52 protein-coding genes and 1 pseudogene (1 of these 53 only partly in view) are annotated in these 57,671 nt (G+C 57.0%); 12 read left to right on the top strand and 41 right to left on the bottom strand.

Translation table 11 applies throughout. The annotated features are described in order from the left end of the window. Positions 1–28: 28 nt before the first annotated feature. From kdpC to kdpF, 4 genes are all read right to left on the bottom strand, one after another. Complete coding sequence (gene kdpC / locus HX855_RS10030; RefSeq protein ID WP_177089284.1) at positions 29–574, bottom strand: potassium-transporting ATPase subunit KdpC; 546 nt, start codon at positions 572–574, stop codon at positions 29–31. 67 nt (positions 575–641) lie between these two features. Next, on the bottom strand, positions 642–2,699 hold the full coding sequence (kdpB, locus tag HX855_RS10035; RefSeq protein ID WP_177089283.1) for a potassium-transporting ATPase subunit KdpB: 2,058 nt from the start codon (positions 2,697–2,699) through the stop codon (positions 642–644). A 12-nt stretch (positions 2,700–2,711) separates the two neighbouring features. Beyond that, positions 2,712–4,406 carry a potassium-transporting ATPase subunit KdpA gene (gene kdpA, locus HX855_RS10040; protein ID WP_177089282.1) on the bottom strand — a complete coding sequence of 565 codons (1,695 nt, stop codon included), beginning with the start codon at positions 4,404–4,406 and terminating at the stop codon, positions 2,712–2,714. Between the two features lie 9 nt (positions 4,407–4,415). Beyond that, positions 4,416–4,505 carry a K(+)-transporting ATPase subunit F gene (gene kdpF / locus HX855_RS10045; RefSeq protein WP_003218754.1) on the bottom strand — a complete coding sequence of 30 codons (90 nt, stop codon included), beginning with the start codon at positions 4,503–4,505 and terminating at the stop codon, positions 4,416–4,418. 411 nt (positions 4,506–4,916) lie between these two features. Between kdpF and eat the strand changes: the two genes are divergently transcribed. From eat to HX855_RS10060, 3 genes are all read left to right on the top strand, one after another. Beyond that, positions 4,917–6,281, top strand: coding sequence for an ethanolamine permease (eat, locus tag HX855_RS10050; RefSeq protein ID WP_177089281.1), 1,365 nt, complete (start codon positions 4,917–4,919; stop codon positions 6,279–6,281). Positions 6,282–6,391: 110 nt separating this feature from the next. Then, the gene (locus HX855_RS10055) at positions 6,392–6,559 is read left to right on the top strand and encodes a DUF2897 family protein (protein ID WP_177089280.1); all 168 of its coding nucleotides are present in this window, start codon (positions 6,392–6,394) and stop codon (positions 6,557–6,559) included. Positions 6,560–6,659: 100 nt separating this feature from the next. Beyond that, a complete protein-coding gene (locus HX855_RS10060) occupies positions 6,660–7,238 on the top strand; it encodes a TetR/AcrR family transcriptional regulator (RefSeq protein WP_177089279.1) in 579 nt (192 codons plus the stop codon). Positions 7,239–7,265: 27 nt separating this feature from the next. Here HX855_RS10060 and HX855_RS10065 read toward each other — a convergent pair whose 3' ends face one another. The 29 genes and pseudogenes from HX855_RS10065 to mtnA form a co-directional block, all read right to left on the bottom strand. Further along, a complete protein-coding gene (locus HX855_RS10065; protein ID WP_177089278.1) occupies positions 7,266–7,598 on the bottom strand; it encodes a helix-hairpin-helix domain-containing protein in 333 nt (110 codons plus the stop codon). A gap of 111 nt (positions 7,599–7,709) precedes the next feature. Further along, a complete protein-coding gene (locus tag HX855_RS10070) occupies positions 7,710–9,491 on the bottom strand; it encodes a polysaccharide biosynthesis protein (RefSeq protein ID WP_375140072.1) in 1,782 nt (593 codons plus the stop codon). After that, positions 9,460–9,546 carry a hypothetical protein gene (locus HX855_RS33855; protein ID WP_375140073.1) on the bottom strand — a complete coding sequence of 29 codons (87 nt, stop codon included), beginning with the start codon at positions 9,544–9,546 and terminating at the stop codon, positions 9,460–9,462. The genes HX855_RS10070 and HX855_RS33855 overlap by 32 nt, the downstream gene beginning before the upstream one ends. Before the next feature lie 863 nt (positions 9,547–10,409). Beyond that, positions 10,410–11,423 (bottom strand): glycosyltransferase family 4 protein, encoded by a 1,014-nt coding sequence (locus tag HX855_RS10075; RefSeq protein ID WP_177089276.1) that lies wholly within the window; start codon positions 11,421–11,423, stop codon positions 10,410–10,412. A 21-nt stretch (positions 11,424–11,444) separates the two neighbouring features. Then, positions 11,445–12,389 (bottom strand): NAD-dependent epimerase/dehydratase family protein, encoded by a 945-nt coding sequence (locus HX855_RS10080; protein ID WP_177089275.1) that lies wholly within the window; start codon positions 12,387–12,389, stop codon positions 11,445–11,447. Further along, positions 12,386–13,384 carry a hypothetical protein gene (locus HX855_RS10085; RefSeq protein ID WP_177089274.1) on the bottom strand — a complete coding sequence of 333 codons (999 nt, stop codon included), beginning with the start codon at positions 13,382–13,384 and terminating at the stop codon, positions 12,386–12,388. Before HX855_RS10085 ends, HX855_RS10080 begins: the two co-directional genes overlap by 4 nt. A gap of 1 nt (position 13,385) precedes the next feature. Next, positions 13,386–13,946 (bottom strand): serine O-acetyltransferase, encoded by a 561-nt coding sequence (locus tag HX855_RS10090; protein WP_177089273.1) that lies wholly within the window; start codon positions 13,944–13,946, stop codon positions 13,386–13,388. 10 nt (positions 13,947–13,956) lie between these two features. Further along, positions 13,957–15,090 carry an NAD(P)-dependent oxidoreductase gene (locus HX855_RS10095; protein ID WP_177089272.1) on the bottom strand — a complete coding sequence of 378 codons (1,134 nt, stop codon included), beginning with the start codon at positions 15,088–15,090 and terminating at the stop codon, positions 13,957–13,959. A gap of 27 nt (positions 15,091–15,117) precedes the next feature. Beyond that, entirely contained in the window at positions 15,118–16,278 is a 1,161-nt protein-coding gene (locus tag HX855_RS10100) for an O-antigen polymerase (RefSeq protein ID WP_177089271.1), read from the bottom strand. An 18-nt stretch (positions 16,279–16,296) separates the two neighbouring features. Then, on the bottom strand, positions 16,297–17,238 hold the full coding sequence (locus HX855_RS10105) for a glycosyltransferase (protein ID WP_177089270.1): 942 nt from the start codon (positions 17,236–17,238) through the stop codon (positions 16,297–16,299). Positions 17,239–17,255: 17 nt separating this feature from the next. Further along, positions 17,256–18,560, bottom strand: a complete 1,305-nt coding sequence (locus HX855_RS10110) for an O-antigen translocase (protein ID WP_309139934.1) — start codon at positions 18,558–18,560, stop codon at positions 17,256–17,258. A gap of 24 nt (positions 18,561–18,584) precedes the next feature. Next, a complete protein-coding gene (locus HX855_RS10115; RefSeq protein WP_177089268.1) occupies positions 18,585–19,685 on the bottom strand; it encodes a DegT/DnrJ/EryC1/StrS aminotransferase family protein in 1,101 nt (366 codons plus the stop codon). Beyond that, positions 19,682–20,521, bottom strand: a complete 840-nt coding sequence (locus HX855_RS10120; RefSeq protein ID WP_256353073.1) for a GNAT family N-acetyltransferase — start codon at positions 20,519–20,521, stop codon at positions 19,682–19,684. The genes HX855_RS10115 and HX855_RS10120 overlap by 4 nt, the downstream gene beginning before the upstream one ends. Positions 20,522–20,613: 92 nt before the next feature. Next, positions 20,614–21,531, bottom strand: coding sequence for a hypothetical protein (locus HX855_RS10125; protein WP_177089266.1), 918 nt, complete (start codon positions 21,529–21,531; stop codon positions 20,614–20,616). A gap of 10 nt (positions 21,532–21,541) precedes the next feature. After that, positions 21,542–22,216, bottom strand: a complete 675-nt coding sequence (locus HX855_RS10130) for an acetyltransferase (RefSeq protein WP_177089265.1) — start codon at positions 22,214–22,216, stop codon at positions 21,542–21,544. Beyond that, positions 22,203–22,646, bottom strand: a complete 444-nt coding sequence (locus tag HX855_RS33245; protein ID WP_256353076.1) for an FdtA/QdtA family cupin domain-containing protein — start codon at positions 22,644–22,646, stop codon at positions 22,203–22,205. Before HX855_RS33245 ends, HX855_RS10130 begins: the two co-directional genes overlap by 14 nt. After that, a pseudogene (rfbC, locus tag HX855_RS33250) lies at positions 22,632–23,183 on the bottom strand (dTDP-4-dehydrorhamnose 3,5-epimerase); the annotation flags it as partial. The pseudogene rfbC and the gene HX855_RS33245, both read right to left, overlap by 15 nt. Next, positions 23,180–24,073: a glucose-1-phosphate thymidylyltransferase RfbA gene (gene rfbA, locus HX855_RS10140; protein WP_177089322.1), complete on the bottom strand. Its 894-nt coding sequence runs from the start codon at positions 24,071–24,073 to the stop codon at positions 23,180–23,182. The gene rfbA and the pseudogene rfbC, both read right to left, overlap by 4 nt. A 408-nt stretch (positions 24,074–24,481) precedes the next feature. After that, positions 24,482–25,828, bottom strand: a complete 1,347-nt coding sequence (locus HX855_RS10145) for a Wzz/FepE/Etk N-terminal domain-containing protein (protein ID WP_177089263.1) — start codon at positions 25,826–25,828, stop codon at positions 24,482–24,484. Between the two features lie 343 nt (positions 25,829–26,171). Further along, the gene (locus tag HX855_RS10150) at positions 26,172–26,411 is read right to left on the bottom strand and encodes a lipopolysaccharide assembly protein LapA domain-containing protein (RefSeq protein WP_177089262.1); all 240 of its coding nucleotides are present in this window, start codon (positions 26,409–26,411) and stop codon (positions 26,172–26,174) included. 24 nt (positions 26,412–26,435) lie between these two features. Continuing rightward, positions 26,436–26,732, bottom strand: coding sequence for an integration host factor subunit beta (ihfB, locus tag HX855_RS10155; RefSeq protein ID WP_003218804.1), 297 nt, complete (start codon positions 26,730–26,732; stop codon positions 26,436–26,438). Positions 26,733–27,069: 337 nt separating this feature from the next. Beyond that, the gene (gene rpsA, locus HX855_RS10160; RefSeq protein ID WP_003218806.1) at positions 27,070–28,764 is read right to left on the bottom strand and encodes a 30S ribosomal protein S1; all 1,695 of its coding nucleotides are present in this window, start codon (positions 28,762–28,764) and stop codon (positions 27,070–27,072) included. Positions 28,765–28,883: 119 nt separating this feature from the next. Further along, a complete protein-coding gene (gene cmk / locus HX855_RS10165) occupies positions 28,884–29,573 on the bottom strand; it encodes a (d)CMP kinase (protein WP_003172653.1) in 690 nt (229 codons plus the stop codon). Next, a complete protein-coding gene (locus HX855_RS10170; protein WP_256353075.1) occupies positions 29,570–31,780 on the bottom strand; it encodes a bifunctional prephenate dehydrogenase/3-phosphoshikimate 1-carboxyvinyltransferase in 2,211 nt (736 codons plus the stop codon). The genes cmk and HX855_RS10170 overlap by 4 nt, the downstream gene beginning before the upstream one ends. Positions 31,781–31,808: 28 nt before the next feature. Continuing rightward, on the bottom strand, positions 31,809–32,921 hold the full coding sequence (hisC, locus tag HX855_RS10175; protein WP_177089260.1) for a histidinol-phosphate transaminase: 1,113 nt from the start codon (positions 32,919–32,921) through the stop codon (positions 31,809–31,811). 9 nt (positions 32,922–32,930) lie between these two features. After that, positions 32,931–34,025 carry a prephenate dehydratase gene (gene pheA / locus HX855_RS10180; protein WP_003218812.1) on the bottom strand — a complete coding sequence of 365 codons (1,095 nt, stop codon included), beginning with the start codon at positions 34,023–34,025 and terminating at the stop codon, positions 32,931–32,933. Continuing rightward, positions 34,025–35,110 carry a 3-phosphoserine/phosphohydroxythreonine transaminase gene (gene serC, locus HX855_RS10185; protein ID WP_177089259.1) on the bottom strand — a complete coding sequence of 362 codons (1,086 nt, stop codon included), beginning with the start codon at positions 35,108–35,110 and terminating at the stop codon, positions 34,025–34,027. Before serC ends, pheA begins: the two co-directional genes overlap by 1 nt. Before the next feature lie 191 nt (positions 35,111–35,301). After that, the gene (gene gyrA, locus HX855_RS10190; protein WP_177045564.1) at positions 35,302–37,956 is read right to left on the bottom strand and encodes a DNA gyrase subunit A; all 2,655 of its coding nucleotides are present in this window, start codon (positions 37,954–37,956) and stop codon (positions 35,302–35,304) included. A 303-nt stretch (positions 37,957–38,259) separates the two neighbouring features. Further along, a complete protein-coding gene (gene mtnA / locus HX855_RS10195; protein ID WP_177089258.1) occupies positions 38,260–39,336 on the bottom strand; it encodes an S-methyl-5-thioribose-1-phosphate isomerase in 1,077 nt (358 codons plus the stop codon). Positions 39,337–39,444: 108 nt separating this feature from the next. On the opposite strand from mtnA, the gene HX855_RS10200 reads away from it, so the two are divergent. The 4 genes from HX855_RS10200 to HX855_RS10215 all read left to right on the top strand — a co-directional run bounded on the left by HX855_RS10200 (position 39,445) and on the right by HX855_RS10215 (position 43,132). Further along, positions 39,445–40,776: a TRZ/ATZ family hydrolase gene (locus HX855_RS10200; protein ID WP_177089257.1), complete on the top strand. Its 1,332-nt coding sequence runs from the start codon at positions 39,445–39,447 to the stop codon at positions 40,774–40,776. 63 nt (positions 40,777–40,839) lie between these two features. Next, complete coding sequence (ubiG, locus tag HX855_RS10205; protein WP_088426663.1) at positions 40,840–41,538, top strand: bifunctional 2-polyprenyl-6-hydroxyphenol methylase/3-demethylubiquinol 3-O-methyltransferase UbiG; 699 nt, start codon at positions 40,840–40,842, stop codon at positions 41,536–41,538. A 4-nt stretch (positions 41,539–41,542) separates the two neighbouring features. Further along, on the top strand, positions 41,543–42,214 hold the full coding sequence (gene mupP / locus HX855_RS10210; protein WP_177089256.1) for an N-acetylmuramic acid 6-phosphate phosphatase MupP: 672 nt from the start codon (positions 41,543–41,545) through the stop codon (positions 42,212–42,214). A 177-nt stretch (positions 42,215–42,391) separates the two neighbouring features. After that, positions 42,392–43,132, top strand: coding sequence for a YciK family oxidoreductase (locus HX855_RS10215; protein WP_177089255.1), 741 nt, complete (start codon positions 42,392–42,394; stop codon positions 43,130–43,132). Positions 43,133–43,259: 127 nt separating this feature from the next. On the opposite strand, the gene HX855_RS10220 is transcribed toward HX855_RS10215, so the two are convergent. From HX855_RS10220 to HX855_RS10245, 6 genes are read right to left on the bottom strand one after another with little or no spacing between them, the layout of a single operon-like run. Continuing rightward, the gene (locus tag HX855_RS10220) at positions 43,260–44,774 is read right to left on the bottom strand and encodes an ABC transporter substrate-binding protein (protein WP_177089254.1); all 1,515 of its coding nucleotides are present in this window, start codon (positions 44,772–44,774) and stop codon (positions 43,260–43,262) included. Positions 44,775–44,825: 51 nt separating this feature from the next. Further along, complete coding sequence (locus tag HX855_RS10225) at positions 44,826–45,797, bottom strand: ABC transporter ATP-binding protein (protein ID WP_177089253.1); 972 nt, start codon at positions 45,795–45,797, stop codon at positions 44,826–44,828. Further along, on the bottom strand, positions 45,794–46,750 hold the full coding sequence (locus HX855_RS10230) for an ABC transporter ATP-binding protein (RefSeq protein WP_177089252.1): 957 nt from the start codon (positions 46,748–46,750) through the stop codon (positions 45,794–45,796). Before HX855_RS10230 ends, HX855_RS10225 begins: the two co-directional genes overlap by 4 nt. Continuing rightward, complete coding sequence (locus HX855_RS10235) at positions 46,747–47,604, bottom strand: ABC transporter permease (RefSeq protein ID WP_177089251.1); 858 nt, start codon at positions 47,602–47,604, stop codon at positions 46,747–46,749. The genes HX855_RS10230 and HX855_RS10235 overlap by 4 nt, the downstream gene beginning before the upstream one ends. After that, positions 47,601–48,548 carry an ABC transporter permease gene (locus tag HX855_RS10240; protein ID WP_177089250.1) on the bottom strand — a complete coding sequence of 316 codons (948 nt, stop codon included), beginning with the start codon at positions 48,546–48,548 and terminating at the stop codon, positions 47,601–47,603. The genes HX855_RS10235 and HX855_RS10240 overlap by 4 nt, the downstream gene beginning before the upstream one ends. Positions 48,549–48,551: 3 nt before the next feature. Next, on the bottom strand, positions 48,552–49,439 hold the full coding sequence (locus HX855_RS10245) for a proline iminopeptidase-family hydrolase (protein WP_177089249.1): 888 nt from the start codon (positions 49,437–49,439) through the stop codon (positions 48,552–48,554). Between the two features lie 182 nt (positions 49,440–49,621). On the opposite strand from HX855_RS10245, the gene HX855_RS10250 reads away from it, so the two are divergent. Together HX855_RS10250 and HX855_RS10255 are read left to right on the top strand one after the other, a co-directional pair. Continuing rightward, positions 49,622–50,386, top strand: a complete 765-nt coding sequence (locus HX855_RS10250; RefSeq protein WP_177089248.1) for a LuxR family transcriptional regulator — start codon at positions 49,622–49,624, stop codon at positions 50,384–50,386. Positions 50,387–50,480: 94 nt separating this feature from the next. Continuing rightward, positions 50,481–51,407, top strand: a complete 927-nt coding sequence (locus HX855_RS10255) for a proline iminopeptidase-family hydrolase (RefSeq protein ID WP_177089247.1) — start codon at positions 50,481–50,483, stop codon at positions 51,405–51,407. Between the two features lie 116 nt (positions 51,408–51,523). Here the strand turns inward: HX855_RS10255 and HX855_RS10260 are convergent, their stop codons facing one another. Then, entirely contained in the window at positions 51,524–53,035 is a 1,512-nt protein-coding gene (locus HX855_RS10260; protein ID WP_177089246.1) for a nucleobase:cation symporter-2 family protein, read from the bottom strand. 172 nt (positions 53,036–53,207) lie between these two features. On the opposite strand from HX855_RS10260, the gene HX855_RS10265 reads away from it, so the two are divergent. Both HX855_RS10265 and HX855_RS10270 read left to right on the top strand, forming a co-directional pair. Then, entirely contained in the window at positions 53,208–54,158 is a 951-nt protein-coding gene (locus tag HX855_RS10265; RefSeq protein WP_177089245.1) for a LysR family transcriptional regulator, read from the top strand. 144 nt (positions 54,159–54,302) lie between these two features. Then, positions 54,303–55,136: a nucleoside-binding protein gene (locus HX855_RS10270; RefSeq protein WP_177089244.1), complete on the top strand. Its 834-nt coding sequence runs from the start codon at positions 54,303–54,305 to the stop codon at positions 55,134–55,136. A 318-nt stretch (positions 55,137–55,454) separates the two neighbouring features. On the opposite strand, the gene punC is transcribed toward HX855_RS10270, so the two are convergent. Beyond that, positions 55,455–56,639 carry a purine nucleoside transporter PunC gene (gene punC / locus HX855_RS10275; RefSeq protein WP_177089243.1) on the bottom strand — a complete coding sequence of 395 codons (1,185 nt, stop codon included), beginning with the start codon at positions 56,637–56,639 and terminating at the stop codon, positions 55,455–55,457. A 122-nt stretch (positions 56,640–56,761) separates the two neighbouring features. Between punC and punR the strand changes: the two genes are divergently transcribed. Continuing rightward, positions 56,762–57,671, top strand: partial view of a DNA-binding transcriptional activator PunR gene (punR, locus tag HX855_RS10280; RefSeq protein ID WP_177089242.1) — the 5' portion only. It continues 23 nt past the right edge of the window; 910 of the gene's 933 nt are visible here — the first part of the coding sequence; its start codon is at positions 56,762–56,764; its stop codon lies off the right edge, out of view.

Raw genomic sequence — 57,671 nt, forward strand, 5'->3', positions numbered from 1 at the left:
GGCTTGCTCGCGAAGGCGGCGCCACGGTTTACAACTTTTCAAGCGCCATGTTCAACGCCAAAACATTCACCACCGGCGGCCCCACCAGCGGGCTTTCGATGTGCTCGTCCATCAAGCGCTGCAGGGTCGCCACCGGCAGGTTACGCGCCGCGGCCACCCGGGCCAGTTGATAGGCAATCGCCTGCGGTGGCAAGTGTGGATCAAGACCGCTGCCGGAGGTAGTCAGCAATGCCAAAGGCACTGGCCCCTGACCCGGTACGAGCAGCTTGTTGGCGTCGTCGAACACACGGGTGGCCAGCGCCGGGTTGCTGGGGCCGAGGTTGCTGGCACTGCTGGAAACCGTGGCAAACGCCCCCGCCGATGGGCGTGGGTGGAACCAGCCGTCACCGGTAAAGTCCTGGGCGATCAGGCTCGAACCACGGACCTTGCCGCTGGCATCGCGTACCAGGCTGCCGTTGGCTTGGTCAGGGAACGCGACTTGCGCCACGCCGGTGACCACCAGGGGATAGGCCACGCCGGTGATCAGGGTCATCAATACCAGCAGGCTCAGGGCCGGGCGGATAATGTTGGACATTTCATATTCCTCAATTCGGTCATTGCAACCTGCAGGCACCGGTTTGCCGGCGCCCGCAGGCATCGGGTCAAACCAGGTGCAGGGCGGTCAGCAGCATGTCGATCGCCTTGATGCCCGCGAACGGCACCAGAATCCCGCCCAGGCCGTAGATCAGCAGGTTGCGACGCAGCAACGCCGCCGCACTCGCCGCTTGCACACGCACACCGCGCAGCGCCAGCGGGATCAGCACCACGATGATCAGGGCGTTGAACACAATGGCCGAGAGGATCGCGCTCTGCGGGCTTTGCAGGTGCATCACGTTGAGCACACCCAGTTGCGGGTAGATCGAGGCGAACAGCGCCGGCAGGATCGCGAAGTACTTGGCCACGTCGTTGGCGATGGAGAAGGTCGTCAACGCGCCACGGGTTACCAGCAATTCCTTGCCGATCTGCACCACGTCCAGCAGTTTGGTCGGGTCGCTGTCGAGGTCGACCATGTTGGCGGCTTCACGGGCGGCTTGTGTGCCATCGTTCATCGCCATGCCGACGTCAGCCTGGGCCAGCGCCGGAGCATCGTTGGCGCCGTCGCCGCACATCGCCACCAGGCGACCATCGTTCTGTTCGTGACGAATGCGCGCCAGTTTTTTCTCCGGCGTGGCTTCGGCCAGCACGTCATCCACACCGGCTTCAGCCGCAATCGCCGCAGCGGTCAGCGGGTTGTCACCGGTCACCATCACGGTGCGAATCCCCAGCTTGCGCAGCTCGGCGAAACGCTCGCGAATGCCGGGCTTGACCACGTCCTTAAGGTGAATCGCGCCGAGCAACTTGCCGTCGGCACACACCAGCAACGGCGTGCCGCCGCTCTGGGCGATCTTGTCGATTTCCCGGGACAGTGCCGGTTGCAGGTCGCGGCGTTGCAGGCCGATGAAGGCCAGCAGCGAATCCACGGCACCTTTACGGAACACACGGCCCTGGTAGTCGACACCGGACAGACGGGTTTCCGCGCTGAACGGTACGGCCGTCAGCTCATCCGTCGACGGTTCAGCTTGCGGGTGCAGGCCACGCAGGTATTCGACGATGGATTTACCTTCAGCCGTGTCGTCCGCCAGGGACGCCAGCAGCGCGCCTTCGGCAATCTCTTTGCCGCTTACACCGGGCGCGGCAATCACGTTGGTGCAACGGCGGTTACCGAAGGTGATGGTGCCGGTTTTGTCCAGCAGCAACACGTGCACGTCCCCCGCCGCTTCCACTGCGCGACCGGATTTGGCGATCACGTTGAGGCGTACCAGGCGGTCCATACCGGCAATACCGATGGCCGACAACAGGCCACCGATGGTGGTCGGAATCAGGGTGACCAGCAGCGCGACCAGGAACACCAGCGGCAGATTGCCATTGGCGAAGTGGGCGAACGGCTGCAGGGTCACCACCACCAGCAGGAAGATCAGCGTCAGGCCGATCAGCAGGATATCCAGCGCGACTTCGTTGGGGGTTTTCTGGCGCTTGGCGCCTTCCACCAGGGCGATCATGCGGTCCAGGGTCGACTCGCCCGGGTTGGCGGTGATGCGGATCATCAACCAGTCCGACACCAGGCGGGTATTGCCGGTGACGGCCGAGCGGTCGCCGCCGGACTCACGGATGACCGGCGCCGATTCACCGGTGATCGCCGCTTCATTGACCGCGGCAATCCCTTCGACAACTTCGCCGTCGCCCGGGATCATTTCTCCGGCGACCACACGCACCACGTCACCCTTGCGCAGGCTGGTGGCCGGCACGACTTTGAAGCTGCCGTCGGCTTCTTTGCGACGAGCGCTGAGGCCTTCGCTGCCGGCCTTGAGGCTGTCGGCACGGGCCTTGCCGCGACCTTCCGCCAAGGCTTCAGCGAAGTTGGCGAACAGCACGGTGAACCACAACCACACCGCGATTTGCACGGCGACGTAGGTCGGTACGGCAACGTCCGGCACGAAGCACAGGATCGTGGTGAGGATCGCGGTCAGTTCCACCACCAGCATCACTGGCGAACGTTGCAGCTGACGCGGGTCCAGCTTGACGAACGCCTGGACCAGCGCCGGGCGCCACAGGGCCGACATGGCGGTTTTGGCTGGCTCCTGGGGTTTGACCGGGGCAGCATTTTTTGCAGGCATATTCATTTTCATATCCCCTTAGAAACCCATGCTCAAGTGTTCAGCGATAGGCCCAAGTGCCAGCGTCGGCAGGAAGGTCAGGCCGCCCACCAGCAAAATGGTCACGGTCAACAGGGTCACGAACAGCACGCCGTGGGTCGGGAAGCTGTTCTGGCCAATCGGTGCGGTTTTCTTCATCGCCAGGCTGCCGGCGAGTGCCAGTACCGGGAAGATGTAGCCGAAGCGGCCGAGCAGCATCGACAGGCTCATCATCAGGTTATGGAACGTGGTGTTGGCGCTGAAGCCGCCAAACGCCGAGCCGTTGTTGGCACTGGCCGAGGTGTAGGCGTACAGCAACTGGCTGAACCCGTGAGGGCCAGGATTGCTGATGGCACCGGCCGGGCCAGGCAGGCTGGCGGCGATGGCGCCCAGCACCAGGGTGCCGACCGGCATCACCAGCAAGGTCACCACCAGCAATTGCACTTCCCGGGCCTGGAGTTTCTTGCCGAGGTATTCCGGCGTGCGGCCGATCATCAGGCCGGCGAGGAACACCGCGATCAGCACGTTGAGCAACATGCCGTACATGCCGGCACCGACGCCGCCAAAGATCACTTCGCCGACCATCATGTTGATCAGCGCCACCATCCCGCTCAGGGGGTTGAGGCTGTCATGCATGCCGTTGACCGAACCGTTGGACGCGGCGGTGGTGGTCACCGACCACAACACGGTGCCGGTGGTACCGAAGCGCGTTTCTTTACCTTCCTGGGGCGCCGCCTGCTCAACCGCCGGGTTGTTCAGCGTCGGGTTGGGCTGATATTCGGCCCACATCGCGGTCGCACCACCGATCAGGAACAAGGCCAGCATGCAACCGAGGATCGCCCGGCTCTGACGCAGGTCTTTCACGTAGTGGCCGAAGGTGAACACCAGTGCAACCGGAATCAGGATGATCGCGCCCAGTTCAAACAGGTTGGCCCACGCCGTCGGGTCTTCGAATGGATGCGCCGAGTTGACCCCGAAGAAACCACCGCCGTTGGTGCCCAATTGCTTGATCGCAATCTGGCTGGCCGCCGGGCCCAATGGGATCACCTGGTCAACGCCCTGCAGGGTGACCGCGTTCACATAGTGAGCGAAGGTTTGTGGCACGCCCTGCCACACCAGGAACAACGCAAACACCAGGCACATCGGCAACAGGCCGTAGAGCGTGGCGCGGGTCATGTCGACCCAGAAGTTGCCCAGGGTCTTGGTGGATTTGCGACCGATCCCACGGCACAACGCGACCAGTACGGCGAGGCCGGTGGCAGCGCTGACGAAGTTCTGCACGGTGAGACCGGCCATCTGGCTGAGGTAACTCAGGGACGCTTCACCGCTGTAGTTCTGCCAGTTGGTGTTGGTCATGAAACTGATCGCGGTGTTGAACGCCAGGGTCCATTCCAGGCCCGGTAATTTCTGCGGGTTCAACGGCAGGTAGGCCTGGAACAACAGGAACGCGAACAGCAGCACAAAGCCGGCAACGTTGAATGCCAGCAACGCCAGCGCGTACTTCTGCCAGCTCTGCTCCTGCTCCGCATCCACACCCGAGAGGCGATAGCACGCGCGCTCGACCGGGCCGAACACCGGCGTGAGCCAGGTTCGCTGCCCTTCCATTACCTTGTAGTAGAAACGCCCCAGGGCCGGTGCCGGAACCAGCACCAAAGCAAAGAAGGCGATGATCAGCCAATAGTCATAACTGTGCATAGCCTGCTCCTAGTTCCGATCCGCGCGTAACAGCGCAACCAGCAGATAAATGAACAGCGCCACAGCCAACAGCAGTGACACCCCGTCCAGAACGCTCATGGAAGTTTCTCCGTCGTGCGGCGACTGCCGCGTGTAGGAGGATTGTCCGCAGGAGTGGCGTAAAGGAACGAGAGCGAGGGCATGGGTGGGGCGTAAAGACGGCGTAAAGAGTGGGTTTATGCGGGTTTTACACGGGGATTTTCAGCGTCTGGGCAGGCCTCTTCGCGAGCAAGCCTACTCCCACGCTCGACCGCGTTCAGCAGGAAATACGCGGGCCAATGTGGGAGCGGGCTTGCTCGCGAAAGCGCCGGCTCAGTCACCGACGCCCTTATCTGGTGCAATGCTGCAACATTTCAAACGCCATACCGTCGCACTGGCGACAGTTGCGCCGCTTTACGACAATGATTCCCACCCTGGCATGTCCGCTGCAACACCTTGAATCATTACAACCGGTTCAGGGAGAGCAATACGATGAACACACAACTCAAACCCACCTTGGGCACCCTGCATTTGTGGGGCATCGCCGTCGGGCTGGTGATTTCCGGCGAATATTTCGGCTGGAGCTACGGCTGGGGCGTGGCGGGAACGCTGGGTTTCCTGGTGACCTCATTGATGGTCGCCGCCATGTACACCTGCTTTATATTCAGTTTCACCGAACTGACCACCGCGATTCCTCACGCTGGCGGCCCGTTTGCCTACAGCCGCCGGGCGTTTGGTGAGAAAGGTGGCCTGATTGCCGGACTGGCAACGCTGATCGAATTCGTCTTCGCCCCGCCCGCCATCGCTTTGGCCATTGGTGCCTACTTGAATGTGCAGTTTCCGGCGCTGGACCCGAAACACGCGGCTGTGGGTGCCTACATCGTCTTCATGGGCCTCAACATTCTCGGCGTGAAGCTGGCCGCGACTTTTGAATTGGTGGTGTGCGTGCTCGCCGTCGCCGAACTGCTGGTGTTCATGGGCGTGGTCGCCCCCGCCTTCAGCTTCAGCAACTTCGCCCTAAACGGCTGGGCCGGCTCCGACACCTTCGGCGCACCGGCGATCGCCGGGATGTTCGCGGCGATCCCGTTTGCCATCTGGTTCTTCCTCGCCATCGAAGGCGCCGCCATGGCCGCCGAAGAAGCGAAAGATCCCAAGCGCACCATTCCAAAGGCCTACATCAGCGGCATCCTGACCCTGGTGGTACTGGCGATGGGCGTGATGTTCTTTGCCGGTGGCGTCGGAGACTGGCGCACCCTGTCGAACATCAACGATCCCCTGCCCCAGGCGATGAAAACCGTGGTCGGCGACAGCTCGGGCTGGCTGCACATGCTGGTGTGGATCGGCCTGTTCGGCCTGGTGGCCAGCTTCCACGGGATCATCCTGGGTTACTCCCGCCAATTCTTCGCCCTGGCGCGCGCGGGCTACCTGCCTTCCTTCATCGCCAAACTGTCGCGCTTCCAGACGCCGCACCGGGCAATCATCGCCGGTGGCATCGTCGGTATCGCGGCAATCTATAGCGACGGCCTGATCAACCTGGGCGGCATGACCCTGACCGCGGCGATGATCACCATGGCGGTGTTCGGCGCCATCGTCATGTACATCATGAGCATGCTCAGCCTGTTCAAACTGCGCAAAACCGAGCCGCTGCTGGAACGCACCTTCCGCGCACCGGGTTACCCGATCGTGCCGGGGATTGCGCTGGTACTGGCGGTGGTTTGCCTCGTGGCCATGGCCTGGTTCAACGCGCTGATCGGGTTGATCTTCCTGGGCTTCATGGTGGTGGGTTTTGTGTACTTCCAACTCACCGCGCAAGACCGCGCCGATGCGCCGGCGGATGCGATGTTGACCGGTCTGTAAGGTTACCGGGGCAGAACGGGCCTACAATGAACTACTAAGAAAGCCCGTTACTCAAAGCAGCTATTACCGTGGGAAATTTCCCCACGGTTTGCTGCCTCAAGGAGAGCCCTATGCCGTGGTATGCCTGGTTGATTCTAGTGGTTGCGATCGGTTCGATCGTCGGTGGTTTGTTGATGCTGCGCGACAGCGCCAACAAGGTTGAATTAACCGACGCACAACGCCAGCGTGTGGCCGAGCGCAATGCTCAAGCGGACTCCAAGGACGCACAGGATCGTTGAGCCTGAAGCGGCTCCACCGCTGAGCCGCACAATTTTGTAACCACCCGCGTATGCCCAAGCGAGCTTGGTTAATATGGCCTGATGTTTCGGAGGCCACCCCATGCGCTATTCACAAGACCACAAAGCCCAAACCCACCAGCGCATCATCAAGGAGGCCTCAGTCCGCTTTCGCCGCGACGGCATTGGGGCTACCGGCTTGCAGCCACTGATGAAGTCGCTGAACCTGACACATGGCGGGTTTTATGCGCACTTCAAGTCCAAGGACGAATTGGTGGAAAAGGCATTGCAGGCCGCAGCTGCAGAGCTGGATGTGCATTGCGAAATGCTGTTCAACCAGGAGCGGCCGCTGGAGGCGTTCATCGACAGCTACCTGTCTGAATGGCACCAGACCTCCCCGGATCAAGGCTGCCCGCTGACGACGATGTCGTCGGAGATGGGATTGCGTGGGCAGAACAGTCGCACGACGGATGAAGTCCTCAATGCCCGACTCAAGCAGGTTGAAACGGCGCTTGGCAACCCGAATGACGGGGAGCAGAGCCTGGTGCTGATGTCGACGCTGGTGGGGGCGTTGGTGTTGGCGAGAAGTGTCGAGAGTGCCGAGTTGGCGACACGGATTCTCGAGGTGGTGCGGGGGAGCTTGAAAGCAGAACTCGCTGAACAGAAGAAAGCCGGTCAATGACCGGCCTCCTCGCCTGCTTTCAGATCCTCAGTTCACCTCGAGCCGGTCGCGGTTCTTTTCCAGCAGTGCCTTGCCGATACCCTTTACTTCCAGTAACTCGTCTATCGCCGTGAACGGCCCGTTGGTTTCGCGGTAGGCGATGATGGCCTTGGCTTTGGCGGCGCCGATGCCGAACAAGTCGCGGCGCAGGGTTTCAGCGTCGGCGGAGTTGAGGCTGACCTTGGAGGTGTGTTCGACCTTGGTCATTTGGGTTGCAATGGGGGTTGGGGTTTCGGGTTTGGTGGACGGTGCGGCCGTTGTGGCTAGCGAGATGCTGGTGAGGAAGGCGAAGATGAGGGATGAGAAATACGCTTTATGCATTGGTGACGCTCCATGACATCGATAAGGGAAAAGCAGCTTTTCCGAAGCTGCTTTCCAAACTTAGGCGATGTTTGGGGAGAGTCAAAAATGGGTGAGTTACAGGGTGTGAGTTCAGGGTTCCAGGCGGCGTTGCTGGTAGATCCAGTCGACGATTTCACCGTCTGGGGCGTAACCGCTGACGGTTTCGCGTAAGAGCTGGCGGACACGGGTGTAGTCGTCCTGATCCACAGCAGCAAGCAACTCAGTGAGCTTGCCCTTGAGGACATCCCAGGACAAGAGATCCTCGTTGGCGCTCATGATCATTGGGTGCTGGGTAGCAACTACGTTGTCTCCGATCAACAACTCTTCGTAAAGCTTTTCACCGGGGCGTAGGCCGGTGAACTCAATGGCGATATCTCCGTGAGGGTTTTTTTCAGAGCGAACACTCAAGCCTGAAAGGTGAATCATCTTTTCGGCCAGCTCAACAATTTTTACCGGTTCCCCCATGTCCAGCACAAAAACGTCACCCCCCACCCCCATAGAACCAGCCTGGATTACCAACTGAGCAGCTTCAGGGATAGTCATAAAGTAGCGGGTGATTTTCGGGTGGGTAACCGTTAGTGGGCCTCCGGATTTAATCTGCCTGTGAAACAGCGGAATCACCGAACCAGAAGATCCCAGCACATTACCAAAGCGAACCATCGTAAAACGGGTTTTGTTGACATGTGAAACGTTTGATTTTTCAGCGAACAAGACGGGAGCGAGCTCGCGGCTAAGCGCCTGCAGCGTCAGTTCTGCCAACCGCTTGGTACTGCCCATAACATTGGTTGGTCGTACGGCTTTGTCCGTAGAGATAAGCACAAAGTTGGCAACCCCCGCCTGCAGCGCTGCCTGAGCAGTGCTCAAGGTACCGATCACGTTATTTAACACGCCTTCAGCAATGTTATGTTCAACCATGGGTACGTGCTTATAGGCAGCGGCATGATAGACAGTATCTACATGCCACGTTTTCATGATATCCAGCAACTTGGATTGATTACGCACCGAACCAAGGATCGGCAATACCTTAATCGGTAGCGATTCGTGGGAAACACGTTGTTCGAGCTCTGAAAGAATGCTGTAAAGATTAAATTCGCTGTGCTCAAACAATAACAGTGTCGTTGGCCGCAGGAGCAGTATCTGCCGACACAGTTCGGATCCGATTGATCCGCCTGCGCCGGTCACCATCACGCTCTGCCCCTTAATACAATGCTCGAGTAACTCCGCTTGGGCGGGCACCGCATCGCGCCCTAAAAGGTCAGCAATATCAACTTCTTGGATATCGTCCACCTTGACGCGACCGCTGGCCAAATCCATGAAGCCGGGAACGCTGCGTACGTGAAGGGGAAAACCTTCAAGTAATCCAAGAATCTCGCGACGACGCCCTCGATTGGAGGAAGGTATTGCCAAGAGAATCTCTTGGGCGCCTGTCACATCAATCATTTGCTGAATATGCTTAGGTTTGTATACCTGCAAACCGGAAATCACTCGATCGGCAATATTACTGTCGTCATCAATAAAGGCAACCGGTCGCATCAATCGGCCCATACGCAACGCAGCAACCAACTGATTACCGGCAGAACCGGCGCCATAAATGGCGACTTTCGGCAGCCCATCATCTCTGTTGGTAAACGGAACATGCTGAGCGGCGGTGAACCAGTCACCCAGGAAATATTGACGCATTGCGAGACGCAACCCGCCAATCATAATCAAACTTAACCACCAGTAATTAAATATGATAGAGCGGGGAATGACGTTATCATGATTGCTATACCAGTATACAACGACTCCCAGAATTAACGCCGAGAGGCTCACCGCCTTGATAATTGCAATCAATGCGTCATTACCAAAGTAACGCATCACCGCGCGATACATACCGAAGCGGATAAAAAGAGGGATGGCCACAAGAGGCGCACTGAGAAATAACCAGGTGTGCTGAACGATTGGATTCACCAGCTCATCTATACCCAAACGAACGACAAACGCCATCCATAATGCTAACCATACCAACACGACGTCGGTAATGACTTGCAAAATACGCTTGCGTCGGCGAGGAAGACTCAGCAAATACGCCCGTAATTTATCCATAAATATCTCAACTACCCTTGTTACTCGTAAATAAGAAACTTCCGCCTCTGCCCCGTCCAGCTCACCGCGTTTCAACCACTTAGCTGCGCTGAAGCGAAGCAAGTTACCCGGACAGCAATGATTTCAAAATGACATCATCAACAACCACCGTCGCATGCAAACCGCCATTCCATTTGAGATGTGCCACAGCTCTTGCGAAACAACACTGCTAACACAACAAGACTCCAACGCGCCGGGTAAATTCCCACGAAATCATACAGCCTATGTAATGCGCAGTAAAAAATAGTGCGCGATTAGCTTGAGCGAATCAGCGAAATATCCCGTTAAGACAGTATTCAGCCATGGCTGGCAGGGAGAATCCCGCGATGTGTCGCCACGACAGCCGGAGACGGCCCACCTGTGAGTTCAGACTCGCGTCAGGTCACTATGGGACGCTTCATCCTGAAAGGCTGACAAACGGTGCACCAGGGCCTGACAAGCACATCACCTGACCCCGGCGACAAAAGGTTCGATGCTCGGAATCGGACGACTCAAAAATGAGCGATTCGCATTAGAACCGCAAGGATTTAGGACCGTAAGCCAAAGAGAGGTATTAACAACCTGCGCCGACCACCTATCAGCCGCGGACAGAGCGGTTGTTTGAGCCCGAAATAGTAGTTAATTATCCAAAGGCCAGGAAAAGGCGATCAAAAAACAATCTCAACTTCAGACAGCCTCAGCTTCCCCAGCATTAAATCTAAACGCCAGCAAAATCAATGGCGTGTAGGCAACGGTAAGCGCCAACAACCCGTCGACATTGAATCGAATCACACAAAAAGCAATTGGCAGTAGCCACAACACATTTATCAGTATCACCGACAAGGTCACGGGCAAGTGTTGACCATACTTTCGAGAAGCAAACTGGTAAGCGTGACTTCGATGGGCCTCGTACACCTTTTCACCCCGGACAAGACGTCGGAACAAAGTCAGCGTTGCGTCAACGATGAATACGCCCAGTAAAACCAGCCAGACCCAGATCAACCTGGGGTCCGACCAGGCCGCCTGGAGCGACAGCATACCCAAGGTAATCCCCAAAAACCCACTACCTGCATCCCCCATGAAGATACGGGCGGGGGGGAAATTCCAGACCAGAAAACCCAGCACCGCCATAGACAATACCAATGGCCCCCAGATCAAGTCGTCGAAACCACCAAGCCAGTAAATAAGGCAGGCACCCAAGCAACAAAAAATAGCTTCAGTGGCGGCCAGGCCGTCAATGCCATCCATAAAATTATAGAGGTTAAGCATCCACACCAGGTAAAAAGCACCGATGACACAGCTAAACCAACCCGTTTCAATGGTGAAACCTAACAGGTGAATGGGCGCAACCCCACCGAGCCACGACAGCGCCCAAACTGCTGCAGCAAAATGACCCAGCAGACGCCAGCGGGCAGCAATATGGCCGTGGTCATCCATAAACCCAATCACAGCCACAAGGCTGCCGGCACCCAAAAAACCGACGCCTGACGAAATTCCAATCCATCCGTTGAGAAGTGCAAGGATGAGCATCCCCAAAAAACAGACAACAATTGCTACCCCTCCGCCTCTTGGAGTTGGCACTGAATGAGAGCTTCGCGCATTAGGAACATCGATCAAGCTGCGAGACAGAGCGTAACGGCGCAGGTACGCTGTCAACGTTGCTGAAAGCATCAACACGATAATTAAAAACCAAGATTGCATTGAAATAGCCCGCCAAAAAATTTACGTTCTTTGCTGCTTATAAAGTGTCCCTGATCGGATGAGCGCTTGCTCAGGCGATAACAAAGGCTTCCATCCCAAAAGCTTTCTTGCCTTGCCCGAGTCGACAACAAGAGAACCGCAAAGCTGTTTATACAGCGCTTCCTTTCCAATCATTTTTGCCGCAGCGTGGATCAGCGGTTGGGGAAAATAAAAATGTATTGAGCGCTTGCCCATACCTTGCGCCAGATAACGGAAAATTTGTGGCGTTGACACGTCAATACCATCACTGATCAAGAACAACTCGTTTGCGGCGGCCGGATGAACAACACAAAGAGAAATGAAGTCGACCAGGTTTTCCAACGCAATCATGCTTCGTTGATTTGTAAGTGATGCAAAGGGTACTGGAACCCCTGCACTGACTAACTTCAACAAGCGCGCGAAGTTTCCAGGCGCGTGTGCGGCATAAACCAAAGGTGGGCGAACTATAACGACATCAAAATCGTCGCATTTCAAACGCGAAAGCTCCAGCTCCGCTTCGTGCTTGGATATCGCATAATCAGCTAGCGGGGTAGCGGCTGAGTCCTCACAAAAAGGCTCTACCGTCGTGGATGAACCGTTCACACCGATCGAACTGATGAAAACGAAACGTTTGACACCTGCTTGCCTGGCACACGCGGCAAGCACAAGGGTCGCGTCTCGGTTCACAATTCGAAAAGCCTCAAGAGGATTGTCCGAGTTATCGTCGAGCTGATGGGCCCTGCCAGCAAGGTGCACCACACAGTCAATTTCCGTCAGTGTTCTTGTGACAAAATCTTCGTCATCAAGCGCCCCAGTGGCCACCTTGACATCAGCTAACCCATGAGCACCATTACGTACAAAGGCGGTGACGTCATGCCCTTGGGCAACCAGGTGAGCACAAAGAGACCTTCCTACAAAGCCTGTAGCACCAGTTACAAGAATTTTCATGCGCTCGCCACTTCCAAAATTTCGTCCAGCCAACCTTCCAAACGATAACGCGCATACACCTCCGGCGCGACATCCGTATAAGCGGCCGCCAAAAATCCGGGGGGAATCACAGGAGCGTTCCGATCAACAATGCAAATATTGTTGTCGGAGTAAAAATCATACTCACGCACGCTGATGTTCGTAGTAATGAGCTTTTTCCTGGCCCCGAGAGTCTCCAACGTCCTCATTGTTAATCCGGTTTGCTGAGGATGTTCAATATCAAGAATAGCTTTGGATTGAAAAAACACACCTTGGACCGTCGCCTTATTCAAGGGCGCAAACTTAAAGTCTGATAGCGTTGAAAGCCTGAATCCTTTATTAGTCAGCTTATAGGCCCAGTACACCCATTTAGCCTGCAGAAAAAGATACCAATAGGCGTGAACACCTGGGCCAAGAGCCCTATCAACTTTCGTTAACACCTGATAACGGTCAGTATGGGCGGTCCCAATAAAACTTACGTCATACGTGTTCTCCTCCAGTGGCTTTTTTTCAAAACCTGAGGAGAAAAATAATGGACGAAAATTCAACGCATATTTCTTGGCATCATTTCGATCAAAGGTGAAGACGTGATCGAAAAACGGTAGATTATCAACCCCCCACCGGCGATTCCCAAATGAATCCCACATGTAAAGTATGAAAATCGCATTGGAAAAACTACGTTTCCACACATCCAGGATACCGGTGGACAGCGTTTGACCATTCACCACAAAAACGTAATCAAAGTCATTTGAGTCAAACGAACTTACTTGCTGAGTATAATAACGGTCCGCAGCATTAATGACCCATTCACGGCGCAACCGCGTAATAGCCTTCATAAACGGAGATGAAAAGGGTCGATCAAGCAAAAAGCTCACTTTCGCACCACGACGCTCCAGCTCGCTCCGAATCTCAACCTCGTAACCAAAAAACTGGGGGGCGATAAGAAGAACTTTTTTTCCATCTAACTGATATTTCATACTAGCTGTTCCGAGACTTGAGGATTTTAGCCGGGATCCCTCCAACCACTACATTGTCAGGAACAGAAGACAGCAGCACCGCATTCGCAGCTACTGTCACTCCACTACCCAGCTCAATACCCCCCAGCACCTTGGCACCCGCGCCGAGTATCACATTATCGCCGATGCTGGGCCGGTGATCGGCATCGTAGGTGAAATCCAGATCCTTCGCGCCCACAGTCACGCCCTGGTAAATCACCGCGTTTTTACCAATGGTAAACGCGCCGATCACTGTGCCATGAGTATGAGGAAAAAAAAGTCCAGGGCCAATTTTACAAGCAACAGCAATCTCAATCCCGAATAAAAGAAAATTCAGCAAAGAAAACAACCGAGCAAGTGGCGACAATGGCCCGCGATGACAGCGATGCGCCAAGCGATAAAGAAGCACAGGTGCAAACCGTGGAGAAAGCATCCCAATCCAAAGCTTGAGACCCGACTCAACAACATGACCGCCCAAAAGCTCACGATGACGCCTAGCATCATGGGAAAGCAATTGCCGTATGCCTAATGGACGCTCAGTCATAGAACGCTCCTCAATTCATCAGTTTCCGATCACGAAGCTCTTGATTTGCTTTTTCAAGCTGATCCTCCGGAAGCGGCTGCTCCAGCACCCAATCGGCAAACCGCTGCAGGCCTTCTTTCAGCGAAATCTTCGGCTGTACGCCCAAGAGTTCTTTCAACCGAGAGATGTCCGCATAGTTGTGCCGAATGTCACCTACTCGAAACTGGCCAGTCACAACAACGTTAGGTTCCTTGCCAAATGCCCGGGTCAGTTCCTCAGCAACGTGCCGGACTGACGTCGCCACGCCGCTACCAACATTAATAGCGGTATTGGGTGACGAATTCACAACGAGTCCCTGTAACAACGCGTCAGTGACATCATCCACATGAACAAAGTCTCGGCTTTCTTCTCCATCTTCGAAAAGGGGCAGCTCACTCCCCATTCGGATCTTAGTGGAAAAAATCGACAAAATACCGGTATACGGGTTGTTCAGCGATTGACGCTCTCCGTAGACGTTCTGAAGACGGAAGATGGCAAAGCCAATCCCCATCGACTGGCAACCGATACGAACCAGATCTTCTTGCGCGTACTTGGTGGCAGCATAAATAGAAGCAGGAGACACGAGGTCATTTTCGGTAGTAGCAACGACATCCAAAGTGTCACCTGTCTCGGCGCAGACCGGATCCCATTGCGCTTTCGCTAAAGCCGCGGCACTTCGGGCAGATGGATACACTCGCTGCTGGGTACGAGGGTGCAGATAGGCACCTTCGCCGTAAATGGAGCGACTGGAAGACAGAACTACGCGCTTTACCTGATGAGGGATCTTCCCCAGCACATCAAGCATCAATGCAGTAGCCTGAGTGTTGACTTCATTATACCTTGCGACCTGGTACATGGATTGGCCAGTACCTGTCTCAGCCGCAAGATGCACAATACTATCGACGTCTTTCAGGGCACGCTCCCAATCGGTGCGCACCGTTACATCGCCCCTGATGAAGTCGATACCCGTACCGCCAAGCCACTCCAGATCGACCGGCACTTGACCGTGCACCTGGGCAGACAGCGGGTCCAGGATACGGACCTTGAATCCTGAACTGAGCAACTTCGGAACTAGATGCGAACCAATAAAACCGGCCCCTCCTGTCACTAAAACCAGACCTGACATAATAACCTCCTATAACAATATGGAAAATCAACTCGCATTTGCGTGTCGTTTTTTGAAGTTGAAAACCTTGTAAAAAAAACAATATGTCATTGCCAGCACGAACTGAAACAGTATAGGCAGGAGAAAAAACATATCGTAAAATATAGAAAAAATCAGAATCTGAAAAGCTACTGCATATGCAAAAATCCCCCAAGGCCGTCCCTTTTTTGCAATCACATAAGTCAAACAACAACAAAACTGAATAAAAAACACAATGAGGAATGCGCCAATCGATCCAAAATCTGAGACAAATCCCGAATAAAAAGTAGCGGCATTGAGATTACCGTCAACAAATACAAACAGGTCGCTCCGCTGATCAAACCCAAACCACACCTTTAGAGCGCTAGGAATCAAATTATAAACTGAATAACCAAAACTGTAAGCTGGCTCCACCAGCTCTACATTGTAGAAAAGATTGCTCGTCCCGGACGTTAAATAAACATAAAACCACAAGAACCCGCTGGGAAGCGCGGAGAAAAAATCCACATAACCCGGACTGACAAGATAGGCGAACGGATTCAATACCTGTCGCAGGTCTCCCACATACCCAAAAAGGAAAATCGCTGTAATCGCAGATATTAAAAGTGTGATAATCACGCGAAGGCCAAGTGTTCTCATTAGAAAAAACACCGCGACGATTTGAATGATCGCACTTAATAAAATACCACGCCCCAGCATCATAACCGGCCAGCACAAGAGCAAGAGAATGAGCAAGACGTAGCGAAATCGGGGGCGCAAGAAGTACAAATAAGCAAGCACAGTAACTACTTGCAAGTACATCGCATTCATAATCCCATGAAACGAAGGTATACCAAAATCGGTATAAAGCCTACCGTCACCAATGTAATTCCAGTACAGCGGGAACCCTCTCTGAACGGTTACCTCGTAACAAGTCCCAATAAGCCACAGCCAGAATAAAATCTTTAAATATACTGTCGCACTCTTCTTATATTTTTCAAACGTTTCGGGATCAGCTCTTCCCGAAGAACCTCCAAGCACCAAGTAAATAACAAGGACACTGATCATATTCATAACGATCAGTGTCAGACCAACCATATTCATTGGCACCAGGTTGGTGGTGGCGCCCAGACAATAAAGAAGAAGCACCCCTCCCCAGACTGAGCAAAACACAAATACTGGATTACCCATCAAATAGCGACTCCCGCACTAGCCGATTACGCGCTTGACCAAATATTTAAGGCGAGTGCCTAGCAAGCAAAACAAAAAATTCACCCCTGGCAGGTACCGATTGAGCCAGGCAAAAATATACATTCCAGTATAAGCAAAGCCACCGCCATTATACGTCAGCGCACGCTTGGCTAGAGAAAGCGCAAGCGTTGGATCATCGCGCAACTGCCGATAGCTTTCGCCAACGACATAACGGGCTTTCGCACTCTTCACCAGAGGTCGTAACTCCGAATCCTGAGGTATTTTTTCCAGAAATAAATCTAAGGCTAGAAGCGACTCTGAAAGCAAGCCATAGGTCTGCATACTTGCGCCGCCAGCATGCTTCCGGTAGCGGCCAAGTACTTCATCGATTTTCAAGACTCGGCCGCGCAGAGAGACTTCCAAAAACAATAGCCAATCACTAACAGTCTTTAGGCGAGAATCGTAATTTCCTTCGGGAAGGGAATCACGGCGTATCATTATCGAACAACCACCGGGAATACCGCCCTTGAGCAGCAAGTCGGCCGTCGAATGGACATCTTCCCTAGGATGCTGATTGGTTATGAACATAGTTTTATCCGTTTCCGAATCGAAAATCTCGACTGGATGATAAGACAGCACTACGTCAGGGCAGGAGTCCATGAGCGAAACTTGTTTGCTGATTTTACCAGGCAACATTATGTCATCTCCAGCAAACAGCGAAACATACTCTCCTTCACAAAAACTCAGTGCCTTATTGCAGTTAAGCGTCACCCCTAAATTAGTCTCGTTAACGATCGCTATAATTTTTCCCGGGAAACGCAGACTGTAGTCCCGAATAATATCCCCCGTTCTGTCCTGAGAGGCGTCATCGCACGCGATTACCTGCAGATGTTCATAGTCCTGTATGAGGATAGAGTCAAGTGCTGCAGCCACATACTGCTCAGCATTATAGGTAGGCATTACCACACTAACCTTAATCATTTCATACCTCTCACATACGTAACCGCGACGCTAAAAGTAAATAAAAAGTAAAGAAAATAGTTTATCGCAAACGCATACATCGAACCAATTAAACCAAATTGTGCGGTGAACCAATACACCAGGGCGACGTATGTCAAACCAAAAAAAATCTCTGAAAATAGAAACGTCTTCGTCATTGCCTTGGCCAACATTATAAATGACAGGATAAAAGAAGCCACCTTAATCACGTCACCTATTAGCTGAGGAGCGTACAGATACAGAGCATCTGCAAACTCATCCGAGAACAATATCCAAGTAATCAAATCGCGAAAGCAATAGATTCCGAGCGCTAGCGCGCTGACCACAGGAATCAAATACTTATAGGCAGTTTTAATTTCCTCGATCAATTTCTTTTTATCATTGATTGCCGACAACTTAGGAAGGTAGTAAACACTGATAGCCATCGTTATGAATAACAGATATGCCTCGGAAACTTTACTTACCGCCTGCCAATACCCTACTTGCTCCCAAGAGAAACGATCAGCCAAGATATTTCTCACCATAATCTGCAAGAGCGGCGCCAGCAGTGCAGAAGTCAAGGTCATCAACGAGTAGCGGGATAGTTTTTTAACCTCCTGCTTGCTCCAGCTAAGCTTAAAATAGCCCCAACTAAAATAAGAACTTCTTCGAAAAAAAGTAAAGCTAATGATCAATAGGGCGGCCTGTGCCAGGAGGAACGCCAGTAACACACCATAAAGTTGGAAAAAATAGCCTAGTACCAAAGGCGCGAGAACACCAATCACCGCCCCACCGACATGAATAGCCGCAAGGCGTTTCACATCCATCATCCCGTTAACGATGGCGATAATGAGGTTATGCAACGCAACGAATATCTGTGCAAATGCAAGAATCACAATCAGGCTTTGATAACGAAGGTCACCCAGTAACCAGACCGTAATACGTTCGCTCAGAACAACAACCCCCACACACATCACGAGGGAGGAGACCAACGAAAAACAGAACGCAGAACTCAGCAGCGTTTTAACATAACCGTCCTGATCGCGGAATTCGGCCAAGTATTTAACAACACCCGGCCCAATGCCGCCGCCGGCGAACACCACCAACAAGGCAGTAAGGCTCATGAACTGTCCAAGTTGAGCGACCCCTTCCGGCCCCGCCAGAACTGCAACCAGTTTCATAACCAGGAAACCGGAAAGCAGCCTTGCGAGCGTAGCAACGGACGTCAACACACCAGTACGTAATATATTCAAGTTCGAAGCCAAACAGGTACTACATTGATAATTCTCAACTTGGGCATGCACAAGTCGAATACGGTATACACAGGATCATGAAAACGCATTCAAACGACGAATAATGACGTCGATGTCTGTGGCAGATGTCGCAGTACTCAGAGGCAAACTCAGGACCTGCTTGTGTATCGCTTCAGTAATCGGATAAGACCGCCCCGAAAACTCTTGGTATGCATTTTGATGATGCACCGGTATCGGATAATGTATTAATGTTTGAATACCGTGCCCATGGAGGTACTCTTTCAACTCGTCGCGCCTATGGCTTTTGACAACGAAAAGATGCCATACATGCTGTTCCCGCCGGGTCACCGATGGGACTTCCAGAAGAGAATTTTCAATACCACCCATGTATTGCTCAGCCCCTTCCCGCCTGACACTAACTTCGTGATCAAGATGACGCAATTTCACTCGTAACATTGCCGCCTGAATTTCATCCAGACGACTATTAACACCTTTATATTGATTTTCGTATTTCTTGTAACTGCCGTAATTCCCCAAGGCACGAATAACTGACGCGAGTTCCGAATCGTTAGTCGTAACAGCCCCCCCGTCGCCCAGCGCGCCCAGATTTTTGCCGGGATAGAAGCTGAAACCCGAAGCGTGCCCCCAGCTGCCAGCACGGCGCCCATCGATACTCGCGCCATGGGCCTGCGCAGAATCTTCCAGCACCAGTAGTTCGTGCTTTTCAGCCAGCGCACATATTTCCGGCATATCCGCCAGAAGACCGTAGAGGTGCACAGCTAGAATGACTTTGGTCCGAGGTGTAATCGCGGCCGCAACGCAAGCAGGGGATAGGTTGAACGTCTTTTCGTCTGGCTCAACTAGCACAGGCACCAGACGATTTTCGGTAATCGCCAAAATGCTTGCAATGTAGGTATTGGCCGGAACGATAACTTCATCGCCTTCCGCCAACTTCCCCATCTCCTTCCATGCCCTCAACGTCAACGTAAGAGCATCCAGGCCATTGGCAACACCGACACAATATCCTGCACCACAATAGTCCGCGAACTCCTGCTCAAAGCACGCAAGCTCGTTCCCGCCAATATACCAGCCCGAATCGATTACCCGCGAACACGCCTCTTTCAGCTCTTGAGCGTAGAGATTGTTTATTTTTTTCAAATTAAGAAATTCAATCACTTCAACGTAACCTCATACGAATCAATGGTCATGCCACGCGCACCGAAACTTTCCTTCTGAGCCATCAGGCCGGCATTAAGGTACCGGCCTTGATCTTCAGTCGATATACCAAAACTAAAATACTCAAATGCTTTAGATTGACTATCCTGAATACACGACTCGATAAGGTAGTCTAGGGCCCCTACCTCTTTACCTTCCTCATTGGTCGCCAGATATTGTGTATGGACTACATTATTGAAGATGAACAACAATGCTGCCGCAAGCATTTCCCCTTCTCGCTCAACCGTCATTAGGGATATATTATCTGGAAACTTCGACGCTAACAGTTCCAACTCCTGCGCGGTGTGCACAGGGGTTGCATCGTGCTTTTGCAAAACCCCACTCAACAACCCCAAAAATCCATTCCAGTTGGAAGATTTGGTAACGCATAAACTGTTCTTTTTTGCTCTAGCAATAAGCCACTTACGCCCTTTCGAGAGTTTCAATCGACGATTCAAACAAACGATGCTTGACAAGTCGCGGCGTACCAAATTGGCGCCAACTCTAAACAGGGCGTACAAATCTTCTTGTGCGCCTTGAATAGAAAAAATATACGGGATTGACTTATAAACAATTTTTGACAAGCCTTGCTCGCCAGCGAAAGAAACGATTGCATCGAAGCAACTCAAGACCGTATCGGCCTTTGTTTTTTGCGACAAGACCAACCCGCCGTAAGTCAAGCCACCGTGACTGGTAAGGATCTCTGACTTTCGCGACGCCGGCAAAACAGCGACTAATACATCGTCTTCATAGATCATCAAGGAAGCATCGATAAACCGATCCGAGTGATACTCCATGAAATCTCTTTTAAAAAGAAACAGTGGCGTCTTGGATTCAGATATAAAACTGTCCCACTCCGACTTTTTTCCAGAGGTGTAAACCTCGCAGACTACCACTCCAGCAACTCCGCCACACCAAAACCATCCGCACCCATATTGTTACCATTATAAAAACAATAGGTTCTATCTTTTACGACCACGAGTCGGGGATAGCAAAGGTGCACAGAATCAAAACCCTCTTCAGAAAGTTGCAAGCCGAAGTCTTGGTCTTTACGCACCCAGTTCTTGCCATCCTCAGAGATAGCGACACCTGGAAAATAGTCTTCGCCTGATATGCCGCCTTTCGTATAGAACATGTAGTATTTATCGTCGTGCTTGTAGACCGAGGGCCTACCTATACGATACTCGTCGCCTTCAACATCAATGCAGAGTAACTCTGACGCTGTAAAGAGCACGCCGTCAGCGGATTCTGTGTACCAGATATTGTAGTTAGGATAGTGTTTCTCTTTGATTAATTGCCAGGAATCCCCAACAGCATACCAAACTTTCCAAACACCCTTCTCAAATAGAACAGAATGTATCGCGCGTATGGTAGTTCCACCATTCGCACGATCCATGACGGGCGCCTCGGAAATACGCTGGAACGTTAGTCCACCATCAGTGCTTTCAGCAAGCCCCGTAAAGGCAAGAAACTTGGCGCGCTTGACCAACTGGAAGCCGACGTAATACATCCTCAGGATGCCACCGTATTTAACGACGTCCCCCAGAATCACTCCATTATCATCAAAGCACCCATCGCGACCGCGATCCAATACCGGTGCTTCAGAGACGCCCAGCACCTGCGTTGGATCATGAGCGCTGACATCCACATAACCAATCCTGCTTATGCCCTCCTCATCACGGAAGCCTGCATAAACACGAATGACATCTTCATTCAACAGAATTGGTGTGGGAGTTAGCGCAGAATTTTTTTTCCAATCGTTACTTCCCGATTGAGAAAAAACAAGGCCCAGTTTATTCCATTTCATAGGTCCGCCCTCACAACTTCACACTGAACGAACTTTTTTTGGGCATTTCTTTCGCGGGTGCACCGTAGTAAATACGCTCAGGCTCTTTAAGGCTCTTTGAAACCAGTGCACCCGATGCAACGATACAGTCGCGCGCAACGGTAACATGGTCGTTAAATGTCGAGTTAACCCCCAGAAAACTGGAATTACCAATTCGACAGTACCCCGACACGACAACATGTGACGAAAGAAAGCAATTATCTTCTATTACTGTACGGTGGCCGATATGATTACCACTCCAGAGAATGACGTTATTGCCAATCTCCACGAACGGTTGAACTGTATTATCTTCAAAAATAAAGCAATTTTCACCGACCTTCACGTTCCGCCAAACAAACGCACGGGAGCTTATATAGGTTGCGCAGACATAACCCAACTCTTTCACCGCCAGGTACAGCCGTGTTCTCAAACGATTCAATTGCGACGCAGGAATAGCAACAAAAGCTTCAAATTGAGAGGCCGGAAAATGCTCTTGAATTTCTTCGAACGGAACAATTGGCAGATCATACAATGTGACATTTTCCATATGATCACGTTCAACAGCGAAACCGACAACCTCATAAGATGAGTCAAAGGTAAAGTACTCATAAGCGATCATAGCCAGTTCACCTGCTCCTACAATCACTACCTTTTTAAGCTTGTCCATTCCTGACCTCTTTAATGAATTGATCGTAATTTCTTATGTAATCCGACTCATCATAATGTTCGCTGGCGAATACCATCAATACGCAATCCTCGCTAAACTCATGCATCTCACGCCATATCATATTCCTAATGATCAACGCCTTGCTGCTTGAGTCCAGCCATATCGCCTGCTTGGTAACTCCGTCGTCGATGATCATTTTACAACGACCCGACACGCAAATGGCCATTTGCTCAAGTCGCCGGTGCGCGTGAAACCCACGATTTACGTCGGACTGGGTACCAAATATATAGTAAGCCCGTTTAATCGCGAATGGGATATTCTGGCCCTGCTCAAGAGCTATCAAACTGCCACGCTCATCACCAATCACGCGCAGGTCGACGAGTTCAATTGAACCGTGGCGAAACTCTGAATGACGCTCAGCCGTCGTCAGTAAAGGCGCTGCAGCATCTTTGGAGTTTATTAATGCCTCTTGAATAGCCGGCCAGGAAATTCCAATTTCTGGATCATCCCATCGAATACTTCGCTCAGACGCTTGATGATAAACATCAGTTGTTTTATACAGAAAATGCGTATCGTCTTCCAATGCCATAAAGCCATGCGCGAAGCCTTCTGGAATCCATAACATTCGCCGGTTGGCTTCGCTCAACTCAACGCCCACCCACTGGCCAAACGTTGCGGACTCGCGACGTATATCAACGACAACATCATACGCGGAGCCACGCGTCACTCTGACCAACTTTCCTTGGGCGTGAGGCGGCAGTTGGTAATGCAACCCTCGGATCACTCCTTTTTTAGAACACGAATGGTTGTCCTGAATGAAAGCACGTGGAATGGGCAATTCCAGCTCTTTGAGAGCCTTGTGAAAAGCGGGCTCATTGAAACTTTCGAAAAACCAGCCACGCTCATCCGTAAACACTGTGGGCTCGATGATCACAACGTCTGAAATAGAAGTTCGCGACAGTTTCATACTTCTGAATCCTCAACTAGCAGGCCCTGTAAATACTGCCCATAACCCGTTTTTTTTAGTTTTTCGGCCTGCTCGGCGAGTTGCTCACGTGTTATCCAGCCGCTGCGAAAGGCGATTTCTTCAAGGCATGCAACCTTCAACCCCTGCCTGTGCTCAATGGTATGAACAAACTGGCTCGCTTCCAGCAACGACTCATGGGTACCCGTGTCGAGCCAAGCAAAACCTCGCCCCAATATCTCCACAGTCAACGATTTATCATTGAGATAGGCCAGGTTCACGTCGGTGATTTCAAGTTCGCCACGATCAGAAGGCTTGATGTTTTTGGCAATCTCGACCACACGATTATCATAAAAGTACAAGCCCGTTACAGCATAGTTTGATTTAGGATTATTAGGCTTTTCTTCAATGCTTAGCGCACGCCCACCCGCGTCAAACTCAACCACACCAAAACGTTCAGGATCAGATACATGATAGCCAAATACGGTAGCACCTGACTCCCGGGACATGGCCGAGCGCAGATTGTCAGAAAAGTGCTGACCATAAAAAATGTTGTCGCCCAAGATCAAGCAACAAGGATCATTACCGATAAAATCCTCACCTATTAAAAACGCTTGAGCCAAGCCATCTGGGCTTGGCTGCTCAGCGTAAGTGAACTGAATGCCATATTGACTCCCGTCACCCAGTAACTTCTTGAAACAAGGAAGATCCTCTGGTGTGGATATGATCAAGATTTCACGCATCCCGGCGAGCATCAGCACAGACAATGGGTAAAAAATCATCGGCTTGTCAAAAATTGGAAGCATTTGCTTCGAAACCCCCAATGTCAGGGGGTGCAGGCGCGTACCAGAGCCGCCGGCGAGAATGATGCCTTTGCGTTTGATGACCGTCATGTGTCTAACACTTCCTTTAACATCCAGATAACGCCACCTTGCCATCCAGGCAGATGAGCGGAAGAATTCACGTACACGCTCGATATTGAATCGTGAACTCAATGCCCCACGTACCAGCATCACGTCTTTTTCGCAGACGCCAGCCACCCGGTAAAGCCAGCTCACGCGGTGCATCGAGCGTCGACGATCACAATATTTGCAGTTACGTCAGCGTCGGTAACTCTTATTTTGGTCTGCTTCGCTGCGGCGCTCTCACTGCGGCGGCTTCCGACATCGGGCATGACCGGCAAGGCCAACACGACCAGTAATAGCTGCCTGCCAGCGTTGGATGTATAAGGACCTGACGAGTTCCGCGCCGCTGGAAAATCCCCGGCTAAATCCAGTCAATCCGCGCCATGAGAGCGAAAATTAACGCTGTTCATTCGTGCCAGGAATAGATGCCACCCTGGAGGCCCCCAAAACTGCGTAAGGGCTGGTCATATTATCAACCGATCTGGCTCGAAAAGGGTGGCGGAGCAGAGCAACGGTCAATCCGAGAATAAGCCCAAAGAACGCACCCAGTATCAATATCATGATTTTTTTCGGCTTGATGGGGCCTAGCGGCTCCAAGGCCTTTTTATCAATCGTCACCAAACTCAATCGGCTCATATCAATATTCAGATTACGAAGACGGGCCTGCTCGGCGCGCAAAGGCTGGACGCCACTGAGAAAAATATCTTCATTTTTTCGCTGATTCAGTATTTCAACTTCGCGGTTGGCTTTCAGCAATTGCAACTCCCGCGCAATTTGAGCAATACGGCCTTCTGTGAAATCGTCGGACGTCCTCTTGCGCAATGCCACGCGCTCGGCCTCAAGCGCTTCCACCCCCATGAAATAAAGTGGGATTTGCTGATTGTTAATCTCGGTACGCATCACACTGGAAGTACCAGGACGGTCACTGTCTCCGAGTGAGCTCGGGGTGGTGGGCTTCTTGATATTCAGAACTTTGGCAATTGCGATGGCCTCGTCCAATTGAGCTATTCTGTCAGAACGAAGTGTCTTCAACTGTGTACGCAGCGCTTTCAACTCATCCTGCAACTGAGATCGGCGTAGTTCGTCAGATTCACGAAGCAACGCTATCTTTCCGCCCTTTTCCGACTCATAGCTAGAGCGCGCCGCATCGAGTTTTCCGCTCAATTCATTCAGTCGGTTTTTAATGATCACGCGCATATCACCGGCGACCTGCTCACGCTCCAGTGCAATCGCATAGTTTATAAATCCATTAAGAATAGCGACCCCATCAACCCCTTGGTCATAGTCCATATCCAGTCTGATATATGAACTCAACAAATCTGTTTGCTTGGGATCGGGCAACTTCAAATTGATTGAGTTGCGATTGAATTCTTCAAAGCTCTGCTCCAAAGTGCGCCCCGGCTGTACAAACGCTTGGAACAGATTTTGATTAGCGCGAAAAAAGCCCAAGCGGGTTTCGTAGGACTCTAAAGAGGCCCCTACACGTACAAGCGCTGCGGCGGGCGGAAGTTGGTACACCTCAGAACGATTAAGGGCATCAAGCTCATTAATCGCCGCAGGGCGTAGTATGCTACTGACGTGATACACGGGCTTTGCCAGGAAAGCGTAGGCTGCCGCAAGGAAAAATGTGGAAACTGCAATACCGGCAATTAGCCATCTTTGCCGCCAAACACTATCGAACAACGCTGCTATATCTATTTCGTCGGAGGGTGGAACTGGTGGCACGCGGAAATTACTACTCACAACAAAAACCTGCCTTCAAAAAAGAAACTGCGGGCTCGTTATGCAAACAATTTTGTGGATTTTTTAACAAAAACTATGAGCCCAAGACCAAGCGTCGCTGCGAGGTTTGATGCACACAAAAATGCCTGTTATCGAGAACTGGGAGCATTTTGCCATCTTGGTCGTACATTACAAGCGCCAATATAGCCGCGGCCCATTAGCTAATACGCTAAAAATGAGCCTGGAAACGAAAAAAAACGGGCAAACACGAACAGCTTTTCGCAGGATCAGTGGCAGACGTTTAGCAGAGCCATTACTGATGCGCCCGTCTAAAATACATAGTAAGCCTGGCTATCGGTAATATTCACGCCAATCGCGCTCTCTTGCCTCGTCCATATCGAGCAAAAGTTCCAGTAAGGACTGGCCCGATTAACATTCCTATAATCAGTCCAATCACCACGAACACCGAAACCGGTAGCTGTGGCGTGCGCCATCCAAAAAACGACAAGGCAATGCCTTGCTGATTTTCCAGCACAAACGCCAAAACTCCCAGCGCGATAATCAATACAATCAGCACCACTACAACGCGCTTAACCCCACGCATAACCTTCTCCTACCCCAAAAACACTCAGACGCCTTCTTCCTCGTCTTCGTTCACCCGATCCCGCAATTCCTTGCCCGGCTTAAAGTGAGGCACGAATTTGCCATCGAGGCTAACGGACTGCCCAGTCTTCGGGTTACGGCCTACACGCGGCGCACGGTAATGCAGCGAGAAACTACCAAACCCACGAATCTCGATCCGATCCCCGGTAGCCAGACACTGGGACATCTGCTCAAGCATGGTCTTGATGGCCAGCTCCACATCCTTGGATGAGAGCAGCCCTTGATGGGTGACAATTCGTTCGATCAACTCCGACTTCGTCATATTTTTCCCTTCTTTTTCAAGCAGCTAGGAAAAGCGCTTCGAAGGTTTTAGCATGGCCGGAGGAATTTGAACAGCCCACATATTGACTTATATTCAAAGAGTTGGAGCGTATCTCTAAGCGCCACGACTTTACGGCCCGCCACTTCTCGCCTCGCGTAGCGCCACAGCAGCCACTCCAGAGCGATAACTGGCAGGTAGGGCCGTTGAGCGAGAACACGCTACCAACAAGACGAGAGTGCCCCAGCCGCAGAACACCAAGACGAAGTTCGCACAACACTAAATCCCAGGCACAAAAAAGGGCGACCGAAGTCGCCCTTTTTCTATGGTCGGACAGAACTTAGTTCTGTTTTTCCATTTGTGCACGCAACAGGTCGCCCAGAGTGGTAGGACCAGCAGAAGGCTCAGAGGTCGCTGGCTTGTCGCGCAGGCTCTGGATGGCTTCTTTCTCTTCAGCGTCGTCTTTCGACTTGATGGAGAGCTGGATTACGCGGCTCTTGCGGTCAACGCTGATGATCTTGGCTTCTACTTCTTCGCCTTCTTTCAGAACGTTGCGCGCGTCTTCAACGCGGTCACGGCTGATTTCGGAGGCTTTCAGAGTCGCTTCGATATCGTCGGCCAGAGTGATGATGGCGCCTTTAGCGTCAACTTCCTTCACGATGCCTTTAACGATTGCGCCTTTGTCGTTCTCTTGAACGTACTCGGAGAACGGATCGCTTTCCAGTTGCTTGATGCCCAGGGAGATGCGCTCGCGCTCTGGGTCAACCGACAGGATAACGGTGTCCAGCTCGTCGCCCTTCTTGAAGCGACGAACAGCTTCTTCGCCCACTTCGTTCCAGGAGATGTCGGACAGGTGAACCAGGCCGTCGATGCCGCCGTCCAGACCAATGAAGATACCGAAATCGGTGATCGACTTGATGGTGCCGGAGATTTTATCGCCCTTGTTGAACTGGCCAGAGAAATCTTCCCACGGGTTAGATTTGCACTGCTTGATGCCGAGGGAGATACGACGACGCTCTTCGTCGATGTCCAGAACCATAACTTCCACTTCGTCGCCGACTTGTACGACTTTCGAAGGGTGGATGTTCTTGTTGGTCCAGTCCATTTCGGAAACGTGTACCAGGCCTTCCACGCCTTCTTCCAGCTCTGCGAAGCAGCCGTAGTCGGTCAGGTTGGTAACACGCGCGGTAACGCGAGTGCTTTCTGGGTAACGAGCCTTGATAGCGACCCATGGATCTTCGCCCAGCTGCTTCAAGCCCAGGGAGACACGGTTGCGCTCACGATCGTACTTCAGAACCTTGACATCGATCTCGTCGCCAACGTTGACGATTTCCGATGGATGCTTGATACGCTTCCAAGCCATGTCGGTAATGTGCAGCAGGCCATCGACGCCACCCAGATCGACGAATGCGCCGTAATCGGTGAGGTTCTTGACGATACCTTTGACTTGTTGGCCTTCCTGCAGGGATTCCAGCAGAGCTTCACGCTCGGCGGAGTTCTCTGCTTCCAGGACGCTGCGACGGGAAACGACAACGTTGTTGCGCTTCTGGTCGAGCTTGATGACCTTGAATTCGAGTTCTTTGCCTTCCAGGTGCGTGGTGTCGCGCACAGGACGAACGTCGACCAAAGAACCTGGCAGGAACGCACGGATGCCGTTAACGTCGACAGTGAAGCCGCCTTTAACCTTACCGTTGATAACGCCCTTGACCACTTCTTCAGCTGCGAAGGCTGCTTCGAGAACGATCCAGCATTCAGCGCGCTTGGCTTTTTCACGGGACAGCTTGGTTTCACCGAAACCATCTTCAACCGAGTCCAGCGCAACGTGAACTTCGTCACCGACATTGATAGTCAGGTCGCCAGCGTCGTTGTAGAACTGCTCAAGCGGGATGAGTGCTTCAGACTTCAGACCAGCGTGAACGGTTACCCAGCGAGCTTGGTAATCGATATCAACGATAACACCGGTGATGATGGAGCCTGCCTGAAGGTTCAGGGTTTTTAGGCTTTCTTCAAAGAGTTCCGCAAAGCTTTCGCTCATTTTAATTCCTGTTGATAAGGGCGAAGAATACGCCCATCTCCACACCCCAGACGGTGTGGGTTAGTTTCAATTAGAAGAAGCACCGCAGGACTATGACTGGTCCCCTGCAGCCTTCTTGGTCACCCGGCGATATCGCGAATGGCGATTTCACTCAAGATGCGTTCCAGCACCTGCTCGATGGACAACTCCGTGGAATCCAGCTGTATGGCGTCAGCCGCCGGCTTGAGCGGGGCTACCGCACGCTGGGTGTCACGCTCATCGCGTGCACGGATCTCATCTAGCAGACTCGACAGACTAACACCATCGACTTTCCCCTTCAACTGCAAGTAACGGCGACGGGCCCGCTCCTCGGCACTGGCGGTCAGGAAAATCTTCAGTGGCGCTTCAGGAAAGACCACCGTGCCCATGTCGCGGCCGTCAGCCACCAGGCCAGGCGGCTCCTGAAAAGCTCGCTGGCGCTGCAGCAAAGCGTCGCGCACAGCCGGCAAGGCGGCGACTTGAGACGCCCAGGAACCGACCTGTTCGTTTCGCAGATCATCGGTCACATCGTCCCCTTCCAGGATGATGCGCTGGGGATGACCTTCCGTCGCCCCGACGAACTGCACATCAAGATGGGCAGCCAGCAGCTTCAGTGATTCTTCGTTGGTCAGGTCGACACCATGGTTGCGTGCAGCAAAAGCCAGCAAGCGATACAGCGCGCCGGAATCCAGCAGGCACCAGCCCAGGCGCTTGGCCAGAATGCCGGCGATCGTGCCTTTGCCCGAGCCGCTTGGCCCGTCGATGGTAATCACCGGTGCTTTGATATTCACAATTGAGCCTCTTGGGCAACACGAATGCCGACATGGGCACACAGTGTAAGAAAATTCGGAAAAGACGTAGCCACGTTGGCACAGTCATGGATACGAATCGGCGCAGCCGCTCGCAGGGAGGCCACACTGAAAGCCATGGCAATTCGGTGATCACCATGGGCATGGACTTCACCACCCCCCATCACGCCACCATCAATAATAATCCCATCAGGTGTCGGTGCACACTTCACGCCCAGGGCCAGCAGACCGTCGGCCATGACCTGGATACGATCAGACTCCTTGACCCGCAACTCCTGCGCCCCGCGCAATACCGTCCGGCCTTCGGCGCATGCCGCCGCCACGAACAACACCGGGAACTCGTCGATAGCCAGCGGCACCAACGCCTCGGGAATTTCGATCCCCTTCAGCGGCGCCGCGCGAACCCGCAGGTCAGCCACCGGCTCTCCGCCCACTTCCCGCTGATTTTCCAGGGTGATATCCGCGCCCATCAGCCGCAGGATATCGATCACCCCGGTACGGGTCGGATTGATGCCCACGCGCTCAAGCAACAGCTCGGAGCCCTCGGCGATCGAAGCCGCCACCAGGAAAAACGCCGAGGAGGAAATATCCCCCGGCACTTCGATATGTGTCGCGATCAGCGCATGGCCCGACTCGACCGACGCCGTAGCGCCCGTCACTTCCACCGGATAACCAAAGCCACGCAACATCCGCTCGGTATGGTCACGGTTCGGCGCGGGTTCGGTAATCGAGGTTTTGCCCTCGGCATACAACCCCGCCAGCAACAGACAGGATTTAACCTGAGCGCTGGCCATCGGTAGCGCATAACTAAACCCTTTAAGCACCTGGCCACCGCGAATCGTCAGCGGCGGGCGCCCTTCCGGCCCGGTCTCGATCACCGCGCCCATTTCACGCAATGGCTTGGCCACGCGATTCATCGGGCGCTTGGACAGCGAGGCATCACCGGTCAATACACTGTCGAAACCCTGGGCCGCCAGCAAACCGGACAACAGCCGCATGGAGGTGCCGGAATTACCGAGATAGATCGGGCCAGGCGCCGGCTTCAAGCCATGCAGGCCAACCCCGTGAATGGTGACGCGCCCATGGTGCGGGCCTTCAATCACCACGCCCATGTCGCGGAACGCCTGCAAGGTCGCCAGGGCATCTTCGCCCTCCAGGAAACCTTCCACCTCGGTGATACCGTCCGCCAGGGAACCCAGCATGATGGAACGGTGGGAGATCGACTTATCCCCAGGCACCCGAATCTGCCCGCTCAAGCGGCCACCGGGGCTGGCAACAAATACCAGATCATCCGCGTTTACAGCCGCTTCCATATAAGCCCGACGCGCCAGAATCTTGCTGAAATGCTCCCGCGCCACCCGCGCACGGGTAAACACGCCCAACAACTGATGCCCGTCGCCTGCATCGACCGCGTCGCGCAAGGCGTCGAGGTCGCTGCGGAAGGTATCCAGGGTGCGCAACACTGCATCGCGGTTGGCGAGGAAGATGTCGTGCCACATCACCGGATCGCTGCCGGCGATCCGGGTAAAGTCGCGGAAACCACCGGCGGCGTAACGGAAAATCTCGAGGTTCTCGTTGCGCTTGGCCAGCGAATCCACCAGACCAAACGCCAGCAAATGCGGCAGATGGCTGGTCGCCGCCAACACTTCATCGTGGCGCTCGACCTGCATGTGCTCAACATCCGCCCCCAGCTCGCGCCAGAGCCGATCCACCACAGCCAGTGCCGCAGGATCCGTTTCATCCAGCGGCGTCAGAATCACTTTATGACGACGGAACAACTGCGCATTGGACGCCTCGACCCCACTCTGCTCGGAGCCGGCAATCGGGTGCCCAGGCACAAATCGCGCCGGCATCCCGCCAAAGGCCATCTGCGCGGCCCGCACCACATTGCCCTTGGCACTGCCGACGTCAGTCAGAATCGCCTGCCCAAGGTCCATGCCGGCCAACAGCGCCAACATTTTCTCCATGGCCAGGATCGGCACCGCCAACTGAATGACATCCGCGCCCTGACAAGCAACGGCGAGGTCCGCCTCACAACGGTCCACCACCCCCAACTCAACCGCCAGCTTGCGCGATTGCGGGTCCAGGTCCACACCGACCACTTCGCCACACAGGCCGCTTTCCCGCAGGCCCTTGGCGAAGGAGCCGCCGATCAACCCCAGACCGACCACCACCAGGCGACCGATCATAGGCACAGCAGGTTGCAATGCAGTGACATCAACCACGAGCCAGAACCTTGGCCAGCGCCTCGAGGAAGCGGCTGTTTTCAGCAGGCAAACCAATGGTGATACGCAGGTGGTTCGGCATGCCATAGTTGGCCACCGGACGCACGATCACGCCTTCGCGCAGCAGGCCCTGGAACACAGGCGCCGCGACTTGGCCGAGATCGACACAAATGAAATTGCCCTTGGACGGAATCCAGCCCAGGCCCAATTCACGGAAGCCTTCCTGCAACTGCAACATGCCGCTTTCATTGAGGCGACGGCCTTCTTCCAGGTACTCAGCGTCCTGCACCGCAGCGCAGGCCGCCGCCAGTGCGAGGCTGTTGACGTTGAAAGGCTGGCGAACACGGTTCAGCACATCGGCCACCACGGCGGTGGACAGGCCGTAACCGACCCGCAGCGACGCCAGGCCATAAGCCTTGGAGAACGTGCGCGAGACCAGCAGGTTCGGATAAGCCGCCAGGAAGTCCAGGCCGTCCGGCAAGTCGCTGCCTTCGGCGTACTCGATGTAGGCCTCGTCCAGGACCACCAGCACGTGCTCCGGCACGTCTTGCAGGAAGTTGTCCAGCACCTCGGCGCTGAACCAGGTGCCGGTCGGGTTATTCGGGTTGGCGATAAACACGACGCGGGTCTGCTCATCAATGGCCGCCAGCATGGCCGGCAGGTCATGCCCCCACGCCTTCGCGGGAATGATGCGAGCTTCAGCACCCACCGCCTGAGTGACGATCGGATAGACCGCAAACGCGTGCTCGCTGAACACGGCGTTCAGGCCCGGTGCCAGATAGGCACGGCCGACCAGCTCAAGAATATCGTTGGAGCCGTTGCCCAAGGTCACCTGGCTCAGCTCAACCCGGCACTTATCCGCCAGCAAGGACTTGAGCGCAAAGCCATTACCATCGGGGTAACGGGTCAGCTCAGCCAACGCATCACGAATCGCGGCCAACACCTTGGGACTTGGGCCCATGGGGTTTTCGTTACTGGCCAGCTTGACGATTTTCGACGGATCCAGATTCAACTCACGCGCCAACTCGTCCACAGGCTTGCCCGGAACGTAAGGCGACAGTTGTTGCACGCCCGGCTGTGCCAGGGCGAGGAAGTTGCCACTCATGTTAAAGCCTCACAAAACCGCTTTCGGGTAAGAGCCCAGCACCTTGAGTGCTACGGCTTCCTGACTGATTTTCTCGAGCACACCCTTGACCAGCGGGTCGCGGTGATGGCCGACGAAGTCGATAAAGAACACATAAGTCCATTTACCGCTGCGCGAAGGACGAGTCTCGATTCGCGTCAGGTCAATCCCGTTGTCGTGGAACGGCACCAGCAGCTCATGCAGCGCGCCGGGCTTGTTGCTCATGGAGACGATGATCGACGTCTTGTCGTCGCCGGTCGGCGGCACTTCCTGGCTACCGATCATCAGGAAGCGCGTGGAGTTATCCGGGCGGTCCTCGATTTTCTCGGCCAGGCGCGTCAGGCCATACAGGCCCGCGGCCATATCGCCGGCAATCGCCGCCGAATTCCACTCACCCTTGACCCGCTTCGCCGCTTCGGCGTTGCTGGACACCGCCACGCGCTCCACGTTCGGGTAGTGCGCGTCCAGCCACTTACGGCACTGGGCCAGGGACTGGGCGTGGGAATAGATCCGGCTGATGCTGTCGGTCTTGGTGTTCTCACCCACCAGCAGGTGGTGGTGGATACGCAGCTCGACTTCGCCGCAGATCACCATGTCGTGCTCGAGGAAGCTGTCGAGGGTGTGGTTGACGGCGCCTTCGGTGGAGTTTTCCACCGGCACTACGCCAAAATTCACCGCCCCGGCGGCCACTTCACGGAACACTTCATCGATCGCGGCCATCGGCTTGCTGATCACGGCGTGACCGAAGTGCTTCATGGCGGCCGCTTGAGTGAAGGTGCCTTCCGGGCCCAGATAAGCCACTTTCAGCGGCTGCTCCAGCGCCAGGCACGAAGACATGATTTCACGGAACAACCGCGCCATCTCTTCGTTGCCCAGCGGGCCCTTGTTGCGCTCCATCACACGCTTGAGCACTTGGGCTTCACGCTCCGGACGGTAAAAAACCGGCACTTCGCCTTCAGCCAGGGACGCCATTTTCACCCGTGCAACTTCCTGGGCGCACCGCGCGCGCTCACTGATCAGCTCCAGGACTTTCTCGTCCAGGCTGTCAATGCGTACGCGCAGGGCCTTGAGTTCTTGCTCAGACATTAGCCGTGTTCCTTTTCGAACTCTGCCATGTAAGCCACCAGCGCCTTGACGGCATTGATATCGACAGCGTTATAGATGGAGGCGCGCATGCCACCTACCGAGCGGTGGCCCTTGAGGTTCAACAGCCCGCGCTCGTCGGCGCCGGCCAGGAATGGCTTGTCCAGGCGATCATCGGCCAGGCGGAACGGCACGTTCATCCACGAACGGTCGGTCAGGTTGATCGGGTTGCTGTACAGGCCGCTGGCGTCGATGAAGTCGTACAAGGTACGTTTCTTCTCTTCGTTGAGCTTGCCCATGGCCGCCACGCCGCCCTGCTCTTTCAGCCACTCGAACACCAGGCCCGACAGGTACCAGGCGAAAGCCGGCGGGGTGTTGTACATCGAGCCGTTATCGGCCGCGACCTTGTAGTTGAGCATGGTCGGGCACAGCGAACGCGCACGCCCCAGCAGGTCTTCACGGATGATGTTGACCAGGATGCCGCTCGGGCCGATGTTCTTCTGCGCGCCCGCGTAGATCATGCCGTACTGGGACACATCGATAGGACGCGAGAGGATGTCCGAGGACATGTCGCACACCAGCGGAACATCGCCCACTTCCGGCACCCAGTCGAACTCCAGGCCGCCAATGGTTTCGTTCGCTACATAGTGAACGTAGGCCGCGTCTTTCGAGAGTTTCCACTCGTTCTGACCGGGAATGGCGAAGTAGTCGTACGGCTTGGCAGTGCCCGCCACGTTGACGTGACCGTAACGGGAGGCCTCTTCAATCGCCTTCTGGCCCCAGATACCGGTGTCGATATAGTCGGCAGTACCGCCTTCCGGCAGCAGGTTCAGCGGGATCTGGGCGAACTGCTGGCTCGCGCCGCCTTGCAGGAACAACACTTTGTAGTCAGATGGGATGCCCAGCAAGTCGCGCATATCCTGCTCGGCCTTGGTGGCAATGGACACGAACTCATCGCTGCGATGGCTCATTTCCATCACGGAGAGGCCTTTTCCATGCCAGTCGAGGAGTTCACCCTGCGCGCGCTGCAGGACTGCTTCAGGAAGCGCCGCGGGACCGGCACAGAAGTTATAGGCTCTCTTGCTCACATCCAATCTCTCTGATCTGGTGGGATGGAAATCAAATACTGTAGGAGCGAGCTTGCTCGCGAAAAACCCGAGAGCGCAAGGGCGCATCAGGCAGCCCGCGTTATCGTTGGCGATTTTCGCGAGCAAGCTCGCTCCTACAGAGGGGACAAACAACAAGGGGGCGAATCTTCATCCGCCCCCTGTGTGTCCGCTTATTCCTGCGGTTCTTCTTCGTCTGCGGCAGCGTCGAGTGTTGGCTCGTCGACGTTGTCATCGCCACCGGCGATGACCTCGCCCTCAAGCTCCTCACCTTCCAGCTCCTCGCCTTCGACTTCCGATGGCTCCTGGACACGCTCCAGGCCTACCAACGTCTCGTCGCTGGCCAGCTTGATCAAGGTCACGCCCTGGGTGTTACGCCCCAGGCTCGACACTTCATCAACCCGGGTACGCACCAGGGTGCCCTGGTCGGAAATCAGCATGATTTCCTCACCATCCAGCACCTGGACCGCGCCGACCAGACGGCCGTTGCGATCGTTGCTGACCATGGCGATAACGCCCTGGCCGCCACGCTTGTACTCAGGGAACTCGCTGATGGCCGTACGCTTGCCGTAACCACGAGCCGAAGCAGTGAGAATCTCGCTGCCCTCTTCCGGGATCAGCATCGAAATCAGCTTCTGCCCTTCCGGCAGACGCATGCCGCGCACACCGCGAGCGGTACGGCCCATGGCGCGAACGTCGGATTCCTTGAAGCGGGTGACCTTGCCGCCATCGGAGAACAGCATGACTTCACGCTCGCCGTCGGTGATGGCCGCGCTGATCAATACGTCGCCTTCGTCCAGTTCGAGGGCGATCAGGCCCACGCTGCGTTGACGGCTGAAGGATTCCAGCGGGGTCTTCTTCACGGTGCCCTTGGCGGTGGCCATGAAGATGAAGTGACCTTCGGTGTATTCGTCCACCGGCAGCATGGTGGTGATGTATTCATCACTGTCCAGCGGCAGCAGGTTAACCAACGGACGACCACGGGCCGCGCGGGACGCTTCCGGGATTTCGTAGGTTTTCAGCCAGTACACCTTGCCCTTGCTGGAGAACAGCAGCAGCGTGGTGTGGCTGTTGGCAACCAGCAGGTGAGCGATGTAGTCCTCATCCTTGACGCCGGTAGCCGATTTGCCTTTACCGCCACGACGCTGGGCCTGGTACGCAGCCAATGGCTGGGTCTTGGCATAGCCGCCGTGGGAGATGGTCACGACGCGATCTTCTTCCGGGATCATGTCACCCAGGGTCAGGTCGAGACGGGCATCGAGAATCTCGGTGCGGCGCACGTCTCCGTATTCGGCGCGGATCACTTCCAGTTCTTCGCGGATCACTTCCATCAGGCGCACGGCGCTGTTGAGGATGCGGATCAGCTCGCCGATCTGGTTGAGGATCTCCTGGTATTCGGCCAGCAGCTTCTCGTGTTCCAGGCCGGTCAGGCGGTGCAGACGCAGTTCCAGGATGGCCTGGGCCTGTTCCGGGGACAGGAAGTACTTGCCGTCGCGCAGGCCGTATTGTGGGTCCAGCGTCTCCGGACGGCACGAATCGGCACCGGCACGTTCAACCATCGCCACTACGGCGCTGGATTCCCACGGCATCTTGATCAGGGCTTCCTTGGCTTCCGACGGCGTCGGCGAGGCCTTGATCAGGGCGATGACCGGATCGATGTTCGACAGCGCAACCGCCTGGCCTTCCAGGATGTGGCCGCGTTCACGGGCCTTGCGCAGTTCGAATACGGTACGGCGGGTGACCACTTCGCGACGGTGACGCACGAAGGCTTCCAGCAGATCCTTGAGGTTCAGGATGCGCGGGCGGCCGTCGATCAGCGCTACCACGTTGATACCAAACACGCTTTGCAGCTGGGTCTGGGCGTAGAGGTTGTTGAGGATCACCTCAGGCACTTCGCCACGACGCAGCTCGATCACCACGCGCATACCGTCTTTGTCAGACTCGTCGCGCAGTTCGGTGATGCCTTCCAGCTTCTTCTCTTTAACCAGCTCGGCGATCTTCTCGATCAGACGCGCCTTGTTCAACTGGTAAGGCAGTTCGGTAATGACGATCTGCTGGCGGCCACCGACCTTGTCGATGTCTTCGATCATCGAGCGGGCGCGCATGTAAATGCGCCCACGGCCGGTGCGGTAGGCTTCGATGATACCGGCGCGACCGTTGATGATCGCGGCCGTCGGGAAGTCCGGGCCCGGGATGTATTGCATCAGCTCATCGACGGTCAGCTCGGGGTTGTCGATGAGGGCCAGGCAACCGTCGATGACTTCACCGAGGTTGTGTGGCGGGATGTTGGTGGCCATGCCCACGGCGATACCGCTGGAGCCGTTGACCAGCAGGTTGGGAATACGGGTTGGCATGACCGCCGGGATCATTTCGGTGCCGTCGTAGTTCGGCACCCAGTCCACGGTTTCTTTGTGCAGGTCAGCCAGCAGCTCGTGCGCCAGCTTGGTCATGCGCACTTCGGTGTATCGCATGGCCGCAGCGTTGTCGCCGTCGACCGAACCGAAGTTGCCCTGGCCGTCTACCAGCAGGTAGCGCAGGGAAAACGGCTGGGCCATCCGAACGATGGTGTCGTACACCGCAGTGTCGCCGTGAGGGTGATACTTACCGATCACGTCACCGACAACACGGGCAGATTTCTTGTACGGCTTGTTCCAGTCGTTACCCAGCTCGCTCATCGCGAACAGCACACGCCGGTGCACGGGCTTCAAGCCATCGCGCGCATCAGGCAGTGCCCGACCGACAATTACGCTCATCGCGTAGTCGAGGTAGGACTGTTTCAGCTCGTCTTCGATATTGACCGGGAGGATTTCTTTGGCCAGTTCGCCCATGAGAAGCCTGATTCCTTTTTCGGGTGAAACCTCGTCACATCCATATGGGACGAACGAAGCTCGCCGCTGCTGGCATGGTGCCTGGCAACGACTTACGACAAATCAACGAGTTATGACACGGATCTGCGCATTAAAGGTTACCCCTTGAGGTGACCCTGGAAACCGCCGGATGTTATCACAATCGCCGCCACGCACCTATCCCCCTGATGCGCATGGAGCATAGTAAGTTGACGGATGACAGGCTTGACGGCGACGAGAGGGCCTTAGAGCTGGATCCAAGGCGTTTTTTGCGGGCAAATTGCCTTAATGCAGGCGTTTACGGCACATCAGTTGCGCCATCTTCGCCGTGTCCGGGCGCTCGACGATGCCTTTTTCGGTGACGATGACATCAATCAGGTCGGCCGGGGTCACATCGAACACCGGATTGAAGGCGTCCACATCGGCGGCGAAGCGGGTGCCGCCGACTTCCAGCAGCTCACCTGCGTCGCGCTCTTCAAGCGGCACGTCATCACCGCTGGCCGCCATCATGTCGATGGTGGAGCTGGGCGCCACCACCATGAAGCGCACGCCGTGATGCATGGCGCACACGGCCAGTTGATAGGTACCGATCTTGCTGACCACGTCACCGTTGGCGGCAATGCAATCAGCGCCGACGATCACCCAGGTCACGCCCTTGGTCTTGAGAATGTGCGCACCGGCCGAATCGGCATTCACGGTGACCGGGATTCCCTCATTGGCCAGCTCCCAGGCCGTCAAACGCGAGCCTTGCAGCCAGGGCCGGGTTTCGTTGGCATAGACCCGCTCCACCATCCCTTCCAGGAACGCCCCGCGAATCACCCCGAGAGCGGTGCCCACGCCGCCCGTGGCCAGCGCCCCGGCATTGCCATGGGTCAGGATCGCCTGGACGTTGCCCTGATGCTTGCGGATCAGCTCCACGCCCAACTGCGCCATGGTGAGGTTGGCTTCACGATCACTTTGGTGAATCGCCACCGCCTCGGCCTCCAGCACCGCCAACGGATCGGCGTGTTTCTTAAGGCGATCGAGGCAATTGCGCATGCGCTTCATGGCCCAGAAAAGATTCGACGCGGTCGGACGGGTATCCGCCAGCAGCGCGTAGTCTTCTTCCCAGGCAGCCTGCCAGTCGTCGCCCTCGGCGATGTGGGCACGCGCAGCCAGCACCAGGCCATACGCCGCACTGATGCCGATGGCCGGCGCACCGCGCACCACCATCAAGCGGATGGCCTCGGCCACCTCGGCGGCACTGGTGCAGGCCACCCAGGTTTGCGCGGACGGCAACCTACGCTGATCGAGCAGGTACAGTGCGCCATCACGCCAGTCGATGGCCTTCACTTTCTCCGCAGCCAACAGTCGATCGCGCATCCCTCACCCCGCACTCATGAACAAAAGCCGCCGATTATAGCGATCCGCCAGCCAGGACGCTCGGGTATACTTCGCCGTTCTTTCTAGATGCCTGGGAAACCGCCCTCGATGACACCGACTGCCGCCCCGCTCGACTTATTGCTGCTGCCCACCTGGCTGGTACCTGTCGAGCCTGCCGGTGTCGTGCTCAAGGAACACGGCCTGGGCATTCGCGACGGGCGTATTGCGTTTATCGGCCCACGGGCCGCAGCCCTGAAGCTCGCTGCCACCGAGGTGCGTGAACTGCCGGGCATGCTGCTCAGCCCCGGCCTGATCAACGCCCACGGCCACGCGGCCATGACGCTGTTTCGCGGCCTGGCCGACGACCTGCCGCTGATGACCTGGCTGGAAAACCACATCTGGCCCGCCGAGGCCAAGTGGGTGGATGAAGCGTTCGTGCGCGACGGCACTGACCTGGCAATCGCCGAGCAAATAAAGGGCGGCATCACGTGTTTCTCGGACATGTACTTCTTCCCGAAAGTCGCCAGCGAACGCGTGCACAATGCAGGTATTCGCGCGCAAATCGCCATCCCGATCCTGGATTTCCCGATTCCGGGTGCCGCCGACGCCGACGAAGCCATTCGCCAGGGCGTCGAGCTGTTCGGCGACCTCAAGCACCACCCACGGATCAAGATCACCTTCGGCCCGCACGCGCCGTACACCGTCTGCGATGAAAACCTGGAAAAAATCCGGGTGATCGCCGAGGAGCTGGACGCCTCGATCCATATGCACGTGCATGAAACCGCCTTCGAAGTGCAGCAGTCCGTTGAACAGCGCGGTGAGCGCCCGCTGGCACGGCTCGGCCGCCTGGGTCTGCTGGGGCCGCGCTTCCAGGCCGTTCACATGACCCAAATCAGCGATGACGACCTGGCTTTGCTGGTAGAAAGTAACACCAGCGTGATCCATTGCCCGGAATCCAACCTGAAACTGGCCAGCGGCTTCTGCCCGGTGGAACGTCTGTGGCAAGCCGGCGTCAATGTGGCAGTAGGCACCGACGGCGCCGCCAGCAACAATGACCTCGACCTGCTGGGCGAAACCCGCACCGCCGCGTTGCTGGCCAAGGCCGTCGCCGGCTCGGCCACCGCCCTGGATGCCCACCGCGCCTTGCGCATGGCCACCCTCAACGGCGCCCGGGCCATGGGCCTGGAAAGTGAAATCGGCTCGCTGGAAGTGGGCAAGGCCGCGGACATCGTGGCCTTCGACTTGTCGGGCCTGGCGCAACAACCGATCTACGATCCGGTCTCACAGCTTATATATGCCACCGGACGCGATTGTGTGAAACACCTTTGGGTCGGCGGCAAGCAATTGCTCGACGACCGGCAACTGACCCGCCTGGATGAACAACAGTTGTGCGCCACGGCCATCGCCTGGGGCCAGCGCATCAGCGGACACCGCGAATAACGCCCGCCCTGGCAACGAACGCCAGGGCCGGCAAAACGTTTTATCAGATTTAGAGGATGCCCCATGAGCAACGTCGACCACGCTGAAATCGCCAAATTCGAAGCCCTCGCCCATCGCTGGTGGGACCGCGAAAGCGAGTTCAAACCCCTGCACGACATCAACCCGCTGCGGGTCAACTGGATTGACGAACGCGTCAACCTGGCCGGCAAGAAGGTGCTGGATGTGGGTTGCGGCGGCGGTATTCTCAGTGAATCCATGGCCCAGCGCGGCGCCACCGTGATGGGTATCGACATGGGCGAAGCGCCATTGGCCGTCGCCCAGCTGCACCAACTGGAATCGGGCGTAAACGTCGAATACCGGCAGATCACCGCCGAAGACTTGGCCGAAGAAATGCCCGGGCAGTTCGACGTGGTCACCTGCCTGGAAATGCTCGAACACGTGCCCGACCCGTCCTCGGTGATCCGTGCCTGCTTCCGCATGGTCAAGCCCGGCGGCCAGGTGTTCTTCTCCACCATCAACCGCAACCCGAAGGCGTACCTGTTCGCAATCATCGGTGCCGAATACATCATGAAGCTGCTGCCCCGCGGCACCCATGACTTCAAGAAATTCATCCGCCCTTCCGAGCTGGGTGCCTGGAGCCGCCAGGCCGGGCTGACCGTCAAGGACATCATCGGCTTGACCTACAACCCGCTGACCAAGCACTACAAGCTGGCCAGTGACGTTGACGTCAACTACATGATCCAGACCCTGCGCGAGGAGTAAGCCTGTGAAGTTGCGAGCGGTTCTTTTCGACATGGACGGTACCCTGCTGGACACCGCGCCGGACTTTATCGCCATCTGCCAGGCCATGCGGGCTGACCGCGGCCTGGCGCCGATGAACGACCAGCACATCCGCGACGAAATCTCCGGCGGCGCCCGGGCGATGGTCGCCGTGACCTTTTCCATGGACCCCGAATCCCCAGGCTTTGAAGAACTGCGCCAGGAGTTTCTGGAGCGCTACCTCAAGGGCTGCGCCATCCACAGCAAGCTGTTCGACGGCATGGAAGAGCTGCTGGGAGACATCGAGAAATCCAAGCTGATCTGGGGCGTGGTCACCAACAAGCCGCTGCGCTTTGCCGAACCGATCATGCAGCAGTTGGGCCTTGCTGAGCGCTCGGCGCTGCTGATCTGCCCGGACCATGTCAAGAACAGCAAACCGGACCCGGAACCGCTGATCCTGGCGTGCAAGATGCTCGACCTGGACCCGGCCAGCGTGCTGTTTGTGGGTGATGACCTGCGGGATATCGAGTCGGGCCGCGACGCCGGCACCCGAACCGCTGCGGTCACCTACGGCTATATCCACCCGGACGATAACCCGCGCAACTGGGGCGCCGACGTGGTGGTGGATCACCCGCTGGAATTGCGCAAGGTGCTGGATAGCGCGCTGTGCAGTTGCTGATCGGGAATACTTGAGGTTGATGCGCCTTTGTGGCGAGGGAGCTTGCTCCCGTTCGACTGCGCAGCAGTCGCAAATAGATGGGCTGCTTCGCACCCAACGGGAGCAAGCTCCCTCGCCACAGAAGCCTTAGCCGCAATGAATCACATGGATTTTCTGTGAACTTTGTCGAGGTTGTTTATGTTTGATTACTCTGCACGTCCAGAACTGCTCAAGGGCCGGGTCATCCTGGTCACCGGCGCCGGTCGCGGGATTGGCGCGGCGGCGGCAAAAACCTATGCCGCCCATGGCGCCACCGTGCTGTTACTGGGCAAGACCGAAGCCAACCTGGCCCAGGTCTATGACGAAATCGAAGCCGCCGGCCAGCCACAACCGGTGGTGATCCCGTTCAACCTGGAGACCGCCCTGCCCCATCAATACGATGAGCTGGCAGCGATGATTGAAAAGGAATTCGGCCACCTCGACGGCGTGCTGCACAACGCCTCGATCATCGGCCCGCGCACGCCGGTCGAGCAGTTGTCCGGTGAGAATTTCATGCGGGTGATGCACGTGAACGTCAACGCGATGTTCATGCTGACCAGCACGCTGTTGCCGCTGCTCAAGCTGTCCCAGGATGCGTCGGTGGTGTTCACTTCAAGCAGTGTGGGCCGCAAGGGCCGGGCGTACTGGGGGGCTTACGGGGTGTCGAAGTTTGCCACCGAAGGCCTGATGCAAACCCTGGCGGATGAACTGGATAACGTTGCACCGGTGCGCGCCAACAGCATCAACCCGGGCGCCACCCGTACCAGCATGCGGGCGCAGGCGTATCCAGGGGAAAACCCGACCGATAACCCGACACCGGAAGAAATCATGCCGGTGTACCTGTACCTGATGGGGCCGGACAGTACCGGCATCAATGGGCAGGCGTTTGACGCGCAATAACAGCTGACACGGTCTGTGTGGGAGCTGGCTTGCCTGCGATAGCATCACCGCGGTGTGACTGAAACACCGAGGTGCCGGCATCGCAGGCAAGCCAGCTCCCACATTGGTTTGTGGTGTGGTTAAAAACTTAGTTTTTCACCACTTCCTCAAGCGTGAAGCGCCCCAACGGGTTTTGCAGGAAGTTACTGACGTTCTTGCGTGAGATGTTGATGTACGGGCTGTAGTACAGGTCGATCCAGTTCACATCCTGTTTCGCCATTTTCTGCAGGTCGATGTACATCTGCTCACGCTTGACCGGATCCGACTCGATCCGTGCCGCGGCCACCAGGTCCTTGACCTTGTCGTTCTTGTAGCGGGTCATGTAGTTCTGGTTGGTGTCGTGGCCCAACACGAAGGTGGTCTTCTGGTCCGGGTCGAGGATGTCGTTGGTCCAGTACATCACTGAAATATCGTAATCACCGTCCACCAGCATCTGCCAGCTTTGGGTAGGGTCGACCTTTTGCAGGTTGGCCGTAACGCCGACCTTGGCCAACTGGTCCTTGATGATGACCGCAATCTGCTCGTCGGCTTCGTTGCCGGCGTTGACCACGTAGTTGAGTTTCAAGTCCTGGGCACCGGCAGCCGCCAGCAGTTTCTTGGCTTCGGTCGGGTCATACGGGCGTTGCAGGTTGTTGGCGTAGTGGTACAACGAGCCCTTTGGAATGTAGGAATAGGCCACAGTGCCTTGGCCGAAAGTGGCGGTTTTCACCAGGGATTGTTTGTCGATGGCCATGTCCAGCGCCTGACGCACTTCCGGCTTGGCCAGCAGACCGTGGGCGTGGTTGATCAACAGGTGATCTTCACGGGTCGACGGGTCCGAGTGCACCACCACGTTCTTGTCTTTCTTCAGCTCTTCCACCCGGGAGAACGGGACGAAAATCGCCGTGTCCAGTTCGTTGTTCTGCACCATGCGCATGCGCGTGTTGTCATCGGTGACCGACACCCACTCCACCCCATCCAGGCTCACCTTGCCGGCCTGCCAGAAGTTCGGGTTCTTCTTCAGAATCACCCGATCACCCTTGCGCCACTCGCCCACGGTAAACGCGCCGGAGGTCACCGGGTTTTCCGAATAGGCGTCCTCGCCCAGGGTGGTCATGGCCTTTTCCGACAGGATCGATACCGTTGGCGACGCGAGTTGGGAAAGGAAGGCCACCGCCGGGGTTTTCAAGGTCACCACCAGGGTTTGCGGGTCTGTGGCCTTGGCGGTGTTGATCAGGCTGAACGGATCGCTCCACAGCGAGGCCTTGTTGTCGCGGATGCGCAACAGGCTGAACGCAGCGTCATCAGCGGTGATCGGCGAACCGTCCGAGAACTTCGCGGCGCGCAGCTTGAATGTGTACGTCAGGCCGTCCTTGGAAATGTCCCAGCTTTCTGCCAGCCCCGGTTCCATCTTGGTGCCCAGGTTATCCACGCGCACCAGGGTGTCGTAGACGTTGGCAAATACCCAGGTGTCGCGGTTCTGCGCACTTTTGATCGGGTCAAAGGTGGTGCTGTCTTCGCGGCAGCCGATGGTGAGCACACCAGCAGCGTGGGCGATACCGGCGGTCAGCGACCACGCGGTGAGTGTGGCGGCGGCGAGCAACTTCAAGTGACGGGATTGCATGTCATAACTCCTTGTTTATAACGGCGGTTGTTCACGAAGGGCAGGTAGGGTTCAAAGCAAAGGTTCTTCAAGCACGCAACTGTACCGATGCGTTTGCACAAAGTGAGTCGGCGGCAATACCTCGGCACACACCGCTCGTGCATGCCGGCAACGCGGGTGAAAGGCGCAACCCTTGGGTAATTTCAGTGGGCTGGGCGGCTCGCCCGGCAACGGTTCGCTGGGCAGCGGGCGGTAAGGATCTATCTCCGGGATCGCCTGGATCAGCGCCGCCGTGTAGGGATGGCGCGGCGCGGTAAACACCGCCTCAACCGGGCCCTCCTCGACGATTTTCCCCAGGTACATCACCGCCACCCGGTCGCACAGGCGGCGGACGATGGCCAGGTCGTGGGCGATAAACAGGATCGCCAGGTTCATGCGCTGCTGCAGTTCCAGCAGCAGGTTAATGATCTGGCCCTGGATCGATACATCCAGGGCGGCCACGCATTCATCGGCGATGATCAACCGCGGCTCCACCGCCAGCGCCCGGGCAATGCCGACCCGCTGGCATTGGCCGCCGCTGAGGGAGCCGGGCTTGCGGCCGGCGAGTTCCGGGCGCAGGCCTACCAGATCGAGTAACTCGTCGACCCGGCGCGGGATATTTTCTGACGACACCTTGCGCTGCACCCGCAGGACTTCGGCGATGGTTTCGCCAACGGTCAGCCGTGGGTTCAGGGCGGCGTAAGGATCCTGAAAGATCATCGCCGTCTCGTGCCGCAACCGCGCAATGTCCACAGGCCCGGCGTGGGCCATGTCGATGCCGTCGAACACCACCTGCCCTGCGCTGATGGGGTTGAGGTGCAAAATCGCCCGCCCCAGGGTGCTTTTGCCGCTGCCGGACTCACCCACCAAACCCAGGGTTTCACCGGCCGCCAGCGTTAGGGACACGCCGTTGACCGCCCTCACCCACTGCTTATTCAGGCCAAACAGGCCGCTGCCGGCCGCAGCAAAGCGCACCTCAAGGTCATTCACCTGTAACAACGTCATGGGCGAGCCCCCAGGGGATAGTGACAGGCCACCCGCGCGCCTTCCGGCAAGAGCTCGGTGCACACGGCGCCGACTTGCGGGCAACGCGGGTTGAACCGGCAGCCCTTGGGCAAGGCATCCAGCAACGGCGGTTGTCCGGGGATGGTGCGTAACAGGGCGTGGCCGCTGCTGGTGGCGGGCTGGCACTCGATGAGGCCGGCGGTGTACGGGTGTTGCGGGTGCGCCAGCAATTCGTATTTGCTGCCGTGTTCACACAGGCGACCGGCGTACATCACGGCGATGGCGTCGCAGGTTTGCGCCACCACGCCCAGGTCGTGGGTGATCATGATGATCGACAGGCCGCGCTGGTCTCGCAGGTCCAGCAACAGGCGCAGGATCTGGGCCTGCACGGTGACGTCGAGGGCGGTGGTCGGCTCGTCGGCGATCAGCACCTTGGGATTGCAGCCCAGGGCCACGGCGATCATCGCCCGCTGGCGCATGCCGCCGGAAAACTCGTGAGGGTAATTGTCGATGCGCGCCGTGGGATCGGGGATACCAACCTGGCGCAGCACCTCGATGGCCTGCAAACGCGCGTCCTTTTTCGACGCGCCCTGGTGCAGGCGGATGCCTTCGGCGATCTGCTCGCCAATGCGCATCAGCGGGTCGAGGTGGCTGCTGGGGTTCTGGAAAATCATCCCCAGTTGCCCGCCGCGCACCGCGCGCATGCCAGCGTCATCCAATGCCAACAGGTCCTGACCCGCCAGGCGAACCGAACCGCCCTGCACCCGCAGGCTGGGGGACGGCAGCAAGCGCATCAGCCCGCGACACGCCATGGTCTTGCCGGAGCCACTTTCGCCCACCAGCCCGAGGATTTCACCTTCGGCCAGGTCGAAGGACACCCGGTCCAACAGGGTCACATCACGCCCGGTGTTATTGGCGATTACGCTCAGGTCGCGCACTTGCAGAAGACTCATGAGCGATCCCCCAACACTTGCGCCACACCATCGGCCAACAGACTGAAGCCCATGGCCAGGGTCACGATGGCCAGGCCCGGGAAGGTGCAAATCCACCAGGCGGTGGTGATGAATGCCTGTCCCTCGGCAACCATGGTGCCCCACTCGGCCGTCGGTGGTTGCACGCCCAAACCGAGGTAGCTGACCGCCGCCCCGTTGAGTAGCACCAGCACCGCGTCAGACATCGAGAACACAATCGAGCCGAACATGGCGTTGGGCAACAAATGCCGAAACAGGATGCGCCCGTGGCCGAAGCCCAGGCTCTTGGCGGCCAGGGCAAAGTCGCTTTCCTTGAGCACCAGGATTTGCGAACGGATCAGCCGCGCGTACGACACCCAACCCACCAGCGCCATGGCGATATAAAAGCTCTTCAACCCCGGACCGAGGATGGCCATGATCGCCAGCATCAACACCAGGAAGGGAAACGCGAGGATCACGTCGATCACCCGCATGCAGAAGCTGTCGAACCGCCCACCGATATAACCGGACACCGCGCCGACAAACGTGCCGATCAGGAACGGAAAGATCACGCCGATCACCGCCAGTTGCAGGTCGATGCGTGCGCCCCAGATCACCCTCGAAAGGATGTCTCGGCCGTAGTTGTCCGTACCAAACGGATGGATCAGATTGGGACCCAGCAAACTGATATCGGTGTTTTGCGCAATCGGATCGAAGGGTGCGATCCACGGGGCGAACAGCGCCAGCGCCAGCCATGTCAGCAGAATCAACAGGCCCCAGGCTGCGGTCAGCCGGCCGTTACGAAACCCGAAACGCAGGCGCAAGCGCCACGGGGCAATCAACGGGCGGCTGCTCATTGCATCTTCACTCGTGGGTCCAGCGCGACCGTCACCACATCGGCGGCAAAGTTGACCAGCACCGTGGCACAGGCCAGCACCATCGCCACGCCCTGTACCACCATGTAGTCGCGGGTGAAAATCCCGCGCACCAGCAGCTGGCCAATGCCGGGAATCGCGAACAGGCTTTCGATCACCACCGTGCCGCTGATCAGCCAGCCAATGTTCACCGCCAGCAGGTTGACCGCCGGCACCAGGGAATTGGGCAATACGTGGCGCCGAAACACCGCCGCCTCTGACAAGCCCCGCGCCCGGGCGGCGGTAACGTGGTCGGCCTGCAACTCCATCAACATGCTCGCCCGCAGGTTACGCACCAGCACCGCCGACAACGCCAGGGCGATGGTCAGGCAGGGCAGCACCATGTGGTGCGCCTTGTCCAGCCAGGTACGCCCGTAACCGGAAACCGGGAACAGCCCCCATTGCACGCTGAGCAACAGGATCAGCATCAAACCCAGCCAGAACGCCGGCATGCCCAGGCCAACGGTGGTGAACAGCCGGATCAGGTTATCTGCCCAACCGCCCTTATTACGCGCGGCCACCGTGGCCATCGGCACGGCGATCAACAACGCCAGCAGCACACTGCCGAGCACCAGGAACAGGGTCGGCTCGATGCGGGTGACGATCAGCTTCAGCGCGTCGACCTTGTACAGAAGGGACTGGCCCAGGTCGCCCTTGAGCAGGTTTTTCAGAAAGTAGAAATATTGCAGCCATAACGGTTGGTCCAGGCCGTATTGGGCGCGGATCTTCAGCAACGCGTCCGGGGTGCTGCGCGACCCCAGCAGGGCCCGCGCCGGGTCGCCGGGAATCGAACGCACCAGCACAAAGGTGATCAGGCTGATGCCAAACAGCACCGGCAGCAATTGCAACGGCCGGGACAGCACAAAACGGTAACGCGCCAGGTTCATCCGCTAGCCTCGGTGACGAGCAAGGAAGTCCAGCAGCACCGGGAAGTAAGCCTGCGGCTCTTCGTAAAACGGCATATGGCTGCTGTTGGGGAACACGTGCAATTCAGCGTGCCGGGCCGCGCTTTTCATGCGCATGGCGCAAGCCGGGGTCAGTTCGTCGTGCTGGCCGGTGGTGATCAGTATCGGCATCTTGAAGTCGGCCATCTCGGGGATGCGATTCCAGTCCTTGAGGTTGCCGATGTAGAGGAATTCGTTGGGGCCCTGCATGGTTTCGTAGGGGCCCATGTTCCAGTCGCCGAGGGAGCGCTGGACCGGCGCCGGCCACTCGTCCAGGCGGCAGACGTGGCGGTAGTTGAGCAAGGTGATGGCGGCCTGGTACTGCGGGTGATCAAGGGTGCCCATGGCTTCATGGCGTTGCATCATGGCCACGGTTTCGCTGCCCAGGGCGCCGCGCAGGCGTTCCAGCTCCTGGGACAGGTGCGGAATGTCGCCGACGGTGTTTTCCAGGATCAGGCTTTTCAGCGCGTCGGGGTAGTGAATGGCGTACTCGATGCCCAGCCATCCGCCCCAGGAATGCCCCAGCAAATGCACGCGACCCAGGTCGAGGGCCTGGCGCACGGTTTCGACTTCTTCGACATAACGGCTGATTTCCCACAGCGAAACATCGGTCGGTCTGGCTGAAGCGCCCGTGCCAAGCTGGTCGAATGCAACCACTCGCAGGCCGTTGTCCTTGAGCCAGCCATGAGCGTCGCGCAAGTAGTCGCAAGGCAGCCCGGGGCCACCATTGAGACACAGCAACACCTCATCGCCTTCGCCAAAGCTGTAGGCCACAAGGTTGTGGCCGTCGACTTGCACGTTGTACTGCTGGTCGGGAGCAATTTCACGCCACATGCATACATTCCTTGTTGTGTGTCGGCCCTGCGCAGAGTGGCCACTTAAAGGCCAACACTACCGAGGAAGCCGCGTGTCCATAACCTGGTAATTCTTATAGGTTTGGTCTGGCAGTCCTTCGCCGGGGCGTGGCATTCTACTTGCAGCAAGACGAGATTCAAACGAATTCGGGAGCCGAACGGATGCTGGCCAGGCTAACTGCGTGTAATGACCGTCTCATCCCCGGCAGGAGCCTGGATGAGCAGATGGACAACGCCCTCGTATTGGCCCAGGACCTGGGGTTTGATGCGTTGGTCTACGACTACACCCCCGTGCCCATTGACCATAATGGTGCACTGATCACCCCTTCTGTACTGCAATTGCGCAATACGCCACCCGACTGGTACAGCCTGTGGTGCAGCGCCGGGTATTATCAGATCGACCCGGTGCAACATCTCGCGCTGTCTTCGGTTTCACCGTTTGTCTGGTCCTACGAGGCCAAGGCCGACACCGCGCTGCAAAAGATCATCGACCCCTGCCACGCCCCCGTTTCCAGCTACCTGCATGACCGGCAGTTGACCTGCGGTGTCAGCGTGCCGATCCATTTGCCCCGGGGCGGCTTCGCTTCGCTGACCGGCCTGCGCACCGGCAAGGCCAGCACGGTGTTGCAGGATGCCCGCCAGACCTTGTCGGAATTCAACCTGATCACCCACGCCTTCCAGGAAGCGGCCTACCCGTTATTCAGCAAGGAACTGCGCTCCTACCCCCATATCCACCTGACCAAACGTGAGCGCGAATGCCTGAAGTGGGCCGCCGACGGCCTGACCGCCGCCGAAATTGCCACCCAACTGAGCCGGTCGCTGGCGGTCGTCACCCTGCACCTGGCGTCGGCCATGCACAAACTGGGGGCGAAAAACCGCGTTCAAGCGGTGGTGCGGGCCACCCATTACCGGCTGCTGGAAGACTGATCCGAAGGAAAAACCTAGCTGTTTTGCTAGTTACTTAAACATCGCGTGCCGACTATCGTGTACCTGATCATTTTTTCTCAGGGCAGGGCACGAAATGGAATTCATCGAAACAATCCGCGAAGGCTATGCCGCCTTCCGCGACTACCAGACCTGGTATCGGGTGACCGGCAATCTGGACAGCGGCCTCACGCCGCTGGTGATCCTCCATGGCGGCCCGGGCTGTACCCATGATTATGTCGACGCCTACAAGGACGTTGCCGCCAGCGGCCACGCGGTCATTCACTACGACCAACTGGGCAATGGCCGCTCCACCCACCTGCCCGACAAAGACCCTTCGTTCTGGACCGTCGGCTTGTTCCTGGAAGAGCTGGACAACCTGCTGGACCACCTGCAGATCAGCAACAACTACGCGATCCTGGGGCAATCCTGGGGCGGCATGCTCGGCAGCGAGCACGCCATTCTGCAACCCAAGGGCCTGCGCGCGTTTATCCCGGCCAACTCGCCTACCTGCATGCGGACCTGGGTCAGCGAAGCCAATCGCCTGCGCCAATTACTCCCCGAAGGCGTGCACGAAACCCTGCTCAAACACGAACAGGCCGGCACCTACCAAGACCCTGAATACCTGGCGGCTTCGCGGATTTTCTATGACCAGCACGTGTGCCGGGTCAACCCATGGCCGGAAGAAGTGGCTCGCACGTTCGCCCAGGTAGACGCCGACCCGACGGTGTATCACGCCATGAGCGGCCCGACGGAATTCCATGTGATTGGCAGTTTGAAAGACTGGAACGTGCTGGATCGGCTGTCGAAGGTCAACGTGCCGACCCTGGTGATTTCCGGTCGTCATGACGAAGCCACGCCGCTGGTGGTCAAGCCGTTCCTGGATGAGATCGCGGATGTGCGCTGGGCGTTGTTTGAAGACTCCAGCCACATGCCTCATGTTGAAGAGCGGCAGGCGTGCATGGGGACGGTGGTGCAGTTTTTGGATGAGGCGTGCTCGGTGCCACGCAGAAAAGTCAGCTGAGAACACCGTGTATGTGGCGAGGGAGCTTGCTCCCGCTCGACTGCGAAGCCGTCGCAAAAGCTGGGGCCGCTTCGCAGCCCAACGGGAGCAAGCTCCCTCGCCACAATGATTGGCTGTTACACCTCGCTCGTCTGCGCCCTGCCGTGCACCGCCGCTTTTTTCGGTACTTCCTCCAGCACCGGAATCTCCTTGCCCTCGGCATCAAACAGCTTGCCGCCGCTGAAGTAATCCCCGTCCCGCAACGCCGCCACGTCCTGGAAGCACAGGCTGCGCTCAGTGCCGGCGACAAACACCGACTGCTGGTCCGAGTTGCCGGCAGTGAAGTGGTTGAACGCCAGGTTCAACAGAATGGCCATGATCGCCGACGAGCTGATGCCCGAATGGAAAATGGTCGCGAACCAGCTCGGGAAGTGATCATAGAAACTCGGCGCCGCAATCGGGATCATGCCAAAACCGATGGAAGTGGCGACGATGATCAGGTTCATGTTGTTGCGGTAATCCACCTTGGACAAGGTACGAATCCCGCTGGCAGCCACGGTGCCAAACAGCACGATCCCGGCACCGCCCAACACCGACGTCGGCACCGCCGCAATCACCCGGCCCATGAACGGCAGCAGGCCGAGAATCACCAGGAATATCCCGCCGGTGGCCACCACGTAGCGACTCTTGACCCCGGTCACCGCCACCAGCCCGACGTTCTGGGCGAACGCACTTTGGGTGAACGAACCGAAGATCGGCGCAAACATGCTCGACAGCATATCCGCCCGCAGGCCGTTGCCGAGGCGTTTGGAGTCGACCTTGGTGTCGATGATTTCGCCCACGGCGAGGATGTCCGCCGAGGTTTCCACCAGCGTCACCATGACCACGATGCACATGGAAATAATCGCGGCCAGGTGGAACGTTGGCATGCCGAAATGGAAGGGAGTGGGAAAGCCGAACATCGGGCCCTGGGTCACGCTGGAGAAGTCAGCCATGCCAAGGAACACCGCGATGACCGTGCCGATCACCATTGCCAGCAGGATCGACAAGCGCGAGATGGTTGCGCTGCCGATCTTGCTCAACAGCAACACCAGCGCCAGGGTCAACGCTGCCAGACCGATGTTCGCCATGCTGCCGAAATCGGCGGCGCGGCTGTTGCCGCCCATGGCCCAGCGGGCGGCGACGGGCATCAGTGTCAGGCCGATGGTGGTGATCACAATCCCGGTGACCATCGGCGGGAAGAATTTGGTTATTCGCGAGAACACCGGGGTAATCAGCAAGCCGATCAGGGACGCGGCCATCACCGCGCCGAGAATCGCCGGGATGCCGCCCGCGCCGTCGCTGCCAACAATCGCCACCATGGTCGCCACCCCGGCAAAGGACACCCCTTGCACCAGCGGCAACTGGCAGCCGAAGAACGGCAGCCCCAAGGTTTGCAGCAGGGTGGCCAGGCCACCGGCAAACAGCGAAGCGGCGATCAACAGCCCGATATCGGCCGGCGACAACCCGGCCGCCTGGCCGACGATCAACGGCACGGCGACGATGCCGCCGTACATGGTGAGCACATGCTGCAGGCCGTAAGCCATGTTGGCCGCGACGCCGAGATTCTCATCTTCTGGCCGCTGCGGTGACGCCTTCGGGATAGTCATGGTGAGGGGGTCTCTGTTTTTGTTGTGCACTCACTGTATGCAATAGAAAGATTGGATGTCCATAGAGTTGTATACAATCATTTTCACAAAGTGATCATCAACGGCGTTACAAAAATCCATTCAGCCGCCCTGCCCTGTGGCTCGAAGCGCTGCGCACAAGGACTTGAAAAAAATGCTCAACCGCAAGCTGCGCATTCACGCCCCGGCGATTTACTACTTCGACATGGTTCGCCGCTGCCACTCGATCCGCGAAGCCGCGCGGCGCCTGAACGTGGCGTCGTCGGCGGTGAACCGGCAGATCCTCAAGCTGGAAGACGAAGTAGGCGCGGCGCTGTTCGAACGGCTGCCCGGCGGGCTGCGCCTGACCGCAGCCGGCGAGATCCTCACGCGCCACGTGGGTTTTGTGCTGCAGGATGTGGAGCGCGTGCGGGGCGAGCTGGAGGGTTTGAACGAGGTACAGACCGGCCATGTGGAAATTGCCACGGTGGAAGGCGCCACCGTGGAACTGCTGCCTGCCGCCCTCAAGCGCATGCGGGAGCGCTATCCGAACGTGACCATTGGCGTCACGGTGCAGGGGTCGCAGTCGATACCCGGGGCCGTGATTAATGGCCAGGCCGACCTGGGATTGGCGTTTGCCTTACCGCGCAGCAGCGAAACCATCCAGGTGTGCGTCGGGCATTTCCGTCTTGGCGCGCTGATGGCGCCAGGGCATCCATTGGCCGGCGAGACCCGCGTGAGTTATGCGCGCTGTTGCGAACACGGGGTGATCCAGGCCAAGAGCGAGCTGTCGGTTCATCACCTGATCGCGCCGCTGCACACGCGTTCGGCGGCGTCGAACAAGCCGCTGCTGCACAGCAACTCCATGGAGTTGGCCCGGCAATTGGCCCGCCAGCAGTTGGGCATCGCCTTCCAGACCCGCATCGGCGTAGAGGTTGACCTGGCACGTGGCGAACTCTTGCACATACCACTCAGCGACCAGGGCGGGATCTTCAGCGACCTCGGCCTGTACGCCCGCAAAGGCAGGGATTTACCGATTGCGGTGCAAGCCATGGCCCACCTGTTCAGTGAAGAAATCAGCCTGCGCGAACACCAGGAAACACCCTGGACGCCGCGTATTTCCTGACTTCAGGGCCAGCTTCAGTGCTGCCGTTTTGGCATCGGCCCAGGCGAGATTCTGTTCTTTGGAACCCACAACGGATGTGCGGATACTGCGCCCGGCGACCTTTGCACGGTTGCCATGAGCCAAAACGCCAAAGGAATTAAAACAATGAAAAAGGCACTGCACGGCGCAACCGTATTGCTCACGCTCTTCGGCGGCGGGGAGGCTGTCGCGCTGGAGTGGATGAACAACAGCCTGGGGTTTCGCTACGGCCAGCAGTTCACCAACCCGAACAACCCGGATGAATTCAGCAAGCGCATTTACAGCTTCACCCACGCCAGTGGTTACCAGTACGGCAGCAATTACCTGAACCTCGACGTGTTCCTGTCCGACAGCCGCGACCCGCGCAAGGGCACCGACCACGGTGGCAGCGAGGTGTATGCCGTGTACCGGCACCAACTGTACGCATCACGGGTATTCGATGTGCCGCCGGGCACCGGGGCGATCAAGGATTACGCCCTCACCTTCGGCTTTGACGCCAACCGCAACAACAACCTGGCGTCGGCGAAAAAGCGTGCACTGGTGATTGGCCCGACGTTGAAATTCAACACCGTCGGCGTGCTGGACCTGAGCCTGATGTACTACAAGGAACGGAACCATTCCGGCATTCCCGGGGCGAAAGAACCCGACCATACCTTCGACGATACCTACCTGCTCAACCTGACCTGGATGCGACCTTTCGAGATCGGCAACCACGGGGCGAAGTTTCAGGGCTTTATCAATCACGTCGGGGAAAAGGGTAAAGACTTCCATGGCCGCGACACCGCGCCGGAAACCCTGATGCGCACCGCGCTGATGGTGGCGGTGCGCCCGGGGAAAAGCGTCAAGCCCAACCTGTACCTGGGTGTTGGGTACGAGTACTGGCATAACAAATTCGGTGTGGACGGCGGCCGGGGCAGCCGCACATCGACGCCGACGGTGAACATGGAAGTGACGTTCTGACGCACGCCACTCACCTTGAAGTGCGAATCAAATAAATGTGGGAGCAACTGTCTTGATGACTGATCATTCCCGCGCTGATCGCTCCCACGCTCTGCGTGGGAATGCATCCCGTGACGCTCTGCGTCACCACAGCGCAAGGCTTGAGCATTGCATCGTCAGCTGGACGCAGAGCGTCCGAGGCCGCGTTCCCCCGCAGAGCGTGGGAACGATCAATGTGGGGGCTTGCTCGCGAAGACGGTGTGTCAGGCAATAAATGTATCGACGGGCACGCCGCCTTCGCGAGCAAGCCCGCTCCCACATTTTGACTGCATTATCAGCTCAAGCCGTCGCAAGCTCCGAATCACTGTCCTTCGGCCGGGCCATCCAGTAACCCAACACCGCCAATGGCGCGGTCGCCAGCATCACGATCGCTGTGATGAACAACGGCTGGTCGATCATCGACGACACGATCAGGCTCGCGAGGAAACACAGGCCCAACTGCAAGGTGTTCTGCAAGGCGGCTGCCTTGCCGGAATTTTCCGCAAACGGCATCAGCGCATTCGCCACCACGATCGGGTAGCTGGCACCGTTGACCAGCGCCATCAGGCAGAACGGAATCAGCAAGGTGGTGAGGGTCGGCACGGTCAAGGTGGCCACCAGGTACAGCGCCACCATGCTCACGCAGTACGCCAGCAGCAGCCACGGTAACAAGGTCTTGCCCTGGAAGCGCTGCAACGCGCTACGGCAACTGTAGCCACCGATCAAGAACGACAGGGTCGGCAGTATGTAGCTCAAGCCGATGTCATTGGGGCTGTAGCCCATACCGCCGAGGATGAACGGCGAGGCGGTGAGCCAGGCGAAGAAACTGGCCGAGCACGCGGCAAAGATCATCACGTTGCCGGTGAACACCCGCGACTTGAGCAACTGCCCATAACCAAGCCGGGACGGTTCGCCATCGGTTGCCAGGCGTTTCGGCAGCGGCTTGAGAAACAACGTCGGCAACAGCAACAACAGCGACACCACCAACAATACGCCGAAGATCGCCTGCCAGCCCCAGTGGTTCAACATCAGCGCCCCCAGCAGTGGCGCGAGGGCCGGTGACAGGGACATCAGCGGCATGATGCCGGCGAATACTCGATGAGCCTTGTCCGCCGGGTAGCGGTCAATCACCAGCGCTTGCCAACTGACGGCGGCGGAACACACGCCAATCGCCTGCACAAAACGCAAGGCCAACAGCTGCGGTGCGGTCTCGACCCAGAACATGCCCAGGCAACCGAGCACAAACAGGGAAAGGCCGGTGAGCAGCACCGGTTTGCGTCCCAGCCGGTCGGACAGCGGCCCCCACAACAACTGCCCAACCGCAAAGCCCGCGAGGAAGATGCTCAGGCTCGCGCCCACCGCGCCGGGGGAAATCTGCAGTTGCTCGCCCATGGCGCCAAACGCCGGCAAGTACATGTCCATGGCCAGATAGCCGAGCATGCTCAGCCCCGCCAGGTACCAGGTGAATCCAAAAGAGTTTTTCATTGAAGCCTTGTATAACCTGCCATCAAACTATTTGCTGACTGGCGCCTATTATGAAGCTGACCCGTTCGATGTGAAGCGAGAATAATTGGACTCTCTTATCAATAATTTTGAAGGCAACTTCCATGTGGTCTGAATATTCCCTGGATGTGGTGGATGCCGTGGCCCGCCATGGCAGCTTCAGCGCCGCCGCCCAGGAGCTGCACCGGGTACCGTCGGCCATCAGCTACACCGTGCGGCAAATCGAAGAATGGCTGGCGGTGCCGCTGTTTGTCCGACGTCATCGGGACGTGGAGCTGACGCCCGCCGGTAAATTGTTCGTCGAGGAAGCCCGCGGCGTGATGAAAAAAATGCTCGGCACCCGGCGGCTGTGCCAGCAAGTGGCCAATGGCTGGAGCGGCCAGTTGAAAGTCGCGGTGGATTCCATCGTCAAACAGCAACGCTGCCGGCAACTGGTGCTGGATTTCTACCGCCAGTTCCCCGAGGTGGAATTGCTGCTGGACTATGAGGTGTACAACGGCGTGTGGGATGCCCTGGCCGATGACCGTACCGACATCGTGATCGGCGCCACCAGCGCGGTGCCGGTGGCCAGTCAATTCACGTTTCGCGACATGGGCCTGTTGAACTGGTTGTGTGTGGTCAGCAGCCGGCATCCGCTGGCGGCGGCAGAAGGCTTGCTCAGCGATGACCAATTGCGGCCCTTCGCCTCCCTGTGCATGACCGACACCTCACGCAACCTGCCCAAGCGAGACACCTGGACCCTGGATAACCAGCGCCGCCTGGTGGTGCCGCACTGGGCCTCGGCAATTGATTGCCTGCGGGACGGCCTGTGTGTCGGCATGGCGCCGGCGCACCTGGTGCAACCCTGGATCGAGCGCGGCGAACTGAGTGCCCTGCACCTGTCCCGGCCCTTCCCCGCCAGCCCGTCATGCGTGGCGTGGGCGCAGAACAAACTGTCGCCGGCCATGGCCTGGTTGCTCGACTACCTGGGGGACACCGAAACCCTGAATCAGGAGTGGTTGAACGGGGTGCAGG

The sequence above is a fragment of the Pseudomonas sp. IPO3778 genome, from assembly GCF_013386825.1.
In the GTDB taxonomy this organism is placed as follows: domain Bacteria; phylum Pseudomonadota; class Gammaproteobacteria; order Pseudomonadales; family Pseudomonadaceae; genus Aquipseudomonas.

Excerpts from the sequence above, each read along its gene's own strand:
- kdpC (WP_177089284.1), bottom strand. The coding sequence starts at position 574 with ATGTCCAACATTATCCGCCCGGCCCTGAGCCTGCTGGTATTGATGACC.
- kdpB (WP_177089283.1), bottom strand. The coding sequence starts at position 2,699 with ATGAATATGCCTGCAAAAAATGCTGCCCCGGTCAAACCCCAGGAGCCA.
- kdpA (WP_177089282.1), bottom strand. The coding sequence starts at position 4,406 with ATGCACAGTTATGACTATTGGCTGATCATCGCCTTCTTTGCTTTGGTG.
- kdpF (WP_003218754.1), bottom strand. The coding sequence starts at position 4,505 with ATGAGCGTTCTGGACGGGGTGTCACTGCTGTTGGCTGTGGCGCTGTTC.
- eat (WP_177089281.1), top strand. The coding sequence starts at position 4,917 with ATGAACACACAACTCAAACCCACCTTGGGCACCCTGCATTTGTGGGGC.
- HX855_RS10055 (WP_177089280.1), top strand. The coding sequence starts at position 6,392 with ATGCCGTGGTATGCCTGGTTGATTCTAGTGGTTGCGATCGGTTCGATC.
- HX855_RS10060 (WP_177089279.1), top strand. The coding sequence starts at position 6,660 with ATGCGCTATTCACAAGACCACAAAGCCCAAACCCACCAGCGCATCATC.
- HX855_RS10065 (WP_177089278.1), bottom strand. The coding sequence starts at position 7,598 with ATGCATAAAGCGTATTTCTCATCCCTCATCTTCGCCTTCCTCACCAGC.
- HX855_RS10070 (WP_375140072.1), bottom strand. The coding sequence starts at position 9,491 with ATGTATCGCGCGGTGATGCGTTACTTTGGTAATGACGCATTGATTGCA.
- HX855_RS10075 (WP_177089276.1), bottom strand. The coding sequence starts at position 11,423 with ATGCAATCTTGGTTTTTAATTATCGTGTTGATGCTTTCAGCAACGTTG.
- HX855_RS10080 (WP_177089275.1), bottom strand. The coding sequence starts at position 12,389 with ATGAAAATTCTTGTAACTGGTGCTACAGGCTTTGTAGGAAGGTCTCTT.
- HX855_RS10085 (WP_177089274.1), bottom strand. The coding sequence starts at position 13,384 with ATGAAATATCAGTTAGATGGAAAAAAAGTTCTTCTTATCGCCCCCCAG.
- HX855_RS10090 (WP_177089273.1), bottom strand. The coding sequence starts at position 13,946 with ATGACTGAGCGTCCATTAGGCATACGGCAATTGCTTTCCCATGATGCT.
- HX855_RS10095 (WP_177089272.1), bottom strand. The coding sequence starts at position 15,090 with ATGTCAGGTCTGGTTTTAGTGACAGGAGGGGCCGGTTTTATTGGTTCG.
- HX855_RS10100 (WP_177089271.1), bottom strand. The coding sequence starts at position 16,278 with ATGGGTAATCCAGTATTTGTGTTTTGCTCAGTCTGGGGAGGGGTGCTT.
- HX855_RS10105 (WP_177089270.1), bottom strand. The coding sequence starts at position 17,238 with ATGCCTACCTATAATGCTGAGCAGTATGTGGCTGCAGCACTTGACTCT.
- HX855_RS10120 (WP_256353073.1), bottom strand. The coding sequence starts at position 20,521 with ATGGAGTATCACTCGGATCGGTTTATCGATGCTTCCTTGATGATCTAT.
- HX855_RS10125 (WP_177089266.1), bottom strand. The coding sequence starts at position 21,531 with ATGAAATGGAATAAACTGGGCCTTGTTTTTTCTCAATCGGGAAGTAAC.
- HX855_RS10130 (WP_177089265.1), bottom strand. The coding sequence starts at position 22,216 with ATGGACAAGCTTAAAAAGGTAGTGATTGTAGGAGCAGGTGAACTGGCT.
- rfbA (WP_177089322.1), bottom strand. The coding sequence starts at position 24,073 with ATGACGGTCATCAAACGCAAAGGCATCATTCTCGCCGGCGGCTCTGGT.
- HX855_RS10150 (WP_177089262.1), bottom strand. The coding sequence starts at position 26,411 with ATGCGTGGGGTTAAGCGCGTTGTAGTGGTGCTGATTGTATTGATTATC.
- ihfB (WP_003218804.1), bottom strand. The coding sequence starts at position 26,732 with ATGACGAAGTCGGAGTTGATCGAACGAATTGTCACCCATCAAGGGCTG.
- rpsA (WP_003218806.1), bottom strand. The coding sequence starts at position 28,764 with ATGAGCGAAAGCTTTGCGGAACTCTTTGAAGAAAGCCTAAAAACCCTG.
- HX855_RS10170 (WP_256353075.1), bottom strand. The coding sequence starts at position 31,780 with ATGATCGGTCGCCTGGTGGTGGTCGGTCTGGGGTTGATCGGCGGCTCC.
- hisC (WP_177089260.1), bottom strand. The coding sequence starts at position 32,921 with ATGAGTGGCAACTTCCTCGCCCTGGCACAGCCGGGCGTGCAACAACTG.
- pheA (WP_003218812.1), bottom strand. The coding sequence starts at position 34,025 with ATGTCTGAGCAAGAACTCAAGGCCCTGCGCGTACGCATTGACAGCCTG.
- gyrA (WP_177045564.1), bottom strand. The coding sequence starts at position 37,956 with ATGGGCGAACTGGCCAAAGAAATCCTCCCGGTCAATATCGAAGACGAG.
- mtnA (WP_177089258.1), bottom strand. The coding sequence starts at position 39,336 with ATGCGCGATCGACTGTTGGCTGCGGAGAAAGTGAAGGCCATCGACTGG.
- HX855_RS10200 (WP_177089257.1), top strand. The coding sequence starts at position 39,445 with ATGACACCGACTGCCGCCCCGCTCGACTTATTGCTGCTGCCCACCTGG.
- ubiG (WP_088426663.1), top strand. The coding sequence starts at position 40,840 with ATGAGCAACGTCGACCACGCTGAAATCGCCAAATTCGAAGCCCTCGCC.
- HX855_RS10215 (WP_177089255.1), top strand. The coding sequence starts at position 42,392 with ATGTTTGATTACTCTGCACGTCCAGAACTGCTCAAGGGCCGGGTCATC.
- HX855_RS10220 (WP_177089254.1), bottom strand. The coding sequence starts at position 44,774 with ATGCAATCCCGTCACTTGAAGTTGCTCGCCGCCGCCACACTCACCGCG.
- HX855_RS10225 (WP_177089253.1), bottom strand. The coding sequence starts at position 45,797 with ATGACGTTGTTACAGGTGAATGACCTTGAGGTGCGCTTTGCTGCGGCC.
- HX855_RS10230 (WP_177089252.1), bottom strand. The coding sequence starts at position 46,750 with ATGAGTCTTCTGCAAGTGCGCGACCTGAGCGTAATCGCCAATAACACC.
- HX855_RS10235 (WP_177089251.1), bottom strand. The coding sequence starts at position 47,604 with ATGAGCAGCCGCCCGTTGATTGCCCCGTGGCGCTTGCGCCTGCGTTTC.
- HX855_RS10240 (WP_177089250.1), bottom strand. The coding sequence starts at position 48,548 with ATGAACCTGGCGCGTTACCGTTTTGTGCTGTCCCGGCCGTTGCAATTG.
- HX855_RS10245 (WP_177089249.1), bottom strand. The coding sequence starts at position 49,439 with ATGTGGCGTGAAATTGCTCCCGACCAGCAGTACAACGTGCAAGTCGAC.
- HX855_RS10250 (WP_177089248.1), top strand. The coding sequence starts at position 49,622 with ATGCTGGCCAGGCTAACTGCGTGTAATGACCGTCTCATCCCCGGCAGG.
- HX855_RS10255 (WP_177089247.1), top strand. The coding sequence starts at position 50,481 with ATGGAATTCATCGAAACAATCCGCGAAGGCTATGCCGCCTTCCGCGAC.
- HX855_RS10260 (WP_177089246.1), bottom strand. The coding sequence starts at position 53,035 with ATGACTATCCCGAAGGCGTCACCGCAGCGGCCAGAAGATGAGAATCTC.
- HX855_RS10265 (WP_177089245.1), top strand. The coding sequence starts at position 53,208 with ATGCTCAACCGCAAGCTGCGCATTCACGCCCCGGCGATTTACTACTTC.
- HX855_RS10270 (WP_177089244.1), top strand. The coding sequence starts at position 54,303 with ATGAAAAAGGCACTGCACGGCGCAACCGTATTGCTCACGCTCTTCGGC.
- punC (WP_177089243.1), bottom strand. The coding sequence starts at position 56,639 with ATGAAAAACTCTTTTGGATTCACCTGGTACCTGGCGGGGCTGAGCATG.